At 46.1% G+C, this 56,413-nt stretch carries 61 protein-coding genes and 1 pseudogene (1 of these 62 cut by a window edge); 10 read left to right on the top strand and 52 right to left on the bottom strand.

Annotated elements, in window-relative coordinates; all coding sequences use genetic code 11:
• The 16 genes from DESHY_RS00325 to DESHY_RS00240 form a co-directional block, all read right to left on the bottom strand.
• Positions 1-910: the 5' portion of a terminase large subunit gene (locus DESHY_RS00325; RefSeq protein ID WP_476580434.1), read on the bottom strand. Its footprint begins 692 nt before the window's first position; 910 of the gene's 1,602 nt are visible here — the first part of the coding sequence; its start codon is at positions 908-910; the stop codon falls past the left edge of the window.
• Between the two features lie 102 nt (positions 911-1,012).
• Positions 1,013-1,207 carry a DUF5049 domain-containing protein gene (locus DESHY_RS00320; RefSeq protein WP_008409533.1) on the bottom strand — a complete coding sequence of 65 codons (195 nt, stop codon included), beginning with the start codon at positions 1,205-1,207 and terminating at the stop codon, positions 1,013-1,015.
• A 3-nt stretch (positions 1,208-1,210) separates the two neighbouring features.
• Positions 1,211-1,678, bottom strand: coding sequence for a gamma-glutamylcyclotransferase family protein (locus DESHY_RS00315; protein ID WP_008409532.1), 468 nt, complete (start codon positions 1,676-1,678; stop codon positions 1,211-1,213).
• 191 nt (positions 1,679-1,869) lie between these two features.
• Complete coding sequence (locus DESHY_RS00310) at positions 1,870-2,640, bottom strand: amidoligase family protein (RefSeq protein ID WP_476580432.1); 771 nt, start codon at positions 2,638-2,640, stop codon at positions 1,870-1,872.
• Positions 2,641-2,781: 141 nt separating this feature from the next.
• Positions 2,782-3,345, bottom strand: coding sequence for a DUF4314 domain-containing protein (locus DESHY_RS14915; protein WP_008409531.1), 564 nt, complete (start codon positions 3,343-3,345; stop codon positions 2,782-2,784).
• On the bottom strand, positions 3,338-4,030 hold the full coding sequence (locus DESHY_RS00295; protein ID WP_008409530.1) for a hypothetical protein: 693 nt from the start codon (positions 4,028-4,030) through the stop codon (positions 3,338-3,340). The genes DESHY_RS14915 and DESHY_RS00295 overlap by 8 nt, the downstream gene beginning before the upstream one ends.
• Before the next feature lie 116 nt (positions 4,031-4,146).
• Positions 4,147-5,436 (bottom strand): site-specific DNA-methyltransferase, encoded by a 1,290-nt coding sequence (locus DESHY_RS00290; RefSeq protein ID WP_008409529.1) that lies wholly within the window; start codon positions 5,434-5,436, stop codon positions 4,147-4,149.
• Positions 5,408-6,706: a site-specific DNA-methyltransferase gene (locus DESHY_RS00285; RefSeq protein WP_008409528.1), complete on the bottom strand. Its 1,299-nt coding sequence runs from the start codon at positions 6,704-6,706 to the stop codon at positions 5,408-5,410. The genes DESHY_RS00290 and DESHY_RS00285 overlap by 29 nt, the downstream gene beginning before the upstream one ends.
• 156 nt (positions 6,707-6,862) lie before the next feature.
• Positions 6,863-7,414 (bottom strand): P27 family phage terminase small subunit, encoded by a 552-nt coding sequence (locus DESHY_RS00275; RefSeq protein ID WP_008409526.1) that lies wholly within the window; start codon positions 7,412-7,414, stop codon positions 6,863-6,865.
• A 120-nt stretch (positions 7,415-7,534) separates the two neighbouring features.
• The gene (locus DESHY_RS13380) at positions 7,535-7,894 is read right to left on the bottom strand and encodes an HNH endonuclease (RefSeq protein WP_072866255.1); all 360 of its coding nucleotides are present in this window, start codon (positions 7,892-7,894) and stop codon (positions 7,535-7,537) included.
• A 122-nt stretch (positions 7,895-8,016) separates the two neighbouring features.
• Complete coding sequence (locus DESHY_RS00265; RefSeq protein ID WP_048817748.1) at positions 8,017-8,259, bottom strand: hypothetical protein; 243 nt, start codon at positions 8,257-8,259, stop codon at positions 8,017-8,019.
• Positions 8,260-8,403: 144 nt separating this feature from the next.
• Complete coding sequence (locus DESHY_RS00260) at positions 8,404-9,402, bottom strand: type II TA system antitoxin MqsA family protein (protein ID WP_008409524.1); 999 nt, start codon at positions 9,400-9,402, stop codon at positions 8,404-8,406.
• Between the two features lie 39 nt (positions 9,403-9,441).
• Complete coding sequence (locus DESHY_RS00255) at positions 9,442-9,852, bottom strand: hypothetical protein (RefSeq protein ID WP_008409522.1); 411 nt, start codon at positions 9,850-9,852, stop codon at positions 9,442-9,444.
• Between the two features lie 242 nt (positions 9,853-10,094).
• Positions 10,095-10,550, bottom strand: coding sequence for a hypothetical protein (locus DESHY_RS00250; protein WP_011838164.1), 456 nt, complete (start codon positions 10,548-10,550; stop codon positions 10,095-10,097).
• 91 nt (positions 10,551-10,641) lie between these two features.
• Positions 10,642-10,944, bottom strand: coding sequence for a VRR-NUC domain-containing protein (locus DESHY_RS00245; RefSeq protein ID WP_048817747.1), 303 nt, complete (start codon positions 10,942-10,944; stop codon positions 10,642-10,644).
• A gap of 303 nt (positions 10,945-11,247) precedes the next feature.
• Positions 11,248-12,015 carry a hypothetical protein gene (locus DESHY_RS00240; RefSeq protein WP_008409518.1) on the bottom strand — a complete coding sequence of 256 codons (768 nt, stop codon included), beginning with the start codon at positions 12,013-12,015 and terminating at the stop codon, positions 11,248-11,250.
• Positions 12,016-12,237: 222 nt separating this feature from the next.
• Between DESHY_RS00240 and istA (DESHY_RS00235) the strand changes: the two genes are divergently transcribed.
• The 3 genes from istA (DESHY_RS00235) (at position 12,238) to istB (DESHY_RS00230) (ending at position 14,566) form a co-directional block, all read left to right on the top strand.
• A complete protein-coding gene (gene istA, locus DESHY_RS00235; RefSeq protein WP_008409516.1) occupies positions 12,238-13,392 on the top strand; it encodes an IS21 family transposase in 1,155 nt (384 codons plus the stop codon).
• 215 nt (positions 13,393-13,607) lie between these two features.
• A complete protein-coding gene (locus DESHY_RS14370) occupies positions 13,608-13,823 on the top strand; it encodes a hypothetical protein (RefSeq protein WP_008409514.1) in 216 nt (71 codons plus the stop codon).
• Positions 13,811-14,566 (top strand): IS21-like element helper ATPase IstB, encoded by a 756-nt coding sequence (gene istB / locus DESHY_RS00230; protein ID WP_008409511.1) that lies wholly within the window; start codon positions 13,811-13,813, stop codon positions 14,564-14,566. The genes DESHY_RS14370 and istB (DESHY_RS00230) overlap by 13 nt, the downstream gene beginning before the upstream one ends.
• A gap of 14 nt (positions 14,567-14,580) precedes the next feature.
• Here the strand turns inward: istB (DESHY_RS00230) and DESHY_RS00225 are convergent, their stop codons facing one another.
• The 10 genes and pseudogenes from DESHY_RS00225 to DESHY_RS00180 all read right to left on the bottom strand — a co-directional run.
• On the bottom strand, positions 14,581-16,305 hold the full coding sequence (locus DESHY_RS00225; protein WP_008409509.1) for a phage NrS-1 polymerase family protein: 1,725 nt from the start codon (positions 16,303-16,305) through the stop codon (positions 14,581-14,583).
• Positions 16,302-16,727: a DUF7768 domain-containing protein gene (locus DESHY_RS00220; RefSeq protein WP_008409508.1), complete on the bottom strand. Its 426-nt coding sequence runs from the start codon at positions 16,725-16,727 to the stop codon at positions 16,302-16,304. The genes DESHY_RS00225 and DESHY_RS00220 overlap by 4 nt, the downstream gene beginning before the upstream one ends.
• A gap of 15 nt (positions 16,728-16,742) precedes the next feature.
• Positions 16,743-17,531 carry a phage antirepressor gene (locus tag DESHY_RS00215; RefSeq protein ID WP_008409506.1) on the bottom strand — a complete coding sequence of 263 codons (789 nt, stop codon included), beginning with the start codon at positions 17,529-17,531 and terminating at the stop codon, positions 16,743-16,745.
• Positions 17,532-17,535: 4 nt separating this feature from the next.
• The gene (locus tag DESHY_RS00210) at positions 17,536-19,458 is read right to left on the bottom strand and encodes a bifunctional 3'-5' exonuclease/DNA polymerase (protein WP_008409504.1); all 1,923 of its coding nucleotides are present in this window, start codon (positions 19,456-19,458) and stop codon (positions 17,536-17,538) included.
• A 57-nt stretch (positions 19,459-19,515) separates the two neighbouring features.
• The gene (locus DESHY_RS00205; RefSeq protein WP_008409502.1) at positions 19,516-20,268 is read right to left on the bottom strand and encodes a hypothetical protein; all 753 of its coding nucleotides are present in this window, start codon (positions 20,266-20,268) and stop codon (positions 19,516-19,518) included.
• Between the two features lie 121 nt (positions 20,269-20,389).
• Positions 20,390-20,806 carry a gp33 family protein gene (locus DESHY_RS00200; RefSeq protein WP_174269688.1) on the bottom strand — a complete coding sequence of 139 codons (417 nt, stop codon included), beginning with the start codon at positions 20,804-20,806 and terminating at the stop codon, positions 20,390-20,392.
• Positions 20,796-22,268: a DEAD/DEAH box helicase gene (locus tag DESHY_RS00195; RefSeq protein ID WP_048817746.1), complete on the bottom strand. Its 1,473-nt coding sequence runs from the start codon at positions 22,266-22,268 to the stop codon at positions 20,796-20,798. The genes DESHY_RS00200 and DESHY_RS00195 overlap by 11 nt, the downstream gene beginning before the upstream one ends.
• The gene (locus DESHY_RS00190; RefSeq protein WP_008409496.1) at positions 22,231-22,422 is read right to left on the bottom strand and encodes a hypothetical protein; all 192 of its coding nucleotides are present in this window, start codon (positions 22,420-22,422) and stop codon (positions 22,231-22,233) included. The genes DESHY_RS00195 and DESHY_RS00190 overlap by 38 nt, the downstream gene beginning before the upstream one ends.
• A gap of 82 nt (positions 22,423-22,504) precedes the next feature.
• A complete protein-coding gene (locus DESHY_RS00185; protein WP_008409495.1) occupies positions 22,505-22,903 on the bottom strand; it encodes a sigma-70 RNA polymerase sigma factor region 4 domain-containing protein in 399 nt (132 codons plus the stop codon).
• A gap of 499 nt (positions 22,904-23,402) precedes the next feature.
• Positions 23,403-24,233 (bottom strand): annotated as a pseudogene (locus DESHY_RS00180) (transposase); the annotation flags it as partial.
• 125 nt (positions 24,234-24,358) lie between these two features.
• On the opposite strand from DESHY_RS00180, the gene istA (DESHY_RS00175) reads away from it, so the two are divergent.
• On the top strand, positions 24,359-25,582 hold the full coding sequence (gene istA / locus DESHY_RS00175; RefSeq protein WP_008409492.1) for an IS21 family transposase: 1,224 nt from the start codon (positions 24,359-24,361) through the stop codon (positions 25,580-25,582).
• Entirely contained in the window at positions 25,579-26,346 is a 768-nt protein-coding gene (istB, locus tag DESHY_RS00170) for an IS21-like element helper ATPase IstB (RefSeq protein WP_008409491.1), read from the top strand. The genes istA (DESHY_RS00175) and istB (DESHY_RS00170) overlap by 4 nt, the downstream gene beginning before the upstream one ends.
• A gap of 48 nt (positions 26,347-26,394) precedes the next feature.
• Here the strand turns inward: istB (DESHY_RS00170) and DESHY_RS00165 are convergent, their stop codons facing one another.
• The 10 genes from DESHY_RS00165 to DESHY_RS00115 all read right to left on the bottom strand — a co-directional run bounded on the left by DESHY_RS00165 (position 26,395) and on the right by DESHY_RS00115 (position 36,069).
• The gene (locus DESHY_RS00165; protein ID WP_008409487.1) at positions 26,395-26,805 is read right to left on the bottom strand and encodes a transposase; all 411 of its coding nucleotides are present in this window, start codon (positions 26,803-26,805) and stop codon (positions 26,395-26,397) included.
• Positions 26,806-27,015: 210 nt separating this feature from the next.
• Positions 27,016-28,005: an aldo/keto reductase gene (locus DESHY_RS00160; protein WP_008409486.1), complete on the bottom strand. Its 990-nt coding sequence runs from the start codon at positions 28,003-28,005 to the stop codon at positions 27,016-27,018.
• 50 nt (positions 28,006-28,055) lie between these two features.
• Complete coding sequence (locus DESHY_RS00155) at positions 28,056-28,958, bottom strand: oxidoreductase (protein ID WP_235695485.1); 903 nt, start codon at positions 28,956-28,958, stop codon at positions 28,056-28,058.
• A 67-nt stretch (positions 28,959-29,025) separates the two neighbouring features.
• Positions 29,026-30,195 carry an iron-containing alcohol dehydrogenase gene (locus tag DESHY_RS00150; protein ID WP_008409484.1) on the bottom strand — a complete coding sequence of 390 codons (1,170 nt, stop codon included), beginning with the start codon at positions 30,193-30,195 and terminating at the stop codon, positions 29,026-29,028.
• A gap of 15 nt (positions 30,196-30,210) precedes the next feature.
• Positions 30,211-30,927 (bottom strand): RibD family protein, encoded by a 717-nt coding sequence (locus DESHY_RS00145; RefSeq protein WP_008409483.1) that lies wholly within the window; start codon positions 30,925-30,927, stop codon positions 30,211-30,213.
• Between the two features lie 15 nt (positions 30,928-30,942).
• Positions 30,943-31,350 carry a cupin domain-containing protein gene (locus tag DESHY_RS00140; RefSeq protein WP_008409482.1) on the bottom strand — a complete coding sequence of 136 codons (408 nt, stop codon included), beginning with the start codon at positions 31,348-31,350 and terminating at the stop codon, positions 30,943-30,945.
• 74 nt (positions 31,351-31,424) lie between these two features.
• Complete coding sequence (locus DESHY_RS00135; protein WP_008409481.1) at positions 31,425-32,042, bottom strand: flavodoxin family protein; 618 nt, start codon at positions 32,040-32,042, stop codon at positions 31,425-31,427.
• Between the two features lie 600 nt (positions 32,043-32,642).
• Positions 32,643-34,601: an alpha/beta hydrolase-fold protein gene (locus tag DESHY_RS14780; protein ID WP_008409479.1), complete on the bottom strand. Its 1,959-nt coding sequence runs from the start codon at positions 34,599-34,601 to the stop codon at positions 32,643-32,645.
• Positions 34,602-34,676: 75 nt separating this feature from the next.
• Complete coding sequence (locus DESHY_RS00120) at positions 34,677-35,522, bottom strand: aldo/keto reductase (protein WP_008409478.1); 846 nt, start codon at positions 35,520-35,522, stop codon at positions 34,677-34,679.
• A 13-nt stretch (positions 35,523-35,535) separates the two neighbouring features.
• Positions 35,536-36,069 carry a flavodoxin gene (locus tag DESHY_RS00115; RefSeq protein WP_008409477.1) on the bottom strand — a complete coding sequence of 178 codons (534 nt, stop codon included), beginning with the start codon at positions 36,067-36,069 and terminating at the stop codon, positions 35,536-35,538.
• Between the two features lie 180 nt (positions 36,070-36,249).
• Here DESHY_RS00115 and DESHY_RS00110 point away from each other — a divergent pair, with 180 nt between their 5' ends.
• On the top strand, positions 36,250-36,708 hold the full coding sequence (locus tag DESHY_RS00110; RefSeq protein WP_008409476.1) for a MerR family transcriptional regulator: 459 nt from the start codon (positions 36,250-36,252) through the stop codon (positions 36,706-36,708).
• A gap of 727 nt (positions 36,709-37,435) precedes the next feature.
• On the opposite strand, the gene DESHY_RS00105 is transcribed toward DESHY_RS00110, so the two are convergent.
• Together DESHY_RS00105 and DESHY_RS00100 are read right to left on the bottom strand one after the other, a co-directional pair.
• Entirely contained in the window at positions 37,436-37,705 is a 270-nt protein-coding gene (locus DESHY_RS00105; protein ID WP_008409475.1) for a UPF0175 family protein, read from the bottom strand.
• Positions 37,706-37,954: 249 nt separating this feature from the next.
• Positions 37,955-38,272: an SWIM zinc finger family protein gene (locus tag DESHY_RS00100; protein ID WP_008409474.1), complete on the bottom strand. Its 318-nt coding sequence runs from the start codon at positions 38,270-38,272 to the stop codon at positions 37,955-37,957.
• A gap of 362 nt (positions 38,273-38,634) precedes the next feature.
• On the opposite strand from DESHY_RS00100, the gene DESHY_RS13810 reads away from it, so the two are divergent.
• On the top strand, positions 38,635-38,832 hold the full coding sequence (locus DESHY_RS13810; RefSeq protein ID WP_143147846.1) for a hypothetical protein: 198 nt from the start codon (positions 38,635-38,637) through the stop codon (positions 38,830-38,832).
• 1,533 nt (positions 38,833-40,365) lie between these two features.
• Here DESHY_RS13810 and DESHY_RS00085 read toward each other — a convergent pair.
• The gene (locus DESHY_RS00085) at positions 40,366-40,929 is read right to left on the bottom strand and encodes an SLATT domain-containing protein (RefSeq protein ID WP_008409467.1); all 564 of its coding nucleotides are present in this window, start codon (positions 40,927-40,929) and stop codon (positions 40,366-40,368) included.
• A 3-nt stretch (positions 40,930-40,932) separates the two neighbouring features.
• The gene (locus tag DESHY_RS00080; protein WP_008409465.1) at positions 40,933-41,808 is read right to left on the bottom strand and encodes an SMODS domain-containing nucleotidyltransferase; all 876 of its coding nucleotides are present in this window, start codon (positions 41,806-41,808) and stop codon (positions 40,933-40,935) included.
• Positions 41,809-42,183: 375 nt separating this feature from the next.
• On the opposite strand from DESHY_RS00080, the gene DESHY_RS00075 reads away from it, so the two are divergent.
• On the top strand, positions 42,184-43,740 hold the full coding sequence (locus DESHY_RS00075) for a methyl-accepting chemotaxis protein (protein WP_008409463.1): 1,557 nt from the start codon (positions 42,184-42,186) through the stop codon (positions 43,738-43,740).
• Positions 43,741-44,259: 519 nt separating this feature from the next.
• Here the strand turns inward: DESHY_RS00075 and DESHY_RS00065 are convergent.
• From DESHY_RS00065 to DESHY_RS00045, 5 genes are all read right to left on the bottom strand, one after another.
• Positions 44,260-46,617 carry a heavy metal translocating P-type ATPase gene (locus DESHY_RS00065; RefSeq protein WP_008409461.1) on the bottom strand — a complete coding sequence of 786 codons (2,358 nt, stop codon included), beginning with the start codon at positions 46,615-46,617 and terminating at the stop codon, positions 44,260-44,262.
• 75 nt (positions 46,618-46,692) lie between these two features.
• Positions 46,693-47,172, bottom strand: a complete 480-nt coding sequence (locus DESHY_RS00060; RefSeq protein ID WP_013810289.1) for a hypothetical protein — start codon at positions 47,170-47,172, stop codon at positions 46,693-46,695.
• 537 nt (positions 47,173-47,709) lie between these two features.
• Positions 47,710-49,125 (bottom strand): sensor histidine kinase, encoded by a 1,416-nt coding sequence (locus DESHY_RS00055; protein ID WP_008409460.1) that lies wholly within the window; start codon positions 49,123-49,125, stop codon positions 47,710-47,712.
• A 26-nt stretch (positions 49,126-49,151) separates the two neighbouring features.
• Positions 49,152-49,835: a response regulator transcription factor gene (locus DESHY_RS00050; RefSeq protein ID WP_008409459.1), complete on the bottom strand. Its 684-nt coding sequence runs from the start codon at positions 49,833-49,835 to the stop codon at positions 49,152-49,154.
• A 134-nt stretch (positions 49,836-49,969) separates the two neighbouring features.
• Positions 49,970-50,275: a hypothetical protein gene (locus tag DESHY_RS00045; RefSeq protein ID WP_008409458.1), complete on the bottom strand. Its 306-nt coding sequence runs from the start codon at positions 50,273-50,275 to the stop codon at positions 49,970-49,972.
• Positions 50,276-50,476: 201 nt separating this feature from the next.
• Here DESHY_RS00045 and DESHY_RS00040 point away from each other — a divergent pair, with 201 nt between their 5' ends.
• Entirely contained in the window at positions 50,477-50,665 is a 189-nt protein-coding gene (locus DESHY_RS00040) for a hypothetical protein (RefSeq protein WP_008409457.1), read from the top strand.
• Positions 50,666-50,781: 116 nt separating this feature from the next.
• Here the strand turns inward: DESHY_RS00040 and DESHY_RS00035 are convergent, their stop codons facing one another.
• From DESHY_RS00035 to DESHY_RS13955, 7 genes are all read right to left on the bottom strand, one after another.
• The gene (locus tag DESHY_RS00035) at positions 50,782-51,468 is read right to left on the bottom strand and encodes a 1,4-beta-xylanase (RefSeq protein ID WP_235695484.1); all 687 of its coding nucleotides are present in this window, start codon (positions 51,466-51,468) and stop codon (positions 50,782-50,784) included.
• Between the two features lie 38 nt (positions 51,469-51,506).
• Positions 51,507-51,794, bottom strand: coding sequence for a hypothetical protein (locus tag DESHY_RS00030; protein WP_008409455.1), 288 nt, complete (start codon positions 51,792-51,794; stop codon positions 51,507-51,509).
• A 191-nt stretch (positions 51,795-51,985) separates the two neighbouring features.
• Positions 51,986-52,372: a YcbK family protein gene (locus tag DESHY_RS00025; RefSeq protein ID WP_013810295.1), complete on the bottom strand. Its 387-nt coding sequence runs from the start codon at positions 52,370-52,372 to the stop codon at positions 51,986-51,988.
• An 11-nt stretch (positions 52,373-52,383) separates the two neighbouring features.
• Complete coding sequence (locus DESHY_RS00020; RefSeq protein ID WP_008409454.1) at positions 52,384-52,569, bottom strand: YvrJ family protein; 186 nt, start codon at positions 52,567-52,569, stop codon at positions 52,384-52,386.
• A gap of 63 nt (positions 52,570-52,632) precedes the next feature.
• A complete protein-coding gene (locus tag DESHY_RS00015) occupies positions 52,633-52,851 on the bottom strand; it encodes a DUF2922 domain-containing protein (RefSeq protein ID WP_008409452.1) in 219 nt (72 codons plus the stop codon).
• A 49-nt stretch (positions 52,852-52,900) separates the two neighbouring features.
• Positions 52,901-53,125, bottom strand: coding sequence for a DUF1659 domain-containing protein (locus tag DESHY_RS00010; protein WP_008409451.1), 225 nt, complete (start codon positions 53,123-53,125; stop codon positions 52,901-52,903).
• A 930-nt stretch (positions 53,126-54,055) separates the two neighbouring features.
• The gene (locus DESHY_RS13955) at positions 54,056-54,223 is read right to left on the bottom strand and encodes a hypothetical protein (RefSeq protein ID WP_160162475.1); all 168 of its coding nucleotides are present in this window, start codon (positions 54,221-54,223) and stop codon (positions 54,056-54,058) included.
• Between the two features lie 349 nt (positions 54,224-54,572).
• On the opposite strand from DESHY_RS13955, the gene DESHY_RS14425 reads away from it, so the two are divergent.
• Entirely contained in the window at positions 54,573-54,749 is a 177-nt protein-coding gene (locus DESHY_RS14425) for a helix-turn-helix domain-containing protein (protein WP_008409448.1), read from the top strand.
• Positions 54,750-56,413 lie beyond the last annotated feature (1,664 nt).

Below are 56,413 nucleotides of genomic sequence, written 5' to 3'. Positions count from 1 at the left end.
AGCGCACCGATTGTTTCACCCACTGATTTAAGCGGAGCTGACGGAATAAATTTTCCTCTGCAGGATTTTGCTTGGCATTTTCACAAGCCACCCTCAATTTTTCGATGTCGACTGTAATGCCCAGTGACGGGTTAACCTTTCTCCATACCTTTTCACTTGTCCAGTCATCGGTATCGGCTGCGCTGTAGATAACCGGGTAGAAAGTCGGATCTATCTTACGTCCTTGAAGAATATCCTCAGCCTTTTGATGCACTTCCCAGCAGATGGAATTGCGGTCTGTGCCAGCAGTTGTAATCAGGAAAAACAGCGGCTGTTTTCTTGCATCGCCAGATCCGTGAAGCATTACATCATAAAGATCCCTGTTTGGCTGGGCATGAAGTTCGTCAAATACCACACCATGGACGTTTAGCCCATGTTTCGTATATGCCTCCGCTGAAAGCACCTGATAAAAACTGCCTAACGGTTTATATACCAGCCGCTTCTGCGACAGCATTGGTTTAATTCGAGACTTTAATGCCGGACACTGTTCCACCATATCTACTGCAACATCGAAAACAATGGATGCCTGCTGACGATCAGACGCACATCCATAAACCTCGCCACCATGCTCGAAATCACCACAGGTAAGATATAAAGCAATTGCCGCTGCAAGTTCGCTCTTACCCTGCTTTTTTGGAATTTCTATATAGGCAGTGTTAAACTGCCTGTATCCGTTAGGTTTCAAGATTCCGAATATATCCCGGACAATCTGTTCCTGCCAGTCAATTAATTCAAAAGGCATTCCATACCATTCACCCTTGGTATGCTTCAGGCAGTTTATAAAAGTAACAGCGGCATCCGCCGCTTCCTTGTCATATCGAGAACCTTCCGCCATAAACTTGGTTGATTTATATCGTTTTAACTTCCGCAGCTTTGCCGCCTCCTTTCCTAAAATTGAGCAAGAAAAAAGGAACCTCATGGATGAAGTTCCTCTCCTTAGTGGATTTCTATGAAACTTGTTACGTTATAAACGTTATCGTTTGCCTGTCAGGATAAACTCGGCATATTCTTTCTTGTGTTCATTAAGAAATACTACTAATTCATAAAACCCCATTTTATATGCCTCTTCCTCTACTCTTGGCAAATCAAACATATTACAGGCACCGCTGTCCCGTATGGCAGTAATCTGTCTGTAAATCTTTTCTGTTATCAGATTTTTGTTACCCATGTTCTACACTTCAGACTTCTCTGCATCTGAAACTGAATCGCGTACCGCTTTATTGAGAAACGAAATATCAAAACCCGCATCTATATAGCCCTGCCGAATCACCTCGTAATAGTAACGACCCGGTGCTCCCAAAGGTCTACCTTCATTCATGATATACACCATTGCGGGTACCCACTGCCCTTTGAAACGTACCTTAACCGTTTCTTTCCGGTATAGATGCGGATAACCTTCATATCTGTCTAGCGCCTCCTCATCATTAGGCATGATTCTCCAGAGCAGTACCGGTACACTTTCACCTTTTTGCTTTTCTATTGTTGCTACTGCACCACCATTCCCGCCTCTAAATAACAGCCGGTATCCTGTGAGTTTTGCACTCCCCAGCACTTTTGCCGTTGGACAGCGGTATGCCATCTGCCTTAAGTTCAGATTGCTTCCGTATGCTAAATATATGGTTCCTTTTTCTTTGCTCATCGTATCATCCTCCTTGTATTTACCAAGGCAGAGGCGGGGATCCACCCCTGCGCTTGTCTATCTATGCTGCCCGAAACCGCCATGCAGCGTTACCATCAAGGTGTTTGCAAAGATGCTCCCGGCAGTTTTTGAACTCATCACCAATAAGTCCTATGCGGTTGAGATATGTCCGCATGGCAAACTTCTCATTTTCAACCTGTGGTTTCTTGCTGGAAGCGCATTTTTGGGTTAATGCCTGATGGTTTAATCGCAAGGGCAAGCACTATGTAGCTTCTAATTTTTCCCGCATGAAGTTCGCTGTTAAAGCCTCGAAGCTCAATTGTCCCATTGCCGTTAAAAAAGCTGTGCAGGTTCAAAAAGTGGTACCTGCTATTATGGTAATGGGTGCTTCGGCTTTCGCTGTAACCTTCGTACCAGATGCTCTCAATCGCCGCCATGGTTTTGGGCTTACGCCGATTCATCTTCTCAACCAGTGTCGCATCCATCTTTTTACAAAACCGCATCCTGTCCGGCTCAATCTGCAATGCTTTATAGAAAAGGTCATTCTTGCTGGCGATAATGTTGATAAAATTACGGATGCTTCGCGGTGTGTGGTCTGCACCGTCTATATGGATATGAATTCCACAGCTTGTGTTTGCAAAACCTCCAGCCTTGCGAAGCCTCCTTATCAATTCCTGCAGGGTTTCAATGTCTTCGCGGTATGTCAGTATCGGGCTTACCAACTCGACGCTATATTCCCGGCCTGCCGCTACAATCCGGCCGCTTTCCTTTTTCTGAGTCCGGATGCTTCCGTCGCTCATGAATTTCCATATCCGTCCATCCGGTGCAATAACCTTTTGGGTATCGTAATAATCTCCACTGGATTCAATCCTCCCTCCAAGAAAAGCTGCTGCAGTTTTTGCCGCCTGTTTTCTTGTAATCCCCGTCAATTCTACCTCGATTCCAAATCTCGTTGTAAGCATTGCGCTTTCTCCTCGCTTTCTCTGTGTTTTTTGCCCTTTGGCAGTGTACATTAGGCCATTGAAAACACAGGATAGCAAGGCAATTCTGCATGAGTTTCCGCTGGATTTTGGACGATTTTCCGCATCTTAATTTGTGTACATTTACAGCTTTCTGATCATATCTACACCATAAGCTACACCCAAAGAAGAACCGCAGTCCCAGTCAATATGAACAGTTCCGATATCATCCACATAAGAGACTGTTCCTTGGTCTCCCGGTTTCAGCTTAGAATACGGATCATCCATGTAGATAAGCTCAACGCGTGTTCCCGGCGGATACTGCTCTTTAAGGCGAAAGACTGTTTCTTTTGAAGGAAAGCCTCTTGCACTCATAGCTCGTCCCTCCTCTCCAGGATAATATGCGGCATACTTTGGATAATCTCTACCATCCGGCATTACCAACACTCCATCAGACCGTCCCCGCTGCTTAACCAGCAAGCAAAGCCATACTCCATCCTCGTCAATTCTGCAAAGCCCTTTGTTTTCCTCAATAAATGTGCGGTCAACGCATAGGTCGGCAACGAAGTTGTCATAGTCAATCTTTGAAAGCTCAATGGTTTTTACAACTGCAAATCGTTTCCTCGTCTCATACCGATGCGGCACCTTTAGATCCTCAATCCTAAACGGATGCTTGACAAAGAAGGCGGTGCTATAAAAATCATTCATTCTCATCCACCGCCTTTGCTCTGCCTTTCCGGTACGCCCCGTTGCCGGACAGCCTTGAAAGTAGCACCTTGCGTTCGGTTTTGAAGTTATCTCCTATAAATCCCAACCTAAGCAGGAAACAGCGAAAAGCATATTTTTCATTATCTGCCGGTTTTTCAATGCGCAGCACACGCTTCTGAGCTTTTGCCTGTTCTGCCATCTGCTTTACAAGCGTGATATACGTCTGCACCTCGTCGGCATTTAGGGTCGCGTTCCAAAAAGGGAAAGCAATCTCATCATTTTCAGCGAATACTTCAAGTTCCCGGTCAAGCGACAGTGCTTTCTTAATCAACGTCTCTTTGCTGGCCAGCATATTTCTAAGGTTTTCAAGGCTTGTCTCGCCAAAGCCCTCCAAAGAAAGAGTAATTGTCATGGTTCCCTCTGCAGATAAGCCCGCCATATTCAGCGCGTCAATAACGGGACGGATGCTTTTGATTTCATCAAGACTGATTTTCGGCGAGTGAACCACACTGTCCCTGTCTACCGTCCAGCTGCCAGCAGTGCTCCCGTCGTTTACCTCATACGCAAAACCCGGCGCTCCGGCATAGCGCACCCCGCCTTCAAGAGCTTCAGCAATGACTGTGGCAATGGCTTTCCTCTCCTGACCGACAACCTTCTGTGAAAAACGAAAGCTATTATTGCTCATGCCGTTCACCTCCCCTCAAATAAGCTAAACCATTTCTGATTCCCATAAAAAATCCCACCTTTCCTTTTTGGTGGGGTACATTAACGCTCTGTTTTGAGGGGAAAGCAAGGACATTTTTAAGCAATCTGTGTTTCAGCGTAAGGAATTTTTTTGCCACCTGACAGCAGAAATACTAAATCTGCTCCAAATTGTGAAACATAGCGCTTTACAATCACATCGCAGTATTTCGGGTCAAGCTCCATCATAAAACAAACCCGCCCGGTCTGCTGCGCTGCAATCATTGTCGTACCGGATCCGCCGAACAGGTCAAGGGCTAAATCTCCAGTATGGGAACTGTTGAGCATGGCCTTTGCCACAAGTGAAACCGGTTTCATGGTCGGGTGCTCTTCCGACACTTTGGGGCGAGGTATCTCCCAAACATCCGACTGTTTGCGGTCTTTAAGCGGGCAAAGGCGCGTCCCTTCAAGCCAGCCGTACCAGATCGGCTCGTACTGGGTATGATAGTCCTTTCTGGATAGTACAAGGCTGTCCTTTTTCCATATGATTGTGCTTGACCAGTGATACCCTGCCTCCCGCATGACGTTCATCAAACTGCCCCATTCCTGGGCACTCATTACCACATATGTCATGCATCCGGCTTCAGAAACCTTCCTCATACAATTAAAAGCGCGCAATAAAAAAGCGCCGAATTCTTCGGTGCTCATCTTGTCATTTAAAATTTGCCTTGGCTTCCAGCTCGGATGCCTGGTATCCGAACCGTAATCCACGTTCCAGGGCGGGTCGGTGAAAACAAACCTCGCCTTTTGGCCAGCCATCAGCTTCTGCACATCTGAAAGCAAGGTGCTGTCACCACACATCAGACGGTGGCTGCCAAGCATCCATATATCACCCCTTTTGGTAACCGGAGTTTTAATCTCTGCTGCTGCCTTTTCCGCATCGAAATTATCTTCTTTGACATTGGCGGCTGTTTTATCACGGAACAACTCGTCGATTTCTGCAGCGTCAAATCCTGTAAGAGAAACGTCAAAGCCATCTTCATTTAAGTCCATAAGCAGGTCGGTCAAAAGCGGAATATCAAACTCGCCGCTGATTTTATTCAGAGCGACATTGAGCGCCTTTTCCCGCTGTTCATCCAAATCAACTACAACACAGTCGATCTCTTTATACCCCAAAGCTGTCAGTACCTTATACCGCTGATGCCCGCCGACGATGTTCCCGGTTCGTTTGTTCCATATGACCGGCTCTACATATCCAAACTCTTCAATAGACCGGCGTAGTTTTTCATATTCAGGGTCGCCCGGCTTTAAGTCCTTCCGCGGGTTATATCTCGAAGGTTTTAATTTTTTCTTGCTGGTATTTTCAGTATATCCATAAATCTTAACCCTCCAATTTGACGGCTTTTTCACCGGTGAAGTCCTCCCAGCGCTTAACAGCTAAATCACAGTAAATAGGAGATAACTCCATCGCATAGCATTTACGCTCAGTCTGTTCAGCCGCAATTATAGTGGTGCCGCTGCCGGAAAACGGTTCAAGCACAATACCGCCTTTGTCGCTGTGCATTTTGATGCACCGCCATGGAAGCTCCACAGGGAACATTGCCGGATGTTCCTTGTTTGCCCGTACAGTCGTCATCTCCCATATGCCCGCATAGCCCCACTTCTTACGTTCTTCCTTTGTAAGCCGTTTCACAAATTTATAACTGTGCCCGGCAAACGCCGAAAGCCACACATACTCCTGATCGTTGTATTCCTCAGCCTCGCCGTTTTTGCTGAAGGCTGAAATATATTCATACTGCTGAACCGGCTTATTGGACACAAGGTGATAGGGTCCAACGCCGAAATTCTGCCCCTGCTTCTTCCAGATGCGGATCCATATGGGGCGGTAGCCGTTGTCTAAAAACATATTCACGCTGTATACGCTGGTAGGCTCAATGAACTGTGAGCCGGTGGCGTAAAGGTCGCCCAGGTTCCAGCAGACAATATCTGCATACCTGCACAGGTTTCTAATCACTGGGCGTACTGTCTCGAACCATGGTTCAATCCCGGCCTTTTCATATTCTTTGCCTACCCCATATGGAGGGGAAGTCACTGCCATCTGTGCGTGACACCCTTCCATCAACTTCTCAAAATCCTCATCCTTAGTAGAGTCGCCGCACATCAAGCGATGATTCCCGAGAAGCCAGATATCGCCCCGCTTCGTTACAGGTTCGCGCTGCACAATTTCCTCATGCGCTTTATCTATGTCAAAGCTGTCTTGTATCGCCTCTTTGGAGTACCATCGGTTAAGCAGTTCGTCTATTTCAGAAGCGTCAAACCCTGTAAGCGAAACATCAAATGCACCTGCGTCCAACTCAGCCATCAGTTCAGCCAGTTTATTCTCATCCCACTCTCCCTGAATCTTATTAAGAGCAAGATTGAGCGCTTTTTCTCTCTGCAGGTCAAGATCTACAACGACGCAATCTATCTCAGTCTGTCCCAAGTCCAGCAAAACCTTTAAGCGTTGATGCCCGCCTACCACATTACCTGTTTTTTGGTTCCAGATAACAGGCTCCACATAGCCAAATTCCTCTATTGACCGTTTTAGCTTTTCATATTCCTTATCGCCAGGTTTTAAATCCTTGCGCGGGTTGTATTCTGCAGGATTAAGTTTGTCAACAGATATTTTTTGTATGTTCATGTTGCATTCTCCTGTTCAATATTTTCTTAAGACCCTTTTTTGCGCCCTCACAATCTCCGTTTAATACTTGTCCCCGCAGAGTCTTAAACTGCTGCTTCGTTAAATGGTCTTTATATTTTCTAAGTTCTCTAAGGAAGATTAACTTTATATTACTCATCAGCCACCCCTCCTGGCTGTCAGGAGTTTTTCCATCACGTCGTCGTGGGGAGTGGCCCCTTTGTATTCGGTAGCACAGTTTTCCCGCACAACTTGGTAAATCTGATACCACAGGTTATTTGCCTGTTTCATGAAGCTTTGGCTCATCGCCACATAAGGTGACGGGATGGCATTGCCAGTCGTCGGATGCTTGGCAAGAAAGCCAAATTCGGTGATACATTCCTCGCACTGGATCCACCGCGCCACACTCTGGGCATATTGCTCTATAAGCTGCGCAGGGATAAGGTGAACACACCTGCGTTCCTTAAGCCACTGCCATGTTTTTTCGTATATTTCCACCGCCAGTGTTGTTTTTCCGTTCTTCTGCTTTGCGGCAAGATAATCCCTTGGTGGCGGCATGCTCCCTCCTTCCAGTTCCGCAGCATCCGTAAACTCCATTACCATGAGCTTTCGTCTGCCGGGATTTCCTTCCAAAATCTTATCCGCCAGAGGCTTTTTCTTCTGTCCTGCACCGATACGTGCCCCGCCGCGGTTGGTACCGTCCTTTGCCATACACATCACCTCGATTCATGTAAAAATAAACAGGGGATATACCCCGTTTGAAACTGCGATTTTTCGCGCGTGACCCCCCGCCCGTTGCACAAAACTACTTCACCAGAGATTTTGACCCCCCTACCGTCTTGCCCATCGTTCTCCTTCGCGAGCAGTAATCGATGAGTGACATTGTTTGCACAGGCTCATAAGGTTACTGTCTGCATTGGTTCCGCCTTTGGATAAAGGGATAATATGATGTACCTCTTCGGCTGGTGTAAGCCTTCCGTACTTTTGGCACTCCTCGCAAAGCGGATGCTCTGAGATATATCTGTCCCTGATGCGTTTCCATCTCCGACCATAGCGTTTTCTTGTTTGGGGATCTCGTTCGTATTTGTTGTAATAAGCATCCTCTTGCCTTTGATGCATGTCACAGTACCTTCCGTCCGTCAGTTCAGGACAGCCTGGAAAGGAGCAAGGCCTTTTTGGCTTTCTTGGCATCTGGCCACCTCCTTTACGGGTATAAAAAAAGCCCTCACAGGTTCATCCCATGAAGGCTTATCCATAATTTTTCACAATACCATTATATTTGGATTTATAATGAATTTCATCTCATAAAAATCTCATCTTGAATACTGAAAAGCATATTTGCTATTTGCCCATGGCATCCTGCCATTATAATATTTATCCGAAATATACCGCTGCATATCGGGTGATAAAGCTGCAAGCAAAAGATAAGCCTTTTTTCTATCTTCCTCTAACTCCTGGGTGCTTTTATAGAAGGAACATTTATCTTGCTGACACTTGCGTACAGTCAGGATATTGCAGCCATTCTTTCCGTTACTGCCAAAACAATTATCGTACATCTTTCTTCACTCCCGTTTTATGTCATAAGAAAAAGCCCCGAAGGGCTTATGCGTTTTAATGGCATTTTTTCATGATATCATTATATATTGGATTTCTATGTTTTGCATCTCATAAATATCTCACCTAAAAGGAAGCTAAAAATATCAGTTTATTTGTTCAAAGATAGCTTTCGAGTATACTTCTATATCTCCAGGAGTAAGCATGTTAAATTTTTCTTTCACAGCAACAAAATATTCCCCGATCAATTCTTTGGGTATTACACGATTAGAATGCGCATCCACCGGCAAACCGTCCCTGGTACGCCGCCATGGCTTCTCCAGATGCGTAAATTCTTCTAATATTTTTCCGCTATAACAGCAAAAGTTTTTAATAACACTATCCAGTATTGCTTTTTCAGAAGTTGTAAAAACTGATTCATCGAAAACTTCAACACTCTCAATTGGGTCAAACCGATAAGATGAATACCTGTTATATACATCTCTGTAAACCGGTCCATGAACCCATGCCTCACAGTCTTCTTCAAAAAGAAACCGTCCTTCAAAAGCATAATAAAAACCCTGGACATAATATAGTGCCTTTTGTAAAGCTAAAGGAGTTATGTCCTCGCACTTATAAAGCAGATATTGTATAATCGAGTCCAGCTTTGAACCTGCATTTTTTCCCTCTCCAAGCAGTTCCTGTACCTTCCGCTTACTTTTTTCATATGCCTGCGGAGATTTTAAATTATCCTTATTTTTCTCCAGCAATTCTTTATAATACGCTGGATCATCATAAATCTTTTGAAGAATATCCGAATACTGTTTTGTAGGCATATCACCCTCACAATATCTCGAAAAAGTCATTTCTCCCCAGCCTAAAAGCAATGACAGCGGACGTTTGCCAATATTGTATTTCTGAGGTATTTCTAATATCTTCTCCAGCGAAATAATGCCGTTTTTTTGACGGTACGTGTCATACAAAGCCTTTAGATTTTCGTCCTCTATATCCGCTACATAGACTTCGCTCCCACATTCCGTACAAACAGCCTTCTTTCCAGTATACTCATATTCTTCGCCTTTAAGTTTACCCTTAATTGTTGCTGTTTCTACCATGTATTCGACATCTCTTCTGCATTCCTCGCAAAATGTCTTATTCCTATTCATAAGGCGACCTCCTTTCAAACTCTCAAACTTTCTGATTGATCATCGGAAAAGATAATCAATCGGCTTGTTTCGCTTATGAAACGATATGACAACCACTCGTTTTCCACTCTCACTATCAATTAGATTAAATTTCGTATATATATCAACTAGCTCCTCGATACCATCAAAGTTAAATAACGTAACCTGGGGACAAAATACATATAAAACCTCATGTTCAAATCCTATTTTTGTATTTTGCAATGAATGGCAGAAATCTTCTGTTTTTATTTTTAGTAAAATCTCTTTTTGCCTTCTACTATTTAAGTTATATTCATTTATAAAATCTATGTTTTCTTGTCTATTCTCATTTTTTGATATAATAAATCTGCCCTCTCTTATACAGTCTTGTATCATTGCCAAAATCTCATCAATCTGATCCCGGGTATAGTTCTGATTATAGTGCTGATTCATTGCATCACCTCTTTTGTGATACAATGATACTATATTATATGCCTATTGTCAAGATTTATGCATCAATTAGTTCATTTTTTCAAATCTAATTGATTTTCTTATTAAAGAGCGTATACTATAAATAACAGATCCTACGAGCTTACTTTAAGCGCAATACAGTAGGCCATAAAAAATACCCACTTAGGTAGATCGCTCTATCTAAGTGGGTTTCCTATTTAACATGCAGCTAATGTTATCTTAAACTACTTCCCATATAAAAGCAGTGCAAGATGATTAAGCGCCTTGTCTTTCCTGCGGTATACCTGTGCTCTTTCAAGAAACAGCTTCTCTCCGATGTTTGCTACAGCTTCTGTCTTACTCACATCATTAACAAAAAATTCTGTCAGTATAAACTGTTCTTCCTCCGACAGAGCTTCCCAAGCAGGCTTGAACCACTCCATATATTCCAATGCCCGCCTGTAACGTTCTTTCAACACATCAATCTCGTCAAGGCAAGCAGCAAGGCGTTCTTCGCCGCTTTTGGGATTGTGTTTGCCCGGAACTCCGGTAATCTTTGCACTATGAGGGCTTGTCATACGGGTTTCAATTTCATATATATCCTCATCACTGTGTTCGATAATGTACTGCATGCTGCTGTAATCTTTCAAAGCTTCAACAGCAGCCGCTTTTTTATCTAAATACTGCCATGCAATCAGCATATCGCACCTCCAAAAAATCAAGATAAAAAACCTTGATCTTTGAAGCAGTGTGCTTTTTTGCATTGCTTTGCAGTGCTTGTTTCCTTGTTCGTTATGTCTTCGTTCTTTGCAGAAGGCCATGCTTTTCCAGAATAACCTTCACCTCATCTACCGAATGGACAACCGCTGCCACTCCTCCGGCATTGAGGATTTTTTTGATGGTTGCTTCCTGCAGTTTTGTTGTCTTTCCCGATGGGGTTTTTACTTCAAAAGCTATAAACCGCCCATTTACACAGGCAATAATGTCTGGTATTCCCGCTGTCCCGTACATACCGCCATGTTCCTTCCAGCAGAAACACCCCGGTACTGTCTTTAAGTACCGCAGGATTTTAGTCACAATACTCTTTTCAGACATAACCGCTCATCCTCCAAAAATGTTACTTTTTCCCCTCTTGTTACCCCGGTATTTCTAAAAAGGTAACTTCTCAAACCCGCTTTACAAGCGCATTTGCGGATTTTGTTACCTTGTTACCTCTTTTTGGGGGAAGGTATAGACACAAATATTTATATTTTTTTTATTTTTTATTTTTTCAAAAAATAATTTCATCTCTCGCGCGTATATATAAAGTTGAGGTAACAAAGGTAACATCGGTAACAAGTGGCTATTCATCAGCGTTTCGGGCGTTACCTTTTTGTTACCTTGTTACCTTTTTCGATACTAAAGAGGCTCAATATCTGTGATCTCAAAGCCGCTCACATCGCATCGCTCTTTCAGTATCGAGAAATCAAGAGCCCACGCTTTTTTTGTTTCATTTCCGAAACGCATCGTTTTATTGCTCTCTATAAAAAAGTCACTTTGCCTCAATTGCTTCAAAAACTGGTTATATGGAAGACATTCACCTGTGATTGCATAATCGCGTCTGTACTTGGTATAGCGGTCATATACATCACAGAAACGAATCCCGATAACCTTGCCATCTTTATCAAAAGTGTAGTCTTGATTCGGAGCCAGTTTCATCCGGGCCATGATTTCCAGCGTCTGTTCTACAATGGTCTTATTATTACTGCCGCCATCCAGTAAGTACTCCTGCACACCGTTCTGAAGATATCGAATACATGCACCTTTGTTAATGGGAAACACTTCAGACCACGTTACATTAAGGAATTCACACAGTTTGTTTACTAGGCTCAATCCGGCATAGCAGCATGCAAGGTTATTGACGATACGGGATGGAAACTCATCAGATATCTCTGACTTTGCTTCCTCATACCATTTCTCCGCCTCATCGGGCGATACCCTGAGTGCTATATCCAGCAGGCTCCGGCCGAAGCTGCCAAGCAGATCCGCTTTTGCACACAACTTATAAAATGCTTGCCTATGGCTGGCCGGTTTTAAGTCCTTCTTACTGAAAAGCAATTCTATACTTCGTTCCCTAATAGCCGCTTCATCCGGCGATTCCTCACCAGCTACAATAATAGGCGCCAACAGTTCATAAGTAACAGCACTTTGATCCGCCCGGCCACGGACACCTTCATGCCCGTCATATGCATCACGAAGATGGTTGTATAAGGCATTTAGCCTTAACTTGTTGTAACCGCTAAAATATAATTAACAGATTCCGCTAAATAAAAATGAACAGTATTTACCACAATATACCTTTCCTGTATGATTGAACTGGCAATTCAATCATCATTGGGAGAGGGTATAATGAAAATTGCGGAAAGGTGGAGCATGTATTTAGAAATACACCGGCTTAAGGAGTTAGGATTAAATGTATCACAGATAGCCAGACATTTAGGCATTTCCAGAAATACCGTGTACAAGTACGAAAGGCTTGAGCCAGATGAATTAGAGAAGGCCATTAAAGAATTGAAGACCCGGCAGAAAAAGCTGGACTGTGTTGGTGGAGAAATTTTATCGTGGCTTAAGGAATATCCGGATTTTTCAGCAGCTCAGGTACTGGACTGGTTATTAGAAAGGCACCCGGAGGTAGATGTCTGTGAGAGTACCGTAAGAAATTATGTATCTAGATTAAGAAAGGAGCATGATATCCCGAAAACCATACATAAAAGGCAGTACGAAGCCGTCGAAGACCCGCCCATGGGTTATCAGATGCAGGTTGATTTTGGTGAGACCAAACTTAAAAATATCAAAGGGAATCTAATCAAACTTTGGTTCATTACCTTTGTGCTGTCCCATTCCCGGTATAAATACGTGGCGTGGCTTGACCGGCCCTTTACAACGGCAGATGTTATCCAGATTCATGAAAATGCTTTTGCATACTTTGGTGGTATGACAAAAGAGATTGTCTACGACCAAGATCATCTTATCCTGGTCAGCGAAAACTACGGAGACCTGATTATGACGCATGAATTTGCCGCTTATGCGAAAAAACGGGGTTTTCAAATCTACATGTGCCGTAAACAGGACCCAGAGAGCAAAGGACGGATAGAAAACGTAGTGGGATACGTAAAAAAGAACTTTGCTAAACATCGGATGTTTTTTAACCTGGACAAGCTAAACGAAGATTGCTTGGCCTGGCTAGAACGGACAGGTAACGGAAAGAAGCATAACACGACAAAGAAAATACCGGCGGAAGTGTTCGTACTCGAAAAACAACACCTTCGACCGGTTCTTGAAAAAATGGAAATAAGTTGTACCAATAGTATAACAAGACGAGTTCGAAAAGACAATACTGTTTGGTACAACGGCAATCGCTACTCGGTTCCGTTGGGAACATACGACGGCATGGATAAAGAAGTCTTGGTCGAAGTAGTTGATGATAATGTCCTGGTAATTTATGACCAAGCTACCGCCAGGAACTGGCCAGGCACAATATATGTCATGAAAAAGGCAAGCTGATTAAAAATAATAATCACAGCCGGGACCGTTCCAAGGGAATTGACAAGTATATTGACAGTGTAGCTAACCTTTTTAACGACCCTTCACAGGCCAGAGCATTTCTCGAAAAAATCCGGGAACAAAAACCACGATATATCCGGGATCAGTTGCAATTAATCCAGCAAAATATCACGGATTTAAGCACGCAGGTAATTGCAAAGGCGCTGGGATATTGTTTGAAACACAAGTTATTTAGTGCAACAGATTTTGTTGACGCTGTAAAGCATTTTAAAGAACAGGATACTTTGGGAAAACCCGTATATAAAGATGTTTCACCAGAAATTAAGCCTTTAGACGAAACAGACCGAAGCAAACTGAAAACCAAACCTCAGGTGCGAGATATTAAAATTTATCAACAAATTATGAATGGAGGCCTGATATGCCAGGAGTAACCGCTGAATTAAAACAGCAAATGAAGTTGTTGAATTTTTCTGAAACAGCAAAGATTCTTGATGATTTTTTAATAGACGCAGAGGCCAAACAACTTACCTGCCGGGAGTTTCTACATCAACTCATCCAGTATGAGCTGCATAAACGGGAAGAAAAACACCAGGAAAAGCGGTTGAAATGGGCGGCATTCCCGGAATATAAATCTCTCGAATCCTTCAATCCGGCTGAACAACAATCCTTAAGTAAAAAGCAGTTACAACAACTGAAGGAATTACTATGGGTTGAGCAGGCATACAATCTCATATTGCTTGGGCCTCCTGGAGTCGGAAAAACCCATTTGGCTATTGGCTTGGGTATTGAGGCTATTCGCCGGGGGTATAAAGTCAGCTTTATTCAGATGGATGCCCTGATTCACCTGTTTAAGACTCAGGAAATCACCCGCAGCGGCCGGGTTAGGATCAAACGGATAATTTCCTCAGACTTGGTCATAATTGATGACCTGATGTTTATGGCCATGGATCGCAATGAAGCCAATATGTTCTTCCAACTGGTCAACCGGCTCTATGGCCAAACCTCTCTGATAATTACCTCTAACAAAGGTCCTGAAGACTGGGGAGAGTTGCTCGGTGATCCGGCAATTACAACCGCAATTTTGGATCGCATAATCCATAAAAGTGAGGTGGTTCATTTAAGTGGTGACAGCTACCGAATCAAACATCGCAAAACCATTTTTGGAAATAATTAGATGCTAAAAATTATTTAGCGAAATTTGTTCAAAAGTACTTGACGGTCACACTTGTCTATCTTTGAAGGTTTGAATTCATCCATCAGCTGCGGTATCAGATTCGATGATGCAGATTCCTTCATCAGTGTAAATGCAGTAACCTGTGTAGCCGCGCGGATTTTACTGCATGAAAATACCGGCAGAATAACCCGCTCCAATGTATTACTTTTTCCGCTGCCCTGTTCTCCGACAAGCAATAAATGCGGAAATTTAATGCCCGATTTTTTAAGATGCGGTTTAATAAAGCATCCTGCTACCCATGCCATCACTGACACCGTTTTTATAGGTTCGTTATAGCTGAGGATCCATTCTCCAAGCATAACAAGCTGTTCCTTTGTCAATGGCTCAAAGATTAGAATATCGGTTGTTATGCTTTTATACTTATCAAGCTGCACGATATCTTCAACAATGTTGCCTCCGGCTTCAATGGCACCATCCGTTGAAACATATACCATCCGCTCGCCATGCTCATAAATTCCAAGAGCCTTGACCCCTGTTTTTTGTACCCACTCCATTTCGGATATATAACCTTTCAGCAGTTCCAAATCTCCTTCTGAGCCAAAATAGCCTAAGGATATTGTCCGGCGGTTCAAGATATTTTTAAACTTTTGGATGTTATTGAAGTCGGTAGTCATAAAGGTCTGGCGGTATACTTCATCGCGGATTGTAATAAGATCGGCGGTCATTTGCGTTTCATCTTCTGATACAATCATCTCCACCGGCTGGATGATAAAGTTTGTTATAGGATACACGCTTTCGCCTCTGGTGCGGTAATACCTGCCCTCATGTTCAAAGATAACCGACTCGCTCTCGCGGCTGTATACGTTCTCTGTGACTTCAATGGCCTTATCCAGTGTCTCCTGCCCATATGTTGCTCCACTTGCATGATGTACCGTATCCCACTTTTCCCGGAATAACCCGGAATTTCTAAACAGCCTGTCCATCTGCTCTTTGTTTTTGCCTGACCAGAAAGCCAGCATACAGCAAAGGGCAAGGTCGGCTTCGGACTGGCTGGGATACCCTGCTTCCTGCCATTTTCCTTCCCATAGCAGGTTAAATTCCTTATGGTTTTCGGCTGTCCGGGCTTTCTCCAGAATTTCTTCGTCTGTAAGCGGCTCTAGCTTAACCACCTTACTGTCTTTCTTGCTTTTTCCTCTCCGCTTTTTACTTTTGATATAATTCTCATGTATCCAGGCCAGTGCCCCGTTATCTTCAGCAATGTAATCAGGAGTCCCTGGCAGTCGTTCGCCAGTCATTGTGAAATATCTGCTGTGGGCATACATTTCAACGCCGGTTTTTGTGTTTTTATTGCCCTTGGCAGGCATCTCCCCTTTATAGAAAATATGAAGCCCAGTTCCTGAAGGGCTGATTTCCGTATAGGACGGAAACCGCTCAAGGATAGCCTTGGCGGTATCGTTTAATTCCCCAGTGTTTTTGTCGCGGCAGTGATCTATGTCTATCCCTACTAAGCCTCCGCTTTTTGCGAATACAAAACCCAATCCGGTATAGAGGTATTGTTCTTTTGCCGCAACCGCATTGTCAAGGGTCGACCAGTCGTTTGGGTTAGTGCTTGAGGCTTTTCTGCCGGTTAAGGGATTGTAAGGGATTTTACTGTCTTTTCCGTCCTTTGTGTTTGGTTCCAGACGCCAGCATATCCATTGCTTCCGGTTAGCCAGTTCTTTAGGGAATGAGATGCTCACTTACATCGTACCTCCTCGCATTGTTCATTAAAATACCGGATCGGAATGCTGCGCTGCTTTGCCTTTTCAATCTCAATGGACATCCCTTTAGTAATTTTTCTGCCAAATACCCACACTTCTGAACACTTTGACATCAGCACCATGCCAAAGAACAAGCCCAGATCCCGCATTTGTTCATCATCGTCGTCCATAAACTGCGGAAACAAGAGGTGCGGAGCAATAGGTATGCAATTCCTGCTCACTGCAAAGCGGCAGTACCCCTGAGCCTTACGGATATTACGTTCTATATCACCAGCATATGGGCTGCAGATAAATACCATCGGTCTGTAAGGCGCTTTCCTGGCCTCTCGCTCAATCCTAAGCAGTGCTTCATAAGGTGTGGGGTCGTAATATCCTTCCGCGTTAAACTTGCTGATACTCATGGTATTACCCCCTGCCTATGCGCTTTTTTGTTCACGTTCGATTACAGGCAATATACCTTTCTTGTTTTTAAGAAGGTCATAGATAAATAGCCTTCCTTTTTGTGTCCAATATGTGTGCATTACGCTTCTTTCTGCATCAATAGCATGGGTCTTGGACTGCGTGTATCCTTGATCGGCGTACTCCTGATATAAAAGCCAGCAGTTTCCCATTTTGTACTGTACCCCAAGTTCATGAAGCAGCTTATTGAAAGCGCGGCCAGACATTCCGTAATCCTTGGCAATCTTGCTGATCGGAACAAGGCTTTTATTTTGCAATATGAGATCATAATAGCTCGCCTTGGGCTTTAGCTCGCTGATAATCTGTTTATTCTTTGCATTCTCTATTTCTAAAGCTTTCCGTCTGTCGCGTTCTGCCTTTAGTTCAGAGAAAATCCTGATACCATACTCCGGATTAGAAATCATCTCTTCGATAACTTTATCTGTAGCATAAACTCCATGTTTTCTTATCGTAGGCAAGACTTCATCAAAGACCCATCTTTCAAAGCGTTCAGCAGCAGGAAGCTTTGATTTAACAATTAATCGGAAAAGATCTCCTTCCGGAATAAATTTTATATCCTGCTCACCGCCACTTGTAAGGACTCGGTGTTTCACCGACCCCTTTGTATGTCTCTTAATTGCATCGTAGGGATCTAAGTATCCAAGCATCCTCGCGCAATCTGCCGCAGGGAAGTATTCCTTTCCATCAATAACGAGTACTTTAAGTTCTCCAAATTCTGTATTCTTAAAAACCTGTAAGTTATTCATAACATCAATCCTCCATTTCTTTCATTTCTCCAAAATTTCTCCCTACCGAAGCCTCTGCCACAATAGGTACATCAAATTCAGGGAAGGGTTGTGTTTCCATACACTCTTTTATTAAAGCAACTGCTTCGTCCACCTTGTCTTCCGGTAATTCAAAAACCAGCTCGTCATGTATCTGCAGTATAGGTTTCAGCCAAAGCCTTTCGGGAAGTCCACTGATGATGCGCCCACAGGCAAGCTTTAGAATATCTGCCGCTGTACCTTGAATAGGTGTATTTAATGCGCACCGCTCGGCAAACGACTTCTTGCCCCAATCTGATGACCGAATTCCCAGCAGGTATCTTCGCCTGCCCAGCCATGTTTCTGTATAGCAGCTTACAGCAGCCCGCTTTTTAACCTCATCCTGCCATTTGGCAAGACCAGGGTATCCGGCTTTCAAGTTTTGAATGATGGTCTCACATTCGGACAAAGTCGGGTTCAGGCCTGCTTTAAATTTAAGTGTCCTCTGTAAGCCAGTAGGAAACAGGCCATAGAACACACCAAAATTACAGTTCTTTGCAATGGTCCTGCGCTCTTTATAATGCGGAGCATTTTTGTCTGCTGCCTCTTCAAAAGGAATGCGGTAAATAACAGAAGTGGTCTGAGCGTGGATATCACCGCCAGTACGATAGGTTTCCAGCATACGTTTGTCCCTGCAATAAAACGCTCCGACGCGCAGTTCTATCTGTGAAAAGTCAAGGGATAAAAGAACCTTTCCGGCTGGCGAAATGATAAATTTCCGTATGCCTATTGGGTCATTATCTTTCTGCGGGCAATTCTGCATATTCGGGTTTCTTGACGCAAATCTGCCTGTCTCTGTCCCCAATGGCATAAGGTCCGGATGAATCCTGCCGGTATCCTCATCAATAAATCGAAGATACCCGTCTATATAGGTGGATTTGAGTTTTCCCCACTTGCGGTATTCCTGCACCAGTTCAAATAAGCGAGCAAGTTCAGGCCTGTTGGATTCACACCATTCTTTTAACAGGATCATGGTTTCATCATCGGCAGCTTCCTGATGTTTTGCGGTCGTTTTCATTACCGGAAGACCGAGATCCACAAAAAGATATTTTTTAAATGCTGAAGTTGAAGCATTTGCCCCAATCTCTACATTGCCGATAATTCCGGCAATCTCTTTTCTGATACTGACAATCTTTTCTGCGGCTTCCGCTTGTTTCTTCAGCATGGCTGACTTATCCACCAATATGCCGTTATACTTCATTATCCCGACATACACTGATGTAGGCGATTCTACCTCTTCCACAATGGTTCTGTGTTTGGGTAAAAATCTATCAAACCACTGATTGAAAACATGATACAAGCGAAGAGTGTAGTCGCTGTCAGCACAAGCGTAGCGGACAGTCTTCTCATCCTGAGGGTTCAATTCATCGAAAAAGCGGCCGTCAGTAACCGTTGAGAATTCTGTCATTTCTGCTTTGCAGAGTGCAGGCGCAAGCGTTTTAAGTCCGCTGTCAGCAAGACTTCTGAACTCCCACTTGCTTTTTAATGTAAGTTGTGATGCTGCAATCGTGTCATAGCAAGGCTTTTGAAGGACAATGCCTCTTGCGTAAAGGAACATAGACTCAAAAGCCAGATTATGAGCAACTTTTATTACATCTTTTGATTCGAATAGTAATTTCAGATAATCCCATATTGCCGCCTGGTTCTCTGCATTTCGCCCGCTACGATGTTTAAGTGGAACATATATAGCAGTCCCTTCTGATACTGAAAAACTGATCCCTGTAATATCTGCTTTATGAGCATCCAGAGCTGCACTTTTATCGTTCCTCCATTTATCGCGGGGTGACGTTTCAAAGTCGAAAGCAAATAGGACAGTGTTTTTCAGATACTCTTTTATTTCAGACAGCATATAAACACATTTGTATCCCATGCGGTTCTCCTTTCCGCCCTATCGGAGATGGAAGTTACTCTCCGATAGGGCCTTTGATCACTTAAGCGGCTCAGTAATTTCACCTGATTTAGGGTCTACATTTATTACCTCTTCACCGGCAGGTTCAGTGTCATGGCCGACTCGGGTACTGAATGCTTTGACCTGCTCGGAAAGCTTGGATATCAACGCATATTCGTCAGCGGTCAGATCCCGATCTACAGCAAACTGAGCCTGTGAATAGGTGATACCGCTTGAGTTAGTCGCCTTTTTCAAAGAAAAGCGGGTAACTACGCTGTTTGATTTTCTGCCTTTAGAAAGCAGCCTTTTGATATAGCGGGAAAACTCTTTCAACGATCCTGTTGGCAATGAGAGTATCAACGGGAAAATCTCCCCTTCACGCAGTACATATATCCTGCGGCGGTTCTTGCAAGCTTTGCTGCCGTTTTCCCCAGAACCGAACTGATTATATGGGCATTTGGCACAGCTTCCTCCGGGGTCTCCTTCGCCGGTTATACCATCAAAGCTTCCGCAATCCGGTGGGTTACTACCTCCGGTATACTTGTCCTTGTAGTATGCATAAAGTGGATGATGATAAAGAATTACCGCTGAGAATTCCTTGACAGTATCAGGTTCTCCGGGATTTTCCCCGGGTACTTCGAATACTGTGCTGCCTGCGGACGGGATTTTTATGCGCTCAAAAGTCATGTCAAGACCGTCAAGTTCTGATGCCATTGCCTCGTCAAGATTGAAATCAGCGAGCTGAAGAAAACCTGTATTTTCGTTAATAGTTACGAGTTCATTGTTTTTCATGCTTTTATACCTCCGTAAATATGAATTTGGAATGTAATCTATATCATTGTTCTTTGAAGCATTGTTCTTCGAACAGTTATTCCTTGAACATTGATATTGGAGCATTGCTTTCTGAAGCTATTTACCTTGCTGCTTTCCGCACAGTTACTGTTGTCTTTTCGAAGACATTCACAAGGCCTTTCAGCCAGTCCGGAAGCTCGTCCCCATTCTCCGCAATCTGTTCTTTAACAAATGCTGACAGGGAATTTGCATTGACTGTTTCATAGATGAGTTCTCCAAAGCCTTTACTGCGTAGTGCGTCAAACAGTTCCTCCTTCATGCCTGCGGCAGCACTGGCTCTTGTTGTCGTTGAAAGGCAGAACATTGTTCCTGCTCTTGTGAAGTTTTGCGTCTCACTGCTGATCATTAACTCAGACAGGCGGTATTCAACATCGTCAATCTCTGCATTAATGCTTTTTAGTTCCTCTTCCGCGGCCTTTTTTGCCTCGCGCAGCTCCTTCAGGCGGTCAGCAAGTTCAAACATCGCATTATCGCTCATAGCTTTCACCTCCCTCTGAGGCAAAAGGATTTGCTCCTTTGCGGTAGTCGTCTATCAGCATTTTTGCAAGATCTGCCTTATTGCGTAGGGCAGTCAGGATTTTTGAATCCACAGTACCCTTGGCAATAAGGTAGATATATGTGCAGCCATTCTTCTGTCCAACTCTATGGATGCGGGCCTTTGTCTGCTCGAAATTCGACATGGAATAATCAAGGGAGTAAAATACCATTGTGCTTGCAGCGGTCAGCGTAATACCGAGTCCAGCGGTTGCAATCTGGCCTACAAACACCATGCAGTCGGGATCATATTGAAACCGGTTTACTTGCTCTTGGCGATCCTTAGTTGCACCATAAATACACACATAATCGATGTTCTTCTTCTCCAGCAACCTGCATATGGCATGAATTTCAGGGATAAACCTTGCTATAACAACCAGCTTATGTCCTTCTTGAATACTGCTTTCAAGGATATCTTCAAGAGCTTTCAACTTGGCATCACTGACTTGCTCGATTTTCCCACCGTCATCGCTTCCGATAAAGCCGCCGGTTATCTGCGACAGCCGGAGCAGGCGCGTCAGTATATTTGTGGCCGTCACTTCTCCCTTACCCAGCTCCGCATAGCTGTCACTGACCAGATCCCTGTAAATCTTCATGGCGGCGCTCTCCAGCTCCACATGCCGCACAATGTCGGTGGTTTCCGGCAAATCCAGGCATTCTGCCTTGGTCGCCCGGAACGCGACGCTGTGGAGCCTTTTCATCAAATCCTGCTCCATTGATTTTTTCAGTACCGGCGTGTGGTTTCCGTAGCCGACCATGTCAAAGTACCTATTGCGGAATACATAGAAGCTCTGGCCAAATATTGCCGGGTTGAGGAATTTATACTGGCTGAATACGTCGATGGCTTTGTTGGTAATGACCGTCCCTGTGAGCAGCAGCCTGTACTTTGCCCGCGCGCCAAGACGGTGCATGGCCTTGGACGCCGCAATGTTATGGGTTTTAATCTTGTGGCCTTCGTCGGCAATAATCATGTCGGGGTTCCATGCGGCCAGCTCTTTTTCCAACCGCCACGCGCTTTCGTAGTTGATGACCGCCACCTGCAAGGGCGTACCCCGCATATGCCGAAGGGTGTCGGCTTTCTTTGTACTGCTTCCCGACAGCACTGCTAATGTGTAATCAAAGTTTGCAAACTTAGCAAATTCCTCATCCCAAACACCAAGGATGGAAAGCGGAGCCACCACCAGAACCCTGCGGATCTTGCCCGCCTGATACAGAGCGCCGGCGACCGCGATGCTTGTGATTGTCTTGCCGGTGCCCATTTCCATGAGCAGAGCCGCGCCGGAAGATGCCATCCCGCTCGCCGGAATCAGGCCGAACTTGCCGCATACGAAATTGAAAGCGTCGATCTGATGCTTATACGGCGCGGCTTTAATCGGCATGGGCAGCAGCGGCTTCGGCTGTTCCATCCGTTTTCTCCCTCCCTTCGTCAGGCGGCTTTTCAAGCATCGCCAGCTTTCTTGCCAGCCGCTTTGACACCACGCTGATGGCGGTCAGGATGCCTACCAGTTCTTCCGTCGTTTCTTCGCTTTGCGTCAAAGCGGCATTTACGCTTTTTCTCATGTCCTTCACCTCCGTTTCAAGGAAAAGAAAAACCCCCTCACAATCCAAAGGAAAGTGAAGGGACGGGTGGGCGAAATTTTTTCTACATTTTTTCAATCAGCCTGCGCAGTTTCTCCAACACTTTAGTTCTGCGGTAGGCGAGCGTCTTTCGCGGCACACAGGTTTCTTTAGACAGCTCGCGTTCCGATTTGCCGTTGTAAAACAGCTCATTGACCAGAAAACGTTCATCGTCCGTCAATTCCGATAACGCCTTGAACAGCATGTCCAGCAAAAGCTTGTCCTCGACGATCTCGTCAACAAGCGCCTCACCGGAAGGAAACTCAAACCCGGCCTCCGAAAACGCCTCGAGCGACAGCTCCTTTTCCTTGCGAACCTGACTGCGCTTGCGCTCTCTCCAAGCAGGGCGCTTGAAGGCATCGTATACTTCCTTGCCGACCGGAATCTTCCTGCCGTTCAGTTCAATGAAATACTCCTTGTCCATCCGTTTCCACCTCCTTTCCCGAAAGCTCAGGGAAAGGAGGCGGGAGGACTGCGGCACCCAGGCAAAAAGGCGCAAAGACAAAAGCGGCCGAGTTTACTGAAATTCGTAAACTCGGCCGCAAAAACTATTCTATCAAGCAGCGCCCTGCCAGTATGGTCGTCATCGCTTTTTGCGCTGTATTGCTTTTTTATACGGGGATGGAATCTTTTCCGGCGTATAGCTTTTGCCTTATGTATATTGGCAGAGAACCGCTTGATATTGCATGAAGTCCATACCATACAATATCAACCTCGTCAGCTCCAACCTACACGGCAGCACCCGCCATACGCTCAACTACAATTTAAGTCCGGCAGGTGTTGTCATGCCGAATTTGTCTTGTTCTCGCTCATGGATATTGCTTCATTTTTTCTTTGCGAAATATGGTGCAATGTAAATTCCGCCTTTCTGTTTAGTAATTATTCTTGACTTGTGCAAATTTTATCCCATAAAATGGAAAAAATTATGCAACAAGTCTTAAGATCTTGTGAACCAATGCAAGATCGACATTTTCCTTGCCACAGTTGTAAACATAATCAACCAAGTTCCTCAAATTGAATGCTTTGAGATGATCAATGGTCGTCCCAAGGTTTTCAAGTTTGAAAATAGAAGAATTCTTGTACCTATAAAACTCAATATAGCCGTAAGCAATATATTGGACCAGCCAAAAGCGTTTAATTGCCTTAATGGAGCGCATCTGGTAGTGGTCAAAGCCAAGTCTGTCTTTCAAGTATCTGAAGCTTGTCTCAATCTCCCAACGCTTGCTGTAGTACTCCATGATGGTTTGGGAATCAAGACTTACATCAGAGCTTAAAAGATATTTGGGTTCACTGTTTGGAGAACTGACATCCCAGGTTATTAGGATCACGGCATTCTCAAGGTCATTCATCTTGCCTTCATAACGGTACACTTTATACTGCTTTTCCTTGACTGTAACAAGGTCAAGGTCATAATCAGTAATGTACTTCACGAATTCATTAAGGCTTTGCCGTATACCTGCCGGATAAAATATCCTATTGGATTTCAGAGCTCCTATGGTTTGGAAACCAAGCTTGGCTGCTTCATTAATGAGTTTGGGAGATGTATACCAGGAATCTATGAGGAAATATGCCGGATAGGTCTTCTGTAAATCCAACTGTCTCAAAAGATTCATTGATATCTCAACTTTACTCTTGAATGCGGTACCAGTTTCACTGCAGTAACCTTTCTTAAGGTATAACTCGTAGTCAAAAGGAACGGAAAGGTTACCTGCAACACAGTGGAGACCTTGAACATTGTGAGACCATTCTTGCTTGCCTGTAGTGTGGTGTCACCGCCGGGATATAATTGACCCAGGTTCGCCGGAAAGAAAATGACCCACCCTTAGCGAATATATCCCCTTCGTAATTAACGGCCAAGTTAATCTTCGGAGGGAGACACATGCTAAGGAGTGGGATAGTGATATCGTTACATACCATGAGGGCAGAAGGCAAGAGTATTCGTGAAATTGCCCGTCTAACGGGGAATTCTCGAAATACAGTTCGCCGATATCTCCGGGGTGAATTCTCCCCCGAAAAGGGAACCCGTAAATCTCGTGGTTCCAAGCTTGATCCGTATAAACCGTTCCTGCAGGAACGTCTTCAAGAAGGTATCTATAACTGCGAGGTTTTATTCGATCTTCTACGAGAAAAGGGGTATACCGGGGGACGTACCATCTTGAAAGACTATGTGAAGGACTTCCGTCCTCCCAAACAAGTTCCCGCTGTTCTTCGTTACGAGACGAAACCTGGTGAATATGCACAGGTCGACTGGGGACTGTGTGATTACGTAGATTTGGACGGTACAGTCCGAAAAGTGCCGGTATTTGTCATGGTATTGGGGTACTCTCGTTCCACCTATATAGAGTTCACTAAGCGTTGTGACATTCACAGCTTTCTTCGTTGCTTGATTCATGCTTTTGAATATTTTGGGGGCATCCCAAAGGTAATGCTGACCGACCAGATGAAAACCGTCGTACTGGGCATGGGAGATGATCGAAAACCTCGCTGGCATCCGCTTTTTGCCGACTTTGCTGCAGCGATTGGGCTTGTTCCAAAAGTATGCAAAGTTCGACGCCCCGAAACAAAGGGAAAAGTGGAACGAGGCGTTCAATACGTAAAAAACAACTTTCTTCCTGGCAAACGCTTCGTTGATTTACAGGATCTCAATCAACAAGCCCTACACTGGTGCGAGCGGATTAACCGCCGTATTCATGGAACAACCGGCGAACGTCCCATCGACCGACTCCGTGAGGAAAATCTGTCGCCTATCCCTTCAGCTGAACGATGGGAAAAATACTTGCATGAACCAAGACAGGTCAGCCGAGACGGATTTGTTAGCTACGATGGTGTACGATATGGGGTTCCATGGAGGTACAGTGGACGTGAGGGTACCGTGCGAGAAGTGAATGGGTGGGTGGAAATCTGGGCCGACGGCACATGTATTGCTCGACACCAAAAGGTCTATCGATCCCGTGCAACTGTTTTTTGTGAAAACCAGTATGCAGGTCTTACGACTGCTCAAGGATATGCCTATCCACGTCCGCAAGCCCGACAGATTTCATCGCAGCAAGTGGAAGTGCGTTCGCTGGATGTCTATGAGCAGCTGACGGGGGTGGGAGCATGATTGAACTGGAACAAGCACGGCTACGTCTCGAGGAACTTGGGCTTCAGCAAGCGGCTCTACTCTTGGATGCCCATTTGGAAGCGGCAAGTCATGGACAGCCCACCTATCTGTCCTTTCTCAACATGCTTCTAGATGCAGAGATAGCGGAACGTCAAAAACGGAATATGGAGGTACGCACCAAACTCGCACACTTGCCTTACCGAAAAACGCTGGAGGAGTTCGATTTTGCTTTCCAACCCAGCATTGACGAACGGTTGATTCGAGAGCTGGCCACGATGACTTTTGTAACCCGACACGAGAATGTCTTGTTCTTAGGGCCTCCCGGAGTAGGAAAAAGTCATCTGGCGGTGGCGTTGGCTGTAGAAGCCATCTCGCAAGGGATATCCGTTTACTTTGTCAGTCTCTCGCAACTCATCGAAGATCTGCGAAAAGCTTACACGGAAAACAGGCTGGATAAACGCCTACGCATCTATATTCGACCAAAGCTCCTGATTATTGACGAAATTGGTTACTTACCGTTTGACAGTTTGGCAGCTAACCTCTTTTTCCAGGTAGTAAGTGCAAGATACGAGAGAGGGAGTATTCTGTTGACCAGCAACAAGAGTTTCGGTGAATGGGGGGAACTGATGGGCGATCCGATACTTGCTACGGCTATCCTGGATCGGCTCTTACACCATTCCCACATCGTCAATATTAGGGGGAATAGTTACCGACTTCGTGAGAAGATGAGGACTGGAGCCTACGGCTCCCCCTCTACCACCTAACCAACAAAAAATCGCCGGGTGGGTCAATTCTAAACCGGCGATGGTGGGTCAAAATAAAGTCGGCGTTGACATGTGGGAATAGTGATATCCCATACCCGAGATGTGCTTGCTGTCTTTGCTTTTCTTGTTGATGGTATCATCAAGGATGACAAACAGTGGGTCTCCCGTTTTCTTAAGTTCTTGCTTCAAAAGCGTTTCTGTATATTGCTTACGTCTTAAGTTGACAAGGTTCTCGTCCCAAGGAGAGGAGTTCAGGAATTTCTGGGTACAACTCCTGTCTTTCGGAATAAAGGATGATCGAACAATATTGGAAATAGTTCTTTTGTCTGAGCATCCTATAATGCCTGATACAAGCATTTCAAAGTGTTGCACTTGTGGTTTGCTTAATGGTAGCTTCAAATCTTTCAAAATGTAGTTGTTTACTTCGTTTTGTTGGCTTAAAATTAATCTATCAGGCATCTCATTTTATCCTTTGTAGTGGCTTAGGCACCTGTTACATCGGTAAAATCTGAGCCTGATATTATTTTGTTAATTTTTTACAGAGTTTTTGCACAAGTCAAGTAATTATTGTTACTTTTTGTCGAATAGAAAAGAAAATGCCTTGAATCAGGCTTTATTGATTCAAGGCGAAATATCATTAATTCATCAAATTTAATAACACCTGCTTCGTTATTTACCTGCTCTGTTTGCATAATCGGAGCCTGCCGGGTACCGATCCCCATAAACTTTTATTTTGGAAAGAGCATCATTTAAAGTATTGAGTTCATCAGAAGTCAGATTAATCTCTGCCGCCCCAAGATTTTCTTCAAGACGCTCTAATTTGCGTGTGCCAGGAATCGGAACAATCCATGGTTTCTGTGCAAGAACCCATGTAAGTGCAATTTGGGAAGGCGTCGCGTTTTTATCTGCGGCAACTTTTTTGATTAAATCAACCAAGACCTGATTTGCTTCCAAATTTTCCGGTTTAAAACGGGGAACAATACTCCGAAAATCTGAGCTGTCAAATGTTGCATCCTTGCCAATCGTTCCTGTGAGAAATCCCTTTCCCAGCGGACTAAATGGAACAAAACCGATACCAAGTTCCTCTAGAGCGGGAAGCACTTCTTCTTCAGGAAATCTCCACATCATTGAATACTCACTTTGAACAGCAGTAAGCGGCTGAACCGAATGCGCGCGGCGAATGGTATTAACCCCTGCTTCAGAAAGCCCCCAATACTTAATCTTGCCTTCCCTAATTAAATCCTTTATTACTCCGGCTACTTCCTCAACAGGTACATCTGTATCAACACGATGCTGGTAATACAGATCAATTGTATCAACTTTAAGCCGTTTAAGAGAACCTTCAACCGATTTTCTGATTGTCTCCGGCTTACTATCAAGCACTTGTCTGCCGTTTACCATTTTGATGCCAAACTTAGTCGCTATTACAACTTTTCCTTTGAATGGAGCAAGCGCTTCACCTACCAATTCCTCGTTTGCGTATGGGCCATAAACCTCGGCAGTGTCAAAAAAAGTAATGCCTCTGTCAACTGCCGCATGAATAAGCTTAATCATTTCCTGCTTATCTGCCGCAGGCCCATAACCATGGCTCATACCCATACAGCCCAAACCGATTGCAGAAACTTCAAGGCCGGATTTTCCTAATATGCGTTTTTTCATTATTTTTGAACCTCCTCACGAAACTCCTTAGTTACTTATCGATAACCTGTTTAAGACGGGAAATCTGTAGCAATGCTGTCCTTTTCCCAAGCTTCCACTTCAGCACGAACTTCATCAAGCGCCCCCTTGACAATTCGAACAGCATCGCTTCCTAATAATAGCAAAGATGGCGGATTATAAGCTTCGACAGCCTTGATAATAAGCTGTGCTCCCTTTGCAGGATCGCCAATTTGGTGACCATCGGTGGTATCATTCTCTATTCGACGACGTCCGGCAGTTTCAGCGTAATCAGCGATGACAGTCCTAGACTGTTTCAATGAGCGACCAGAGAAATCTGTCCTGAATTCACCGGGTTCAACCACAATAACCTTAATACCAAGGGGGCTAACTTCCTTGCGAAGCCCATCAGATAATCCTTCAAGGGCACATTTTGTTGCCGAGTAATAGCCAGATCCCGGTGCAGTAACACGGGCAGCAATCGAAGAGACATTCACGATTGTACCGTGATGTCTTGTCCTCATACCAGGCAACACTGCCTTAATCAGTGCTACAGGGCCGAAGAAGTTGGTGGCGAAAAGTTCATCTACTTCAACTTCATCTCCTTCTTCCACAGCAGCACGATAACCATGTCCTGCATTATTAACAAGAACATCCACTCCGCCGAAGCGAGCCTCTGCCTGTTGCACCACCTGATCAACCTGTGTATGATCAGTCACATCCAATTGGAGAGCCAATGCTGTATCAGGATAGGAAGCCACAATATCTTGAATAGCCGAAAGCTTCCTCGCAGTAACGACTACGTTATAACCACGTTTCAGCACAGCCTGAGCAAGATGGCGACCGAGGCCGCTCGAACAACCAGTAATTAACCATGTAGACATGTCATTCCCCTCTTTTTCTAAAAAATTCTCTTCTCTATCTTTTCCAAGTTTTCTGTGCTTCGCTGTTATCAAATCTTCCTTTCGCTTCGCTCAATGCACAAAACGGGATGAAAGAATTTCTTTCAGACTTTACTCCTCCTCACAAGCACATCCTGAAGATATTCTCCACATCTTCCGGAGTCAAAGCCTTAAACCCTTGCAATACATCCCCTCTGCAGGCCTTTTTCGCCATGACTTTAAATTTTTTATCATCAATGCCGATTTCGGTAAGGGTGCTTTGCAGGCCCAGCGTCTTGAAAAGAAAATCGCTCAGGCACTCGATAGCACGTTCTGCCCCTTCCATATCGGAAAGCGACTCGTCGACTCCAAATATATTGACACCGAATTTCTTAAACTGCGGCGCGGAGGATTCATCCAAAATATATTCCATCCAGCGGGGAGTAAGGATTGCAAGGCCAAGCCCGTGGGTAATATCATAAAAGGCAGAGAGCTCGTGCTCCATGGCATGGCAGCTGGGGGCCTGAAATCCCCCGGTTGTTAAGAAGCCGTTCAGCGCCCAAGAGGATGCCCACATGAGGTTGGCTCTTGCCTCATAGTTTTCCGGTTCCTTTACGGCAATGGGGGCGTATTTGACTACGGTTTTTATTACGTCCTCCATAACGCGGTCCACCATGTCCATTTTCTTTGATGCTGTAAAATAAAAGCAGTCAAAAATATGGGACAAGATATCCGCGGCACCGCAGGCCGTCTGGAAAGCACTTACCGAATAGGTGTTGGCCGGGTCAAGGAAGGACACCTTCGGCTGAAGCAGAGGATGGATAAGACCGTACTTTTCGTTTGTGTCCAGATTGCTGATGACCGCAGCTGAGTCCATTTCCGAGCCGGTAGCGGACAAAGTCAATATCGTTACAATAGGCAGCGCCTTTGTGACTGGAGCCTTATGCGTTACCAGATCCCAGCTATCTCCGTCGTAAAATGCGGCGGCGGAAATTGCCTTTGTGCAGTCGATGGTGGAACCGCCTCCGACGGCAAGAAGCACGTCAATATTTTCCTTTTTGCATATATCCGCGCCCTTATTGACGGTGGTGTGCCGGGGATTTGGCTCAATGCCGGAAAGTTCAAAAACAGTAAGCCCTGTCTTTTTCAATTCATCCATAACCTTGTCGTAAAGGCCGATTTTTTTGATGGATCCTCCCCCATAAGTCAGCAACACACGGGTGCCGTATTGCTTTAATTCTTCGCCCAAATGCTCCAACTGGTTTTCTCCAAAATAGATTTTAGTTGTGTTTTGAAATACAAAATTATACATATCAATTCTCCTTTTTTAATTTTTTGAATAGATTAGCCAAAGGCCATCATCGTTTAGTCTTTTTGCTTCTTTCAGATGAAAGGACTTTGCTGATGCAGTTTTTGCGCCATATTTTCCTGTTTTGAAAAGCGGGATAGCATTTTCACTGCATTCGGCTGCTGGTATTACCACAAGGCTGATTTCATCAATCAGCTCCTCCTGCAAAAAGGATCCATTGACATTTCCGCCGCCCTCCAGCAGCAGTTTTTCAATGCTGAACAAATTTTTAAGCTTTTTGAGGACAAGTGCAAGCTCCAGCTCGGTTTTCCCGCCGAAGATATAGGAAACACCCTTGTCCCGTAAATGCGCCAGAAAGGCGTCTGGAACGCTTTCTGTCAGCACCTCTATGATATGCGCGCCATCATAGCCTTCGTCCGGGTCGGAAATTGCACGACCATTCCACCAGAGCTTTCCCTTCGGGTCTACTGCAACCGCATAAAACGCCGCTTTATGTGCGATATAATCCTCCCGCGCAATGGGCGGGCCGTCGTACTTATGCGGGGAAACTGGCGGTTGGGGAAAACTGCCCTCCATCGTCACCCTGCCGCAGAGGAAGCCGTCTGCGCCGTATTCCCTGTGTATCCTATAGTAGTCCTCAATAAATTTACCGTATTCGCTTTTTCCCAAAAAATCTCCGGTGACCTTTCCGTCCAGTGACATTACCATGTGGCATATGATATACGGTCTGTCCATAGGCACACCTCCTGATTATTTCAGCTTCTCATAGGCTTCATCGTCTACCGGTTCCAGCCATTCAACGGGACCGGCTTTCGGATTTGCTTCTATTGCCAGATGAACGAGCCAGCTATCCTTCGCCGCGCCATGCCAGTGTTTAACATTGCATGGAATTTCAACGATATCGCCTGCGCGAAGCTCACGGGCTTCTTTTCCTTCCTCCTGATACCAGCCTCGGCCGCCCGTAACAAGCAGAATTTGCCCTCCGGGGTGCTTATGCCAGTTGTTCCGGCAGCCCGGTTCAAATGTAACATTGCCGATAGGACAGCCAAGTTTTGAGTGGGGTGGCACAATCATATTCAGCCATACATTGCCGCTGAAATTGTTGCTCTCCAGCTTTTCTCCTTTGGGAAATATTACGCTGTTGTTTAAATCTGCCATTTAAAATCACCTTCCTCGTCTTTCCCATTGTTTGCACTGAATGCAATACAGAAACCTTTCTCTTTCAAGTTCTTCTATCGAATAAAATTGGTAGCAATTCGCTGCTCTTTTTCCGGTAAGCCGAACTTTTCTTTTCCTAATGATATGCTCTTGATTAAAAATGCCATATTTTTGCCTAGTGTGCGCATTGTTTGTAGTCCTTCTTCGTCTTTTCGGACATCATCTGGCGTATATCCATGAACACTGTTCCAATATTGACTTGAAGCAATTGGCATGCCTGAAATTGTAAAATATTTATTGATTTCATCAAAGGTGGCTGAGCATCCGCCTCTCCTTGCCGATACAACCGCCGCTCCTACCTTCATGGTTTTATCAGCCAGCACACTATAAAAAAGACGGTCTAAAAAAGATATAAGCGTTCCGTTTGCCGATGCGTAATATACAGGCGATCCAATTACAATGCCATCCACTTGCTCAAACTTAGGCGCTGTTTCATTTACAATATCATTAAACACGCATTTGCCTGTGGTTTTGCATTTGCGGCATCCTATGCATCCTCTGATATCCTTATTTCCCACATGGATAATTTCTGTTTCAATTCCTTGTACTGTCAAAGTTTTTGCTACTTCGCTCAAAGCCGTATATGTACATCCTTTCTCATTTGGGCTTCCATTTATTAATAATACTTTCATGTTTTTTCTCCTTCCCTATTAAGGCTTCCTGAAAAACTCCATGGTTTCTTCAAGCAAGCCGAACTATTTAGCATTTGTTTCGGTCCATTCCAACACTAATCTTTTCAGAAATGCGATGAAGCCAAAAAGATGATCTCTCATGATCTTCTCGCAATTTGCCACCAGAAAGCTCAGCGTGATGGCGGTTTCGCTTGTACCTTTCAATTCATCGTCTTAAAAGAATCGCTGTTGTCTCTCCAATGAACGGTACCGATACTTCTTAATATCCACATTTTTGTAATGAATCCTGCCGCTTCGAATGACATCAAGTTCTTGTTCCTTGGACATTGTTGCGCCCATATGAACAAAGACAGCTTTTTCGTGGAAGAGAGAGTCCAAGGAATCTGCTTTACCTTCTGACATTCAGCTCCACTTTTCTTTAGAAAGGGAAATTAATTCTTGTTCAAATTTATCGTTATTCATCACTATCTATCTCCTTTGCAAATTAACATATTGGTGAAATTTAATGCTTGGAAATAACTCAAAATGGATTTGTATGTATATTCGATGATGCGCATGGATGCAAGTATCATGCTGGTTTTCTTCATAAACACATGCTTCTTATCTTGTCATGTGTTTTTCCCAAAATTTTATAGCATTATCTATCCAGCCTTCTGCGGCGGTTCCTTCCCCAAGCCCAAATCCATGTGAAAGTCCCTGAAAGACCTCTATTTCCGCATCGGTTCCATTTGCCTTAATCCTGTTGATTCTGTCTTCCATCGTTTTGTAAGATGCAATTCCGTCATTCGTTCCCACGCATGCAAATGTCGGGGGTTCCTTTCCCGTCACTTCCGACAAACCGGTATACTGCATAATGACAGCCGCAGGACGCGGATATCTCTTTTCTCCAAAGCTCTCAGTACCGTAGCTTCCAAGCCATGCTGCCATACGCGCTCCGGCAGACCCTCCCCAGAGAGAATAGTCTTGCATGTCTATTCCGAGTTCGTCGGCGTTCTCATGCAGGAAAGCAATTGCCCTTGCAAGGTCCTCACAGGCTGTCTGTGAACCTGGGCGATAAATTAAAGCAAATGCGTTATACCCCTTTTTGCTGAGTTCAAGAGCATGCGGAAAACTGTCCTGCATCGCACCGACAAATACAAATCCCCCGCCTGCATTGACAATTGCTGTTTTTGCGCCTTTATTGCCGCGGAAAAAGAACAGCCCTGTATCCTCTTTGTCAGGATCCTGCGCTTTTTCTTCATCTGAATAAATATCATAGAAAACAGTATCTCCCGACAGGACGCGTTCTTTAAGGTAATTTGCGATTTCCACCGTTCTGTCCGGGTTAATGTTGCTATACCATGTCAGGGAGAGTTTTCCAAGAGTATCCCCGCCATAGTACCCTTTATCTGTCGGAAAGAGAAGCCTTCCGAAATTTCCGAAAGCTGGATCCTGTATCACATCTTTGATCCTTGTATCTGCAGTGAAAGCTTTATAGGATTGATCATTTCCCAAGACTGACCGAACCCCCTGCTGTTTCTCCTGTGTCTCCTCCTTACCGCTCCAGAATGCTTTCATCCCGTTATAGGTGTATTCCATCGCAGCGTTTCCGCCATGGGAATATCCTTTTTTAACATGAAAAGCAAAATTGCCGCTCGCCTTATCATCGACATCGGTAAAATAGGCGGATGTTCGCATCAGATCCGTTCTGTTTTTGTCGTAGGTGTACGCAAAATCATCGGTTCCTGTCATCACAAAGACGAAGTAATCATTCGGATCATGTCCGTCAGCTGCAGCAAAGATCTCTTTGTCATCCAGAGTTGTGCCGCAGCTCATCGGCAGGAAATAGTGAAAGTAATCAAGTCCGTATTGGAATGTCCGCCAGGTTGCGACCGATCCCATGGAAAATCCGCCGAATCCCCGGTGATCACGGGAAGCGATCAGATCTTCTGCAGATGTACTTGCGGCATAGGTGCTGTACGTTCCTTCCACCGCAGGGATCAGATCATTTAATAACTCGTTATGGTAGTTCCTCGTTAGCTGCATCGCCAGAGAAAAGTTGGCAGAATCCAGTCCATTTTCATTTGTATTATTATAAGTCGGACATACTATGATCAGCGGTTTGATCTCGCCTGCAGCAATCGCATTATCAATGACGTTCTTAAAGGAGGATGGTTGGGTCGGGATTCCGAGTATCGTGGTCTCATCGCCCCAGCCGCCATGCATCAGATAGAACACATCGTATTTTTGATTCTTACTATAGCCATAGGGGAGATATACAACCGCATGTTTTTTAAGTGGTTTTGATTTTTCATCATAAGAAAAGGATTCATAGGTATCGTAATATAGATCCGTTAACGTTCCAGGCTGCTCTGATGCTTTAAAATACCCATCAGGAATTTCTTCAATCGCTTTCGGAATCATGACATTCTGCTCTGCTTCCTGGGAATTCATATTCGATGTCTTTGTTATTACTGTATCTTCCATTGCCGCCTCACTCAAAGACTCTTCTGTACTGCCGCAGGCAGCAATCAGCAACGCCATGAACAAAATCAGTCCTGTAATTACGATTTTTCTCATTTTCTCTCCTTCCTTCCTAAATTTACAGTTGAAAGAGCTCTTTTAAAGGTCCTTTCAACTGTACCAATTAATAACCTATCTCTTTAATGAACAAATCCATTTGACCATTTCAGGGTCCCTATGTGAAAAGAAAGCACTTTCTTTTTTATCCAATGCTGCAATTTTATCCATATCTTCTGAAGAAAGCTCAAAATCAAATATGTTGATATTCTCAACAATTCTTTCTTTACGCACTGATTTTGGAATTGCAACAACTCCCCTCTGCACAAGCCAGCGCAGTATAATTTGAGCAACAGATTTGTTGTGCTTTTGGGCCAGCGACATCAGCGCTTCATTTTGGAACATGTTGTTTCTGCCCTCGGCAAAAGGACCCCAGGATTCTATTTGCACTTTGTATTCTTCCATTATTTTTTGACTGTCAATTTGCTGGCAAAATGGATGCGTTTCTACCTGATTTACCGCAGGAGTTATTTCGTTATTGAGGATTAAATCAACAAGCCTGTCTGGGTAAAAGTTGCTTACTCCAATCGCCCTGATTTTTCCCTCACGGTACAGCTCCTCCATAGCACGCCATGAGCCATACACATCGCCAAAAGGCTGATGAATCAAATAAAGGTCGAGATAATCAAGCTGAAGATTCTTAAGCGATTTTTCAAAGGCTTTTTTGGTTTTTTCATAACCGGCATTCTGAATCCAAAGTTTCGTAGTAACGAAAAGTTCTTCTCTTGGAACACCGCTTCTTTTTATTGCTCTCCCTACAGCTTCTTCATTGCCGTATGATGCAGCGGTATCTATCAGACGATACCCTGCTTCAATTGCATCACAAACACAGCGTTCACACTGCTCGGCATCATTTATTTGATAAACGCCGAACCCTAAAATTGGCATCTCCACACCATTATTTAAAACTACCTTTTTCATATAAATGCTCCTTTCAGATGTTAATATTTTTCAACCAATGGTTAATATCTTTTTCCGAGTTGTTTACGTTCCCGCCACGGATTGCCAGCCCTCTCAATACTTTTGAATTTGGGCACAGCTTTTTTATATCGCTTTCACTGCATCCCATGCCGCTTCCTTCGTGGGTGCAGAAGGGAAGAATGGTCTTTCCGGCAAAATCATATTTTTCGAGAAAAGTGAATACCGGCATCGGCATGGTTCCCCACCAGTTGGGATAGCCCAGAATGATAACTTCATAGTCATCTATATTTTCAAGATACGCTGAAAGATCAGGCCTTGCATTGTCACGCAGTTCCTGCTGGGCAACTTTGGTGGTTTCCGTATAATCCTCAGGATATTTCTTTATTGTATTAATGCGGAACAGTTTACCACCGGTTATTTTCTGAATCATTTTAGCAGCAACTTCCGTATTGCCAACCTGCAAATTTACAATGCGTCCATTGACATAATTGTTTCCTTCTCTTGAATAGTAGGTTATAAGAGTTTTTCCTTCTTTAAATTTATTCATTTTCACACCTCCTCGATTTCATTTCATCAGTTGACACATACACCCGTATGTGGTAACATCATAATAAACCTGAGAGTTGACTCTAAGTCAAGAGTTTTTTTAAAATTTGTTTTGCATTTTTAAGTAAAATTTTCCTTAATAATTATTTAACGATAATTTGTCGTATTTTGGAGGTAAATTATGTACTACACCATTGGTGAGATCGCTAAAAAAGTAAATATTTCCCCGCACACCTTACGCTTTTATGCGAAAGAAGGATTACTGCCCTTTGTTGAACGGAGCGAAAGCGGCATCAGAATGTTTAAAGATGAAGATTTTCAATGGCTGATGATAATTGAATGCTTAAAAAAAGCCGGCATGCCAATTAAAGATATTAAAACCCTCATTGACTTGACTATGGAAGGCGATGCAACAATCGGCCAAAGGCTTGAAATATTTAAAAAGCAGAAAGAAGCTGTCGAAAAACAAATTGCCCAGTTGCAGGAAACGCTTGACCTTTTGAAATATAAATGCTGGTACTATGAAACAGCAAAAAAAGCCGGTACTTGCGCAGTACTTAATACAATTAAAATGGAGGATATACCGGAAGATATACGGCCTGTAAAAGAAAATCTTAAAAAAGTCCGCAAACTGTATTAAATTAATAATGCACATCTTCCTGTAAGTTGCAGAAAGGTGTGCATTATTAGGTTTTAAAATAAATTTATGCAAGTAGACATGTTCCCGCGAACACATTAAATCATTTCAATTTTCGTCTTTTCCGTCTACACAACCCCGCTCGCCAAAATCCGCCCCGAAAGGCTGTGGATGTGTTTCCGCGAACAGTTACGCACATAAAAATACAGTGCTTCCCGGCATCTCCGCCGCCAAAAAACACATTTTCGGCAGATGGCAAATCACCGGAAAACCCTGTATTCAAGCCGTTTTTCAGGCGCTTATTTGTTTTTTACATTTGTCATCAATACCACGCACTCAACGTGGCTCGTATCTTGAAATGGAATTTCCCATAATAACTTATCATAATCTATCGTTGCCCGTAATGCTAGGAAATACGGGGTGTGAAGGAAACATTTTAACTTATGAAGACTTGCTATTACCTGATGTTTTTTAGTAAAACTTGCTCACCGTTGGCAAACCGTTGGCAAATGGTTGGCAAAGCGTTGGCAAGCGGTAGGCATCCCAAACCCAAAGAAAACGCCCCCTGACCGATGGTTAGGGGGTGTCACCTCCAAAATAGAAGCAAAAGTATTTACCCTTCTCACCCCTCCATCAGGAGGGGTATTTTAATTCCACTCGCCCTACTCAGTAAGGTATCAGCCGTAGCAACGGCCAACCCGTAACCTAACAGGGGAGGCATCATAGCTAACTAAATGTATCCCAACTCCTTGCCCAATTCTAATTCCTTTTCGATATCTTCCAAGTCGTAATTGATATGGACTTTTTTGTGGGCTAGTAAATTGGAAAATTCCCAGGCGGTCATATCGCACATTTTTGCTGCTTGGCCAAAGGAAAGTATTCCATCAGCGTAGTAAGACAGGGCCAGTCTTTGAGCTGCATCAGCTTGTAGTTCTTTCAGACGAAATCCAGCTATTAGCAGGCTGTCGGGGATTTTTAAGGTTAGCTTACCTTCTTGCATTTCATCACTCCCCGTTTTTTATCTATTATATCATTTGCTTATAACTAACGGAATTCTAAAGCAATTCAAGATTGATGCAACCCCTTATTTAGGCGGCAACTGCCGCCCATACCGGGGCGGGCTACTGCCCCGCTCCCGGTCCCTTTGGGGGCCACTGCCCCCAGCAATAGCAACTGCTCAATCTCCGCAGCCGCTCCCCAACTAACGGGAGCAGCAAAAGCTACCCCCGCAGGGGGCAAAGCCCACCTTCTAGGTGGGCCGTACCTCCTCCGGCTGGCGGTGGGCACTGCGCTCGGCGGCGTAGTAGGCCAGCTCGGCCATCGCCACAAAGGCGATGTGCTTGCACAGCACCCTTCTGACCAGGGCATCCTCGCAGCTGCAAAAGCAGCCAGTGGGCTGGATGGTGACGCCGTACTTCTTGCCTGCATATTTGACGTAGCCGGACACATCCACCCCACGCTGGACAAACACCCGGTGCCTGACTTCAAACTGCCAGCCTTGCTGCAGGCCCACCAGGGCGCGGGAAAAACGACCTTCTTCTACTTTGGACAGCACTTTTCTCAACATACTTGATAACCTCCCGTTTTTCTTGCACAGGACGGAGCCGGTGCCGGGGCTGTCAAGGGTGAGGCGTCAGCCGGAAAGTGGAGAAAATTTTTATTAACCGGACCCCAAAGGCCCGCTCTCATTTGGTTAATAAAAATTTTTGGAGCGGCCCTTGATAGGCCCGGCATTGCCGCTGCACCATGCACTACACTAGCTTTGGTTTTGGCGGCCTGCTCGCCGCCAAAACCCATCGGAGCCGAAAAAGCCACAGTGACCACTAAGGTATGGAGCGGGGAGCAGCGGCAAAGGCGGAGTATCATGGAAAAAGCGGGAGATGACCGATGCCCCCTCCAACGGGAGGGGGATAGGGGGTGGGTTTTCCGATGAAAGACCCCAAAGGGTTGACTTGCACCATGTCCCGACCCCAGAGGATTACCCCAAAGAGGGACATCTTAATGGCCGGCAGCCGCCGGCCCTATGCAGGGAGTTTCAGCGATGGACTATCCTTTGAACTGGGTAAAAAACTGCTGGCAGCGGCCAGCGTGAGGATTAGCACCGCTCTATGCAAGGGCAACGGCTAGGTGCTTCAGCAGCAGGAAGCCTTTGTGCCGACCCGAAAGACTGGCCAGCGGAGGCTGGCACGAAGGCTTGACCCCAGGGAAAGGCAGGGTGCCTGACCCCAAAGCTTTGACCCAAAAGCAGAAGGCACGCTGCCGCAGGTGACCGGGGGACCCGTAAGCACGGCAAGCACTCTGGTGGGAATTCGATAACTCCAGAGACTTACCCCAAAGGAATTCCCGCCAGTGTGCGGCTTAGGACCCAAGAGAAATACCCCGATAGCCGGAGCACTTTGGCGTAGTGGAGTGGAGCGGCAGTGAACGGAGCGGGGCTGGCGGGCTGGACCCCAAAGGGTTACCCCAGAGCAAGTCCGCTGGCCCGGCGGAGGGAAAGGTAGCGGAACGGAATGCAGCCAATGGGCGGAGGCCGAGACCCCAAAGCCCGGCGAGCACTCTGGTGGGAATTCGATAACTCCAGAGACTTACCCCAAAGGAATTCCCACCAGTGTGCGGCTTAGGACCCAAGAGAAATACCCCGATAGCCGGAGCACTTTGGCGTAGTGGAGTGGAGCGGCAGTGAACGGAGCGGGGCTGGCGGGCTGGACCCCAAAGGGTTACCCCAGAGCAAGTCCGCTGGCCCGGCGGAGGGAAAGGTAGCGGAACGGAATGCAGCCAATGGGCGGAGGCCGAGACCCCAAAGCCCGGCGAGCACTCTGGTGGGAATTCGATAACTCCAGAGACTTACCCCAAAGGAATTCCCACCAGTGTGCGGCTTAGGACCCAAGAGAAATACCCCGATAGCCGGAGCACTTTGGCGTAGTGGAGTGGAGCGGCAGTGAACGGAGCGGGGCTGGCGGGCTGGACCCCAAAGGGTTACCCCAGAGCAAGTCCGCTGGCCCGGCGGAGGGAAAGGTAGCGGAACGGAATGCAGCCAATGGGCGGAGGCCGAGACCCCAAAGCCCGGCGAGCACTCTGGTGGGAATTCGATAACTCCAGAGACTTACCCCAAAGGAATTCCCACCAGTGTGCGGCTTAGGACCCAAGAGAAATACCCCGATAGCCGGAGCACTTTGGCGTAGTGGAGTGGAGCGGCAGTGAACGGAGCGGGGCTGGCGGGCTGGACCCCAAAGGGTTACCCCAGAGCAAGTCCGCTGGCCCGGCGGAGGGAAAGGTAGCGGAACGGAATGCAGCCAATGGGCGGAGGCCGAGACCCCAAAGCTAAGGCGGCTAGCAGGGCTGTAGCTTCCTTTCAGACAATACAAAACAAAGCAGCCCTGTTGGCGGCCGGACCCGGACAGACCCAGGAGAATGACATACACAGGACCTATAAGCTGGCAGTCACCGGGAGCGGGGGTAGGTATCACTGTGGACCACCACAAACGCAACATCCCGCTGCCGGTGTCTGCCGACCAGAAAAGAACCTTTATGCCAACCCCAGAAATTTCCTTGAAGATGGCCCTATCATGCTTACTCTGATGAAAACTAAAAGGCCCCCCAACCTGGAGTGCCTTTGTTTCATTTAGTTATGAAACACCTTTAAATAGATAAACCATAAAACTAACCCATATAGGACGATTGCTTCGTAGTGTAAAAATGGAAATTTATCCTTGATGGTGAAGTGTAACTGCTCATTAATCCAATCAATTTGGGTGCCACCATAGAAAAAGTAAAGGTTGGTAAAAATATGGGTAAATGGCACTTGGTCGATATGGCGATACGATGAACCTCTGCTTCGATTTCCTTCATCCTTTTTTCGAACGGAGAAAAGTCTGCATGATCATCCATATTCTTTACTGTATTGTACATGGTCTGGAGTTCGTTATAAAGACTGGCCAATTGTTTACCAACCTGATTGTAATGTTCTTTATCCTTACTTCCGGCATCTAGTATTAGGGCTAAAATACCTATACAGATAATAATAACCGAAACAATCTCCTGAGTTCCGGGGTTCAGGTTTTTATAGCGTGTCGTCATCTGGTAGACACCCACAAAGACAGTACACAGGCTTAAAAATCTAGGAATTTTGCTATAAATGCCATAGGACAAAAAGGTCTTTCTGGCTCCAAAACCAATGTTATACCCCTTCTCAGCCAGGCTTTTCAATAAACTGTATTTATCCATGTTTTAACTCGGAAAATAGTTCCCGAATATTTTCCTCCATTCTTGGTTAGCTGAGTACTCTTTCTTGGCATTTTCATATTCTATGGCCCTAAGAGCATCGTTGTAACTGCTTTTAGCCTTTGATTCAAATTTACCCTTTCCATACACTCTTCGGTTACTTCCAGGGGCTAGCCAGTAACCCTGGCTAGGGTTTTGTTCGGATAAATACTTTAGGAAATCCCTGGTCATAAAATCATAATACAAAAACGATTTATCATTGTATTCCCATTTCTTCATAAAATTAAAAACCAGGGTATCAATCAATATGCCCGGAACAGGTACATTGCACTTTTCCTTCCATGCTCTGGCCATTTTGGCTAGGTGCTTTACTTTTTGATTGTAGGTGTTGTTTGCATCATTAATGGCATTAATTTCGGCTACTGGGTCGGTTACTTTCCAACCTCCGCCATTGTTAGCATCTGGATAAGTGTAGGTTCCTTCACGATTTAAAAATACTGGTATAACCTCAAATTTAATCCCGTCAGTGAAACTCACAACCACAACTTGTCCATCCCCAACATTATGAGTATTAGGATAGGTTTTCTTTATGCTTTCCTTAACAGCTTGTAGAAGGGCCGATTGGCCATTACTTTTATAGGCATCATGTTGCCAGTAAACATCACTTGGCAATTCCATGACCATATCAACGTCACTTACACCCCTAATAGCAGTACCCCTACCCACTGAGCCTACATATCTGCTATGGCTTATCTCTGAGGAAGAATTCCAAAAATCAGTGTTCAGTCTTTTCGTAATGGCCTTATATCGGCTAGAAATGGTGTCCCCATTCGTAATCTTAAGGTTATCAATTAGTGTACTAAACTTATCGGATATTGACATCGCAAAATACCTCCTGTCTAGTTGGTAAATAATTATATAGTAATTTTTAGTATACGGCAACAAGCCAATGTCGTTGTTGTTTTACACCGTTGTTTTTCATGACAGATATGCAAGCTATGTAAAGCAGCCTATAGGTTTACTACCCCAGAAGGATCAAGAGAATAACCTCCACAAGAACCTTAAACCGATAAATACCGGAGTCGGATTTACCATTTCTCTAGCACAAATCCTGCGCCCAATGCCGGTGTCTATCTGCCGACCCCAATCTCTAAAAGTGCTAGAAATATCACAAAAATGTTACATTGCTGTGACATGGCTGTGAAATTAGGGTGCTAGTATAGAAAATATTGGTATTTTATGAGTGGAGGGATTCTCTTGGGAATTCGGTTCAAACTATTATCCGGCTTTGGTGTGGTGTTGTTACTTTTACTACTGGTGAGTGGCATTTCCTACAGGCAACTAGAAAATGTGGAGCAAACCTTTACGAACTTTATTGACAGGGAGTTGCAGTTAACGGAAGAAGCAAAGAATGTTCAGGTTTCCTTTGCAGTTACCGAAGCCGCTCTCAAAACCTATGTGATTTTTGGCAACCAAGAGCATCTGGAAAAATTCACAGCCCTGGATGGTCAAACCGACCGTTCGATTAAAGAAGTTAAAAAATTAGCCCTGCATGACCAGACACGGCAACTGGCCACGCAAATTGAGCAATCGATGGCAGCTTATGATCAATACTCAGAGGAGATTGTTTCCCTGGTTCAGTCCGGTAAGTTAGAAGAAGCTCGGATGTATATCCACAGCAACCAGCAGGTAGCCGATAATTTCCACCGGGCGGTGGAACAATTGGTCAAGTTTGAGGATAAGGAAGCCCAAGAGGCCCAACGCAGTGTCCAGCAGAAAGTGGATAGCGTAAATCGCTTTGTAATTCTGCTAACCCTCGTCACCCTGCTGGCCGGTGTCCTGCTGGCCCTGTTCATGGGAAGGCTGATTGCCCATCCTTTGCAACAAATGGCCCAGGAAGCGGCCAAGATCGCCTCTGGTGATTTAAGCGGCAGAGACTTACCGGTGAAAAACCGGGATGAACTAAGCACACTGGCCCGTTCCTTTAACCAAATGCGAGCAAATCTCCGGGCCTTAGCGGGGCACCTGATCCATACGGCGGACAGCCTAACCACCGCTGCGGCTGGTTTATCCCAGCAAACCCAGCACACCGCTACCGCCGCCAGCCGCAATTCTGCCACCATTTCTGAAATTTCTGCTTTCGCAGATCAGATTGCCCACAACACCCACCAGGTGGCGACAGTGGCCCAGGAGACAGCCAGCACCGCCGAGGCAGTCCAGCAAGGTATGGCGGGGATCACCCAACAAATTGAGGTCATTGCTACTTCTGGCCAACACGCCTCCCAAATGTTGCAAAAACTGGTGCAAGAACTAAGCCAAGTCAATCAGATTGTAGAGTTAATTACCCACATCGCCGACCAGACCAATATGCTGGCTTTAAACGCCGCCATCGAATCCGCCCGAGCCGGAGACCAGGGCAGAGGCTTTGCCGTGGTGGCGGAGGAAGTACGCAAACTGGCAGAGCAGTCGGCCGCTGCCGCCGGAGAAATTCGTACACACATTGAGCAAATCCACACCGACTCCGGAACGGCTGTGGCTTCAATGGACACAGGTACTGCCAATATCAAAAACGGTGCCGAAGTCATTCATGAAGCGAGCGGTCGCTTTAGCTCACTACTGCATACCATCGGAGGCTTGTCGGGCCAGGTGCAGCAACTATCCGCCGCCGTGCAGCAGATTTCCGCTGGCGTACAAAATGTGGCTGCCACCACCGAAGAACAAACAGCGGCCCTGCAGGAGGTTTCCTCCGCCACCGAAGAATTAACCAAACTGGCCGATGCCTTAAAGGCCGCTGCCAATGGTTTTAAAATATAACAAAAATGAAAAAGCAACCTGTGCCACTTCCCAGTGCTACACAGGTTGCTTTTTCATTGACCTCTATTCCTCCCCAGGCCAAGCACAGACGGCATTGGACAACTCCAGGGAACGAAAAATCCACCAACCGGCATAATGAAGCACCAGCGGTTGGTCTGGTTCTGCCAGGCGTATTTGTGGATCTATATAAACGGTGATACCCTGGACTTCCTGGGACTGAAAGGTTTGCTGCTGAGCTGAAGGTGCCCCCCCACGCACGGTGGGAGTGTGGCTATTGATAGCTCCCCCGTGGGTACTGCAGCGTCAGCCCCCTTCCACCATACATTGAAGGGTAACCTTACCGCCGATCTTTTCCAAGATATACTGACGGGCCTCCGGTGTTAGCTCTATATTCATGTGTTAAGTCCTCCCCGCTCGCCAAATCTTTAAGTAATTTCTACAACAGACTGCCTATTCTTCTCAATTTAAAGCAACTAGGCTATGCACAAAAAATTTCCCGGTGATTAGCCGGGAAGTTTCTTATGTCGCTTGATACCGCATTACCCGCATGGCGTTAAGAATAGCCACCAAAGCTACGCCCACATCGGCAAAAACTGCCTCCCACATGGTGGCCACGCCACCGGCACCCAGGGCGATGAAGATGCCCTTCACTAGCATAGCCATGATGATGTTCTGCCAGACAATGCTGCGGGTTCGTTGGGCCACTTTAATGGCAGCTGCCAACTTGGTGGGTTCGTCCGTCATCAACACCACATCGGCGGCTTCGATGGCAGCGTCCGAACCCAAGCCCCCCATCGCCACACCAATGTCTGCCCTGGCCAGCACCGGTGCATCATTGATGCCGTCTCCCACAAAAAGCAGTTTATCTTTTGGGCCCTTCTCCCGGCTCAGGCGTTCCACCTGCTCCACCTTTTGATGGGGCAGCAGCTCCGCATGGACTTCATCCAAGCCCAGGGAGTTTCCTACCGCTTGACCAACCTCCCGGCTATCGCCGGTGAGCATGACCAGCTTTTCTACACCCAGTTCCTTCAACTGCCGCATGGCCCCGGCGGAATCCTCTTTCACTTCATCGGAAATGACGATGTGCCCGGCATATTGTCCATCCACCGCCAGGTGCACCACTGTACCCAGTACCTTTTCCTTGCCGTGTTCAATACCTTCCTTATCCATTAGTTTGACATTACCGGCTAATATTTCTTGGCCAGCCACCCGCACCTTAATCCCGTGGCCGGAAATCTCTTCGTAGGTTTCTATTTTCTGCTCATCAACCTTCCCCTGATGGGCCTCCTGAATGGAGCGGGCAATGGGGTGGTTGGAGTGAATTTCTGCATAGGCTGCGTACTCCAGCAAGGCTTCCCTGGTCAACCCCTCTCTGGGTACCACCGAAGTCACCTTAAAGACCCCTTTAGTTAGGGTACCGGTCTTATCAAACACCGCAATTTTTACGTTGTTTAATGCCTCCAGATAGTTACCGCCCTTGACCAGTACTCCGTTACGGGAAGCCCCGCCAATACCCCCGAAAAAGCCCAGGGGAATGGAAACCACCAGGGCACAGGGGCAGGAGATAACCAATATCACCAGTGCCCGGTACAGCCATTCACTAAAGGTGGCACCGGGAATCAAAAGGGGTGGGAGTAGTGCCACGGCTAGGGCCCCAAAGACCACCACCGGGGTGTAGTAACGGGCAAACTTGGTGATGAAGTTCTCCGTCGGGGCCTTTTGGCCAGCTGCATTTTCCACCAGGTCTAGTATTTTCGCCACGGTGGATTGGCCAAATTCTTTGGTAACCTCTACGGTAAGCAGACCACTCTTATTTATAAAGCCCGACAATACCTCGGCTCCGGGTACCACCTCTCGGGGCACCGACTCGCCGGTCATGGCCGAGGTGTCCACCAGGGACTGGCCTTCGATAACCTTGCCATCCAGGGGCACCTTTTCACCGGGTTTAACCACAATGATATCCCCCACCGCCACTTCTTCGGGGCTAACCTGCCGAATATTGCCATCTTCCTTGACATTGGCGTAATCGGGCCGAATATCCATCAGAGCTGCAATGGATTTGCGGGAGCGGTTGACCGCCATATCCTGGAATAATTCTCCCACCTGGTAAAAGAGCATCACGGCCACCGCTTCGGGAAACTCTCGGATAGCAAAGGCCCCCAGGGTGGCCACACTCATCAGAAAGTTTTCATCAAAGACCTGCCCCCGGCTGATGTTGCGGGCACTCTTTAACAGCACTTCACCGCCCACCAGCACATAGCTGATGGCATACAGGATGGCCTCGGTAGTAAAGGAAAATTGGAAAATCAGGGCCACCGCAAAAAGCACCGCACTGGCCGCCAGCCGCAGCAGTTCCATTTTTTCGCCCAGCTTTTCCTCCTGGGGTGAGGGGGCCTTTGTCTCGGCGGTAATTTCCTTCACCTCTACGCCCGGTTCGATACTATCAACCTTATGCTTAATATGGCGTAGAATCTCGGCATTACTGCCTTCCGATGCCAGTTCCACCACCAGTTTCTTGGCCGGAAAATTCACCACCGCCCCCTGAATACCAGGGATTTTTTGCACCTGGGTTTCAATTTTGGCAGCACAGTTGGCACAGCTTAACCCCACCAACAGAAACGCTTTCCGGTGGGTAAAGTCCACCTTCTTTTCCGTAACCAGTACATCCGGCTCTAACCGCTTAACGATTTGCCGAATTTCTGCCAGTATTCGTTCCAATTCTTCCAGCCGCTCGGTTTCCAATGTAAGCTTTTTGGTGGCAAAATTTAGGCTGACCTGGCTAACTCCATCAATTTTACTGATCTGATCTTCTATCTTTGCTGCACAGGAAGCACAATTTAATCGTTCTAGGACCAATTCCTTTTTGGCTGTGGCCACAGGATATTCCCTCCATTCTTGGATTTATTATGAACATAGGACAGTGTTGTTATGTGGCTAAATTGGGCTAGCCCATTAGGGGTACTGTCTATTGCCCATCTCCTCGGATTCTCGGTGATATTGATACCACTCATAATCTGTCTTGTATGGTGAACCCATTTGTCGATATCCCGAATAATAGGAACCACCATGCCCACTGGCTGCCTGGTCCATCTGCCACTCCATGTGATGCTGCACCTGGGGAGGCTTGGCTGCTGGCTGACTCACCTGGGCAGGGGCAACGGGAGCCACGGTTTTAGGTGAAGTAGCCCCCTGGGACGGGTTTGCTTCCTTTTGCTGCTGGCTGGTTGGGGCTGGCTGGCTAGTTATTTTTTCTGTCACCAAACCTGCTTTGGTAGCTGGTTGCTCCCCAGTCTGGGTTACTGTATAATCAGGCTCTGGCATTTTGGCAGCGGTGGTTTTCTCGTAGGAATAGAAATTTGCCAACACATTAGAAATGGGCTGGGCCGCCAAAAATAGCAAAGCCATAAAAATTAAGATATGTTTTTTAGACATACTCTCCCACCTTTCTATTCATTGCATAATCTATTCTAACGCCCCAACATCACAGCATTATCACAGCCATTTAACATTTTTGTGACCTGCCGTTCCCTCCAGAACCGAACAGTCAGTAGCATTTTTTTATCACCACTCTGTCACAGGAACTTAACTTTTTTGTGATATAGAGCGGGTTTATGTCACAAAAAAGTTGGGATGTTGTAACAGTGAGGATAACTTCCTAAGCTAACCTAAATAGCAAGGGCAGATTACCAAGAGATTTGCCCGGTAACTATCACTTAAGGAGGCCAGCCCGTGTTATTTAGAAAAAAGGAACTAACCTTGCAAGTTTACGAAAAAACCCTCACCCTCCAATGCCATAAAAAGTAACGGCAGCAACATACCAAACCAGCCTCCCATCATGCCATAGCCCCAACCCCAGCCCATAATATTGATCTCCTCCTTCTTTACCTTTCTCTGTCCGATGTTTCAGATTCCGCTTAACCCCTAGTTTTTCCCGGAACACCATCATATTACAACAACATCCAAATTTCCCTACGGGCTATCTGCCCCTTCCTCTGGTGGCTGATTCAGAGGCAAAAAAACCGTAAATACCGCTCCCTTGCCCACCTCGCTGGCCACAGTAACCTTGCCGCTGTGTACTTCCACAATTTTTTTCACGATGGCCAACCCCAGGCCACACCCAGCACCCCGCCGGGAGCGGGACTTATCCAGCTTATAAAACCGCTCCCAAATATTCTCCAATTCCTCCGGGGGTATGCCGGGTCCGCTGTCTTTTACCGCAAAAAAGGCCCATTTATCCTGCACACCCAATTCCACCATAACCTTTCCCCTAGAAGGAGTATGGCTGATGGCATTATCCAATAAGTTGGTGAGTACCTGTTTTAACCGGTCGATATTGCCAAAGACCGTAATGGGTTCCCCCGGCAGTTTGGTGAGAATGGTTACCTCTTTGGCGGTGGCAATTTGCCTCATGCGTTCAGCAGTGATGTTCAGCAGCTTGTTTAACACCACATATTCCATATCCTCCACATGGCCTGCTTCCATTGACTTTAGTCTTAAAATATCATTGACCAAATCCTTCAGCCTGCCGGATTCATCAATGATATTTCTCAGGTAGAACTTCTCTTGGGTGGGGGATTTCACCATCTCGTCATGCAGGGCCTCGGCAAAGCCCTGAATCACCGTTAGTGGGGTACGAAGCTCGTGGGAAACATCGGAGACCAGTTCCTGTCTCAAACGGTCCAACCGTTCAATGGCCTCAATCTTTTCCTTTAATTGGGCAGACATACGGTTTAAAGAAAGGGCCAGCCGCCCCACTTCGTCATCGGAGTTGACCTGAAGTTGTTTACCAAAATCCCCTTCGGCAATGGCTTTGGCCGCCTTGTCCATTTCCACCAAAGGTTTAATAAAACGAAGAAAGATCACCATGCTTAATACCGTAGACAACACAATGCCCAACAATGCCCCCAGCACAGCAAAGCTCAACATACGGTTGATTTGTTCTCGAATGGTGGCTAGGGGGCTATTGATAACCACCGCACCAATCACTTGATTATCCTTGCGGAGCGGCACTGAAGCCAAGAAAATATCCTGCTCACTACCGGATAATTTACCGGCAAAAACTGTGTTGCGGCCCGACAATACCTTTTCTAACAAACCAGGGTCCACCCCAATATCCGTGGCTTGCTGACCACTGGCCGGTTGGTCATACACCATCTTTCCCTGTTTATCCATAATAGAAATGCTGGCACCCAGAAACTGGCTCAAAATCTGCAGCCGTTCTTGAATAACCTCGGGACGTTCTTCTTTTCGGAAAAAGGTGGCCACTTCCTCCGCTTCATAGATGTAGAAGCGGGCCTGCTGGTCATAAAAGAAGGATTTAATTTGGTGGGCCTGAATGGCCACGGAAAAGGCGAAGACAGCCAGCACCAGCAGTACAATGGCCAACCATAGCTTGGTGACCAGACTTCTTTTTAATGACCATTTTCGAATTTGTAACCAACTCCCCGTATGGTTTTAATAAATACGCTGTGCCCAGCCTCACTCTCCAGCTTAGTCCGCAGCCGGTTGATATGGGTGTCCACCGTCCGGGAATCACCGCAGTAGTCGTAACCCCAGACCAGCTCCAAGAGTTGATCTCGATTGTAAATCCTGCCGGGGTTTTTGGCCAGGGTGAGCAAGAGTTCAAACTCTTTGGTGGTGAGATTAACGTTGTTGCCCCCTAGCTCCAACTCCCTGGTCAATTGGTTTAGCTTAAAGCCAGGGTAGGAGATCATGTGTGCCTCCCCCTTGCCCCCTTCGGCCCGCCGCAGCACCGCCTTCACCCTGGCCACCAATTCCCTGGTACTAAAGGGCTTGGTAATATAATCGTCCGCCCCCAGGTCAAGCCCCAGCACCCGGTCATTTTCCTCCCCTTTGGCCGTAAGCATTACGATGGGGATTTTTCTTTCCCGTCTTAGCATTTTGCAGACCATCCATCCGTCCAGTACAGGCATCATCAAGTCCAACAGCACCAGGTCGATGGGCTGCTTTTTCACTATGTCTAACACCTGTTGGCCATCCTCGGCTTCCACCACCGCAAACCCTTCGGCCTCCAAGTAAAGTTTCACCAGTTCCCGAATGCGCTCATCATCGTCAGCAATTAAAATATTCTTCACCCTAACCACCTCTTTCGTGTCCTTACTGCGTCCGTTTTCTTTAGCGGGTTGATAAGAAAACCAAACTTATTATACCCTCCCTGGTATTTTTTTGCGAAAAAAGAATAGACCCAATGGGCCTATTCCTAAAAAACCTACCAGGATGAACCTCTGTAGTTAGAGGGACTGTTCCAGTTGCCAGAGCCATACCAGGGGCAGCAAGAGTAGTAGTAGCCCTGGGGTGCCTGGGGTTGTGTGATTTGTGGTTGGGTTGATGGGGCATTGGGCTGGGTTGTTGGCTGTTGGGTGTTGGGCGCAGACTGTTGGGTGGTTGCAGCGGTTTGTACCACGGCCTGGTCGTTAGTAACCACCGGTTCGGCAAAGACATTGGAAAGGGGCAGAGCCACCGTCAGTAGTGCTAAAACCCCCAGCAAACCCAATACCTTCTTGGTCCAATTCATGTTGGAACTCACTCCTTCTTTTTAGTATTTGCATTCATTTTATCCAAGTAATGTCACAGCTCTGTTACAGGTTTTTAACATTTTTGTGATATTCGCTAAATCACAAAAAGTTTACACAGTTGTAACACTGCTGAGAAAAACCTTCGCTATTCTATACCTATGATATTTTGAACCCTACAACACGAAGGAGGTTATACTTTCATGACCCATGCACAAATGAATTTGAAAAAAATACAGTCCCAGATGACACTGGCCGCTCTGGTACATGAATTTGGCCCGGAGCATCCAAAGGTAACCAATTACCGAAAGAAACTGCACCAATTGACCCACGAAATGAAGCACCTAAAGGCCTGCCACTTTGGTAAGCCTGATCGCCAAATACCCAGCTAGCCTCCCGCACCCAAGCCGGTTCACACCGGCTTTTTCTTATTTCAATTTAGTTCCTTACCACATAAACAAAACAGGCTGCCCCCTGCAGGGACAACCCGTCGTGTGTTCATATTTACTTACCAGCCGCAGTTCCCCCAGTTGTTATGGCCTCTCTGGGACCACTGGCCATTGTTTTGCATATGATTGGACCAGTTTTGGTTCATATTGTTGTTCCAGTTATTGTTGTACTGTTGTGTGCTCTGGGTGCTAGCGGCGTTTGCAGCGCTCTTTTGGTTTTGAGGGTAGTACTTACTATACCATTGCTGGCACATTTGCTGCATAGCCTGCCAGTTTTGTTGGCTAATTTGGCTGTTTGGCTGCTGTTGCCTGTATTGGTTATACATACCCAGGCAATATTTAATCATTTGCTCACGGGTCATCTGGCTACCGTTTAACATGGGGCAGTTGGGCATACCAGTCTGTAGGCAAAGCTGGTACATTTGGTTATATAGATCATTCTGGGTGGTGGGAACTTTTTGGGTATTGCTGTTATTCTGAGTAGTAGTCTGGCTGTTGTTTGTGGAAACCTGAGCTACCTGTACGGCGGCTGCTTGGGTAGTCTTAGCCGCTGTGCTGGTAGTTTGCTTGCTGCTCTGGGTTGTATTGGTATTGGTGTTCATATTCATGGGATTGGGATCATTTTTCATCATCTCCACCCAGGATTGAGCCGGAGCTGCATAGGCGGCCCCCACTAGGCCTACGGCCATAATAAGTACCAGGAAGCTCATAAACCAACGCTTTTTCGGTAATTTCAAATGTAACATCCTCTCTCTGCAAACATTTTTTGTTGTAGGTAGGCACCTTACCAGCACCATCCTCCCATCCGCCAACCATTATTATTGTAATTGGGGTTGTAGTTATTGCTGTTATTTTGGTACCAATCATAGTTTGTCTGATAGTTGGGATTGTGGTTAAACCAGGGGCACCAGTAACCGGAATAGTTGTAGTAGCCCTGTTGTACCGGAACGGATTGCTGCACAGCTGGCTTTGCTACAGTATTTTGGGCAGCCAGGGCGCTATTTAAGGGTAGAGCCACCGCCAATAACCCCAGAACTGCCAGCACCGCAAAACTCTTTTTCGCTAACTTCATTTTTTGTTTCCCCCCTTTCCTGTTGCTTTGAGCTTATCTTAACGAACCAACATCACAGGAATGTCACAGGTAGTTAACATTTTTGTGATAATTCCTATGGCTGTGATTTATGTCATTGACCACGTTCAAAGACCAAAGGGGCCCCCAATAAGGAGGCCCGTGGTTTATAATATCTTGAATTTTGTATTGGCTTAAAATGATTCCTGCCACCTGGCCCGGTTCCCCCTAACGTCCACATGAAGAAAACTCTGCTTTGGGTAGGTACCAATGCCATTAAAGCCCGCCTGCTCCGCTAGGCGGCTTAATTCTACCACAGCCAACCCCGGCACATGAATATCTGCGGCCATGCCCTTTAGGTGATAGGAATTCACTGCCCCACCCACAGCTCTATTGTGAGCGGGGCAGCGGTAGCCGCTATTCACCAGCACTGGTTTTTTCACTAGCTGGCGAAGGGTTTCTAGTTTATGGACTAACTCGGATTGAACAAGCAATCTACCACAGCACCGACAGGCAAGCTCACCTTCTGTAAAGTGGGGCGTGATACGCTGCTCTGGTTTAGCTTTCTTCGCCTGCTCCATTGTTACACCCCCTAGAGGTTATTGATCAGTTCATTAATCTCTTTCATATCCATATTGCTCTGCCGGGCGATGATGATGCTTAAGAGGTTAATGCTTTTTTGCAAATCCCGAATGGTGGGTTCCAGGCGGAGCAGCAGGTAACCCGCCACCACCATTGGGAAACCGTAATTCGAGGCTAGTTTAAAAAGTTCCTCCATTGCTTTTCCTCCTTCGATATAGGCCCAAAAAAGGGAGGCAGCCGCCTCCCTCCCTGGTTACGTCTAAAGAATGTTCAGTTCTGCCACATCTCGGGTCACAAGCCTGGCACCGGCCACGCCGGTCAGGCTACCGCCGGAACTGGTGAAGACGTCGCTTGCCACAATCTCGTCCATGACGGTTCTAACCTCGGACTCTTGGATGTCCTCTCTGGGGTCAGTAACACGCATGGTTACCTTATCACCAGCCATGTTGACAAAGATTAGTTCTAAAGTCTTGGCCATGATTTATCCCTCCTATTCTTTATGTTATCCTTTTACCCCGCTTTTACCGTTACTGATTGATTAACTCGCTGTCATCGGCGCGAAATACACCCAGCAAGGCATTGTTTTGCAAAGTATTGATAGCCGTTGCCACATCATAGAGAGCCTGGTCGGTGGCTGTAACCTTTGCTTTGGAATAGGTAGTGTTAACAAAAATAGGATCACCGCTGGCGTTAACACCCTTTTGGTATCTCAGCTTAATGCTGCAGGCATAGGGTTGTTTTACCACTGCCATTGTCCATTCCTCCTTTTAATTTTATCGGTAGCAGGCCCGCTCCGTACAAATGAAAAAAGCCGACAGGAACAAATGTCCGGTCGACTTGGTATTATTTTACTGCTGGATAGGCTTGGTGTCAAGGGTTCGGGGGCATCTAGGGTACTATTGATTTCTATTACTGATGATGTGATTAGGCCTGGACGTTGCCACGATGAACAAGGGGCAGCTGCCCCTTTGGGCCACCCTCGGTAGCGTGCCTTTTCTTTCGGGTCAAGCCTTAGAGGTCCGGCACCCTGCCTCTCCTCTGGGGTCTTATAGCCGCACACTGGCGGCAGCCGCTCACGGGCGAATCGCTGGGGTCACGGCTCCCCCCAGAGTGCTCGCCGGGCTTACGGGTCCCGGTCACCTGCGGCAGCGTGCCTTCTGCTATTGGGTCAGGCCTCTGGGGTCTGGCACCCTGCCTTTCCTCTGGGTCCTAGCCTTCGTGCCAGCCTCCGCTGGCTAAAACTATCGGGTCGGCACAAAGGCCCTCACAGGTCCGCAGACACCGAGAACGGGGTATGAAAGGTTTATTTAAACCCTCTACTTACCCCCTCCCCCGCTCCCGGTGACTGCCTTCTTACGGGTCCTGTGCGGGCCATTTTCTGGGGTCCGTGCAGGTCAGCCCGCCACCAGGCCCTCTATTCATGCGTTCACCCTATCCACGAAAACCATCAGATCCCCCCAACGTTCATGTGTCCTTCTGTAGCCCTGCCTCGTGGCAGTCCAGCTCTGGGGTCAGGCCTCCGCTCGTTGCCTCCGTTCCGTTCCGCTACCGCTCATTCCGCCGGGCCAGCGGCCCAATCTAGGGCATTCCTCTTACCCTTTGACGCAAGCCCCGCTCCACTCCCTCACGCTGCACTGCACTCCACCAACCAGCTCCGGCCTACCGGGGTATTCCTCTTGGGTCTAAGGCCGCACCTTGCCGCAGACCGACTTTGGGGTAGCCTCCGAGGTCATCGGTCTGCGGCAAAGTGCTCGCATTGCTCTGGGGTCCTGCTGCAGCTGCAGCGGCTTTACGGTTGCACCGAGAAGCGGGCTGCCCACCCAAGCGGCAGCTGCCGCGGTCAACCCCAACCCTCCAAACCTCCCGCCCCAAGCTTGGGGCCGGGAGGCTTCCGCCTTTGGTGCACAACTGAAGGTGACTCTCCCATGTCTCTCCATTGTACTGCGCCTTTGCCGCTGCTCCCCGCTGCTACGGCTTCCTGCTGGTGCAACGGCACCTGCCTCCGTCGGGATTTTCCAGCACCCCTGTTGCAGGTCATCCTCTTATGGTGCCGAAAAATCCAGCATTGTCCTAGTCCAAACTGCAGCGTCAATGCCGGTTATAGATCGTAAAATAGAATTGACCCCTGATCCCCTGCTGATTGACTAGTCGACGCGTGGCCATATCCCCCGAAAGGGGGATGCAAAAGAGGTGGTCAGTATGTACAAATGGCAACGTATTAAAGCTCTGTATGCCCAGGGGGTTAGCATCAGGAAAATAGCCAAAACAGTGGGAGTATCAAGGAACACCGTTAGAAAGTACCTAAGAGATGTTAATCCGCCGGAGTTTAAGGCCAGAAAGTATGAAAAACAACTTGATCCCCCCCCCCCTGACTAGTCGACGCGTGGCCATAAAGGCTATATTGGTACAAGAATCCACAAAGAATTGGTTCAAAAAGGCTATAACGGCTCTTTATCCAGTGTACACCGTTTCCTGCGAGCATTTAAAGAAGATGATAAGGCCGATAAATTAGCTACTACCCGTGTTGAAACTGATCCCCCCTCCCCTGACTAGTCGACGCGTGGCCAGTGGATGCTGCCGGTTGCNCGGAAGCCAGTCAAATTATATATCCGTGAAGTAGTCTTATCCTGTAGTCGGATGAAATATTATGCCTTCTCTTAGAGTATAACCACGGCCGACGTAATCCGTGCCCTTACTGAATCCTTTGATTTTTTTGGCGGGTATGCCCTGGAACTGGTAATGGACAATGCCAAGCAAATGGTTATTACCCACCAGGGAGACGGTATCGTTCGTTACAATGATGATTTTCTAAAGTTCTGTGGTTTATATGATATCCCCCCCCCCCTGACTAGTCGACGCGTGGCCATATCGCCCGGCGCGGGACGAGTCCACGGGCGGTCAATCCTTGCCCTGCTAAAGTTTAGTAAGCCAGTGAAGAAACATCTTTTTTTTGCCCAACCCCCAAACACCCCATTTCTTATTTTCGAGTTTTAACCTACCCGATTGCTCTTTCTAATTAAAAGCGCGCCATGCGAAAACTGACCGGGTTTCATCGAGGTCCAAAGATATTCCCCCTGTCCAAGTTGCTTCTATCATTTTTAAACGTTGCCTAAATATTGACCGCTAATTTTTTTCTATTTAACACGGATAACCGATGGATTTCTGTGTGGCCGAAATAGAAACCTAAGAAAAGTTTTATATGTAGAAATGTCTTCCCCTTGCTTTGTTCATTGTACGAAAAAGGTCTCAAATCACCTGGCCCAGGTTGTATTCTGACACAAAGATAAAAACTTTTTCAAAAAACATAACTACTTAATACCTAGCCACAGCCTCATAGACATAATCTCTCCTGGTCAACTCTTTCATCCGGTTTTATAGATTATTATTTATTTTTCCACACTTTTTTTTTTAAATTCACACCTTTCACTCTACCACTGTTTCCCCTTTTATTTGGTGTGGAGTAGAGATAATTGTCCCGTTCTCTAATAACATGTTTCGTGTTATATCTAATCCCAGACTTTTCTCTTCCCCATTTAGCAGGTGTTTTAGTCTTAGAGAATATTCCTCGGCCAACCTGATTTCCATTCTACCTCCTTATTCTTATAGGGAATCTTTACCATCTTTTGTATACTCTCGTCTCTATCCTTCTTTGACCCTACGCTTTATCACAATGTGCTGCCTTTTCGCCATCTCAATCTTTATATACATAAATCAATCCATATGGTTTCACTCCCTCACATGCCGCGAGACCGTCTCCCCACAACCTTCTAGTCTCCTCACATTCCATGTTATTCTTCTTCCTGAATTGTATCCATCCTCACTCCTATTCCTATCATCGTATACTCCTCCATGCATAAATCCATCCCTTTACATACCCTCCTGTCACTAGAATATATATTATCATTCGTATTAACGCTGGCTACACCTAGAACTTCGTGCACTTTGTTCTTTATATGGAGGTATANTGTCCTCCCTNATCTTGTTCTTCGTTTTTGTCACGCATATGATTCATCTTCCTGAGTGTAGAAGCCTCTGTGTGA

The sequence above is a fragment of the Desulforamulus hydrothermalis Lam5 = DSM 18033 genome, assembly GCF_000315365.1.
Taxonomy (GTDB): domain Bacteria; phylum Bacillota; class Desulfotomaculia; order Desulfotomaculales; family Desulfotomaculaceae; genus Desulfotomaculum; species Desulfotomaculum hydrothermale.
This window is presented reverse-complemented; position numbering and strand designations above follow the sequence as displayed.

Coding starts and splice junctions, on each gene's coding strand:
- DESHY_RS00045 (WP_008409458.1), bottom strand. CDS start 50,275: ATGAATTGGACCAAGAAGGTATTGGGTTTGCTGGGGGTTTTAGCACTA.
- istB (WP_008409511.1), top strand. CDS start 13,811: ATGCCAGGAGTAACCGCTGAATTAAAACAGCAAATGAAGTTGTTGAAT.
- DESHY_RS00025 (WP_013810295.1), bottom strand. CDS start 52,372: ATGGAGCAGGCGAAGAAAGCTAAACCAGAGCAGCGTATCACGCCCCAC.
- DESHY_RS00060 (WP_013810289.1), bottom strand. CDS start 47,172: ATGTCTAAAAAACATATCTTAATTTTTATGGCTTTGCTATTTTTGGCG.
- DESHY_RS00030 (WP_008409455.1), bottom strand. CDS start 51,794: ATGAAGTTAGCGAAAAAGAGTTTTGCGGTGCTGGCAGTTCTGGGGTTA.
- istA (WP_008409492.1), top strand. CDS start 24,359: ATGCTAAGGAGTGGGATAGTGATATCGTTACATACCATGAGGGCAGAA.
- DESHY_RS14915 (WP_008409531.1), bottom strand. CDS start 3,345: ATGAATGATTTTTATAGCACCGCCTTCTTTGTCAAGCATCCGTTTAGG.
- DESHY_RS00135 (WP_008409481.1), bottom strand. CDS start 32,042: ATGAAAGTATTATTAATAAATGGAAGCCCAAATGAGAAAGGATGTACA.
- DESHY_RS00195 (WP_048817746.1), bottom strand. CDS start 22,268: ATGGAACAGCCGAAGCCGCTGCTGCCCATGCCGATTAAAGCCGCGCCG.
- DESHY_RS00100 (WP_008409474.1), bottom strand. CDS start 38,272: ATGTTGAGAAAAGTGCTGTCCAAAGTAGAAGAAGGTCGTTTTTCCCGC.
- DESHY_RS00040 (WP_008409457.1), top strand. CDS start 50,477: ATGACCCATGCACAAATGAATTTGAAAAAAATACAGTCCCAGATGACA.
- DESHY_RS00205 (WP_008409502.1), bottom strand. CDS start 20,268: ATGAAAAACAATGAACTCGTAACTATTAACGAAAATACAGGTTTTCTT.
- DESHY_RS00260 (WP_008409524.1), bottom strand. CDS start 9,402: ATGAATAGGAATAAGACATTTTGCGAGGAATGCAGAAGAGATGTCGAA.
- DESHY_RS00255 (WP_008409522.1), bottom strand. CDS start 9,852: ATGAATCAGCACTATAATCAGAACTATACCCGGGATCAGATTGATGAG.
- DESHY_RS00020 (WP_008409454.1), bottom strand. CDS start 52,569: ATGGAGGAACTTTTTAAACTAGCCTCGAATTACGGTTTCCCAATGGTG.
- DESHY_RS14780 (WP_008409479.1), bottom strand. CDS start 34,601: ATGAGAAAAATCGTAATTACAGGACTGATTTTGTTCATGGCGTTGCTG.
- DESHY_RS00110 (WP_008409476.1), top strand. CDS start 36,250: ATGTACTACACCATTGGTGAGATCGCTAAAAAAGTAAATATTTCCCCG.
- DESHY_RS13380 (WP_072866255.1), bottom strand. CDS start 7,894: ATGCCAAGAAAGCCAAAAAGGCCTTGCTCCTTTCCAGGCTGTCCTGAA.
- DESHY_RS00315 (WP_008409532.1), bottom strand. CDS start 1,678: ATGAGCAAAGAAAAAGGAACCATATATTTAGCATACGGAAGCAATCTG.
- istB (WP_008409491.1), top strand. CDS start 25,579: ATGATTGAACTGGAACAAGCACGGCTACGTCTCGAGGAACTTGGGCTT.
- DESHY_RS00220 (WP_008409508.1), bottom strand. CDS start 16,727: ATGAGTATCAGCAAGTTTAACGCGGAAGGATATTACGACCCCACACCT.
- DESHY_RS00245 (WP_048817747.1), bottom strand. CDS start 10,944: ATGTCTGAAAAGAGTATTGTGACTAAAATCCTGCGGTACTTAAAGACA.
- DESHY_RS00035 (WP_235695484.1), bottom strand. CDS start 51,468: ATGTTACATTTGAAATTACCGAAAAAGCGTTGGTTTATGAGCTTCCTG.
- DESHY_RS00150 (WP_008409484.1), bottom strand. CDS start 30,195: ATGTATAATTTTGTATTTCAAAACACAACTAAAATCTATTTTGGAGAA.
- DESHY_RS00120 (WP_008409478.1), bottom strand. CDS start 35,522: ATGAAAAAGGTAGTTTTAAATAATGGTGTGGAGATGCCAATTTTAGGG.
- DESHY_RS00105 (WP_008409475.1), bottom strand. CDS start 37,705: ATGCAAGAAGGTAAGCTAACCTTAAAAATCCCCGACAGCCTGCTAATA.
- DESHY_RS00185 (WP_008409495.1), bottom strand. CDS start 22,903: ATGGACAAGGAGTATTTCATTGAACTGAACGGCAGGAAGATTCCGGTC.
- istA (WP_008409516.1), top strand. CDS start 12,238: ATGAAAATTGCGGAAAGGTGGAGCATGTATTTAGAAATACACCGGCTT.
- DESHY_RS00080 (WP_008409465.1), bottom strand. CDS start 41,808: ATGTCAATATCCGATAAGTTTAGTACACTAATTGATAACCTTAAGATT.
- DESHY_RS00165 (WP_008409487.1), bottom strand. CDS start 26,805: ATGCCTGATAGATTAATTTTAAGCCAACAAAACGAAGTAAACAACTAC.
- DESHY_RS00145 (WP_008409483.1), bottom strand. CDS start 30,927: ATGGACAGACCGTATATCATATGCCACATGGTAATGTCACTGGACGGA.
- DESHY_RS00140 (WP_008409482.1), bottom strand. CDS start 31,350: ATGGCAGATTTAAACAACAGCGTAATATTTCCCAAAGGAGAAAAGCTG.
- DESHY_RS00010 (WP_008409451.1), bottom strand. CDS start 53,125: ATGGCAGTGGTAAAACAACCCTATGCCTGCAGCATTAAGCTGAGATAC.
- DESHY_RS00310 (WP_476580432.1), bottom strand. CDS start 2,640: ATGCTTACAACGAGATTTGGAATCGAGGTAGAATTGACGGGGATTACA.
- DESHY_RS00285 (WP_008409528.1), bottom strand. CDS start 6,706: ATGAACATACAAAAAATATCTGTTGACAAACTTAATCCTGCAGAATAC.
- DESHY_RS00250 (WP_011838164.1), bottom strand. CDS start 10,550: ATGCTGATTGCATGGCAGTATTTAGATAAAAAAGCGGCTGCTGTTGAA.
- DESHY_RS14425 (WP_008409448.1), top strand. CDS start 54,573: ATGTACAAATGGCAACGTATTAAAGCTCTGTATGCCCAGGGGGTTAGC.
- DESHY_RS00215 (WP_008409506.1), bottom strand. CDS start 17,531: ATGAATAACTTACAGGTTTTTAAGAATACAGAATTTGGAGAACTTAAA.
- DESHY_RS00200 (WP_174269688.1), bottom strand. CDS start 20,806: ATGAGCGATAATGCGATGTTTGAACTTGCTGACCGCCTGAAGGAGCTG.
- DESHY_RS00160 (WP_008409486.1), bottom strand. CDS start 28,005: ATGAAAAAACGCATATTAGGAAAATCCGGCCTTGAAGTTTCTGCAATC.
- DESHY_RS00295 (WP_008409530.1), bottom strand. CDS start 4,030: ATGAGCAATAATAGCTTTCGTTTTTCACAGAAGGTTGTCGGTCAGGAG.
- DESHY_RS00265 (WP_048817748.1), bottom strand. CDS start 8,259: ATGTACGATAATTGTTTTGGCAGTAACGGAAAGAATGGCTGCAATATC.
- DESHY_RS00115 (WP_008409477.1), bottom strand. CDS start 36,069: ATGAATAAATTTAAAGAAGGAAAAACTCTTATAACCTACTATTCAAGA.
- DESHY_RS00210 (WP_008409504.1), bottom strand. CDS start 19,458: ATGGGATACAAATGTGTTTATATGCTGTCTGAAATAAAAGAGTATCTG.
- DESHY_RS00275 (WP_008409526.1), bottom strand. CDS start 7,414: ATGGCAAAGGACGGTACCAACCGCGGCGGGGCACGTATCGGTGCAGGA.
- DESHY_RS13810 (WP_143147846.1), top strand. CDS start 38,635: ATGAAAGACCCCAAAGGGTTGACTTGCACCATGTCCCGACCCCAGAGG.
- DESHY_RS00015 (WP_008409452.1), bottom strand. CDS start 52,851: ATGGCCAAGACTTTAGAACTAATCTTTGTCAACATGGCTGGTGATAAG.
- DESHY_RS00085 (WP_008409467.1), bottom strand. CDS start 40,929: ATGGATAAATACAGTTTATTGAAAAGCCTGGCTGAGAAGGGGTATAAC.
- DESHY_RS00320 (WP_008409533.1), bottom strand. CDS start 1,207: ATGGGTAACAAAAATCTGATAACAGAAAAGATTTACAGACAGATTACT.
- DESHY_RS00190 (WP_008409496.1), bottom strand. CDS start 22,422: ATGAGAAAAAGCGTAAATGCCGCTTTGACGCAAAGCGAAGAAACGACG.